The following is a 55,346-nucleotide window of genomic DNA, read 5'->3' on the forward strand; positions in this document are numbered from 1 at the left end:
GAACAAGGTGTGGGCCCCGTCGAGGGCCCGGCGCATGGCCTCGCCGTCGCCGTAGGGGGCGGCGGGCGCGCGGTCCGCGCCGGGGATGTCGGGCAGGCGGGCCGGGTCGCGGCCGAGGAGCCGTACGGGCGCGCCGGTACGGGCGAGGCGCCGGGCGACCCGGCCGCCGACCGCTCCGCTCGCTCCGGTCACCGCGATGAGGGGTCCGTTCACCGGTGTTCGTCTTCCTCTCGTCGTTCGTCGTACCAGGTCTCCAGCGGCCGCACCTCGACGACCGCGTCCACGGGGAGCGGCCCGTACAGGTGCGGGAACTCCTCGCCGCCGGGCTTCATCGCCTCGAACCGTACGGGGGCGGTGAGGCGGGCGGGGTCGACGACCAGGACCACCAGGTCCCGGCCGCCGACGTCCGCCGCCTCCTCGTTCCCGTACAGCATGCGGGCCACACCGGGGAGTTGGTGGGGCAGCGAGAGGTGGATGAAACCCTCGTCGTGGAGGGTGCGGCCGCGGGTGGACATCTCGTACGTCCCTATCCCGCGGGCCGCCTCCCACAACGGGGCTTCGGCGAGGTGCAGCAGCAGTTCGGCCATCGGACCACGCTAACGCTCCTCGCCGGACGCGCCCGGAGCGCGGTCAGTGGCGGCGCCGGGCCCGGCGGGTGGCGACGAGGACCGATCCGCCGGCGGCCACCAGCGCTGCCGCGATGGACCCGAGGATCCATTCGCCGCCCTTGGCACCGGTTCCGGGCAGCTCACCCGGGTGGCTGGGCGAGGGCGTGGGGTGCGGCGTGGGATGCGTCGGCGTCGGGGTGGGCTCGGACGGCGTCGGCGTCGGCTCGGGCGGAGTCGGCGTGGGCGTCGGACTCGGCGGTGTGGGGGTCGGCTCGGGGGGACACGACGGCTCCTCGCCGCCGTATGCGTCGTCATCCCCGCCGCCGTACGCGTCGTCCTCCCCGCCGCCGGAGGAGTACCCGTCTTCCTCGCCGCCCGCGTGGCCGCCCGGGGAGTACCCGCCGCCTTCCTCGCCGCCCGGGGCGTGGGTGTCGCCGCCGGTGTGACCGTCCGGCGTCTGCGGGAGCCAATCCACCGCGGGGAGGCGGTCGTTGTCACCGCTCGTGGTGGTGCTCGCCGGCTGCTCCGCCGACCCGCTCCCTTCGGACCGGGCCGGGGCGGCCGGCGCGGGATCGGCGGTGTCCGACGGCGGAACCCGCGAACCGCCGCCGGGGGCACCGGCGTTGTCGGCCCGGGGGGCCGGCTGCGCGGCCGCCTCCGAAGCAGGCTGCGAGGCCGCCGCAGCCCCTGTCCTCTCGCCCATGTCCCTCTCGGCCACGTTCGACCGGCTGACAGCGGCGGTCTTGCCGTCCGTCTCGGCCGGCAGCGGATCCGCGCCGACGATCGGGGCCAGAACGCCCACCATCGCCGCGGCCGTCGCCACTGTCACTGCTGCCCGCATCGTGTTACCGCGCCTGCGCGCCCTCTGTTCCATGCCGCGCAATATGCACGGTCATCACTTTGTCGTTTTATATGACACGCCGCTCTTGTCTGGTTTTGTAGACCTATAGGAGTCTTCTTCGGTGCGACACGCGCGGAAAGCCCTGCTCGGCGTGGCCTCCGAAGCTCACAGCGCCAGCAGCTTCGCCTCCAGTTCCGGGGCGAGGCCGACAGCCGGCCGGTCGGGACGCCGGGGGGCCGCACCGCCCAGGGCGCGGAGCCAGCTCCAGGTGTCCGCGACGGTCTCCCCGACCGGGCGGCAGCGCAGCCCGGCGGCGTGCGCCTTGGTGTGGCCGCCCCGGTGCAGGGTGTCGTAGAGCTCGCCCGGCGGCAGCCAGATCGGCAGGTCGCTCCAGGGTTCGGCCCCGGCGGCACGCAGGATGTCCGCGTCGGTCCAGCGCAGTTCGGCGTCGGATCCGGTGGCCGCGACGCAGGCGGCCAGCAGCTCGCCCATGGTCGCGTGGCCGGGGCGGCTGACGGTGTTGTACGCGCCGTGCAACCCGCGCGCCGCCGCGTCCAGCAGCCATCCGGCCAGATCCCGGGCGTCGATGTACTGGAGCTCCGTCCCGGGGGCGCCGGGGGCGATCACCGGGCCGCCCCGGGCGATCCGGTTCAGCCACCAGGGCAGCCGGCCGATGTTCTCCCCGGGGCCGATGATCAGGCCGGCCCGCGCCAGCAGGGCCCGGTCCCCGAACGCGCCCAGGGCGGCCAGCTCGCCTCCCCGCTTGGCCCGGTCGTACGGTACGTCCCCGTCGTCGGGCGAGGCGCCGGCCACCAGCGGGCCGTCCTCGTCGAGACCGGCGGCGGCAGGGTAGGCGTACACCGAGCGGCTGGAGACGTACGAGAAGTGCCCGGCCCGGCCGGAGAGCAGCCGGGCGGCGTCCCGGACGGCGGCGGGCGCGCCGCTCCAGGTGTCGACGACCAGGTCCCACTCCCGCCCGTCCTCCGCGAGCGCGGCGAGCCCCGGCGCACCCGTGGTCCGGTCTCCGGTCAGCGCGGTCACGCCGGGCGGGGGCGCGTGCCGGCCGCGGTGGAACACCGTGACCTCCCAGCCCCGCTGCAGCGCCGCGTCGGTGACGGCCCGCCCGACGAACTCCGTACCACCCAGCATCAAGAGCCTCATGCCAGGACCCTGCCCGACGGAGCGCGGTGGTGGAACCCGGCAACGCCGACAGCAGAACCGGGAACCCCCGGCACGGGCGCCGCCCGGCAGTCGGGCGAGCAGGCGGACCGGTCAGGGCGTACGGGCGAGCGGGGAACGGTGGCGCAGCAGCCACTCGTGGTAGCCGCTCGCCCGTCGCGCCGCGTCCCGGTAGGCGTCCTCCAACTGCGCGTACACCACGCCGATGTCGGTGCCGGGCCGGAAGACCAGGAGGAGGCGCACCGCGAGCGGGTCGCCCAGGAGCGGGCGGATCACCATGTCGTCGCGCGGGCCCGAGGTCGGCTGGCAGGGGGCGACGGCCTCGCCGAGCACGACGAGGGAGGCGGCGGTGAGGTAGTCGCCGTGCAGGACCGGCGGGTTGAGGCCGGCCGCGCCGAGCACCCGGCGCACCCCGTCCCACTCACCGTCCACCGTCGGATCGACCATCCACGGGTCGCCCGCCAGGTCCCCGAGCTCGACCACCCGGCGGCGGGCGGCCGGATGGTCGCGGGAGAGCGAGATGAACTGCGGCTCCCGGTCCACGAGAACGCGCCGCTCCAGCCCGTCGGGCACGGCGAGCGGGGAACCCTCCACCTCGTGCACGAAGGCGACGTCCAGCCGGCCCGCCTCCACCGAACGCAGCAGGGCGTGGGCGGACACGTCGACGCGCAGCGAGATGTCGGTGCTGGGCAGGGCGACGCGCAGCCGGCGCAGCCAGCCGCCGATGACCCGGCTCGCGGTGGAGCCGATCCGCAGCCGGGGGCCGCCGGACCGCGTGGCCTCCGCCTCCGCGAGCGCGTCGCTGACCAGGTCGTTCATGCCCTGGACGAGGGGGCGGGCCCGGTTGAGGACGGCGCGCCCCAGGGAGGTGGGCCGGCAGCCGGTCCGCTCGCGCCGGAACAGTTCGGCGCCCAGGACGTTCTCGATCCGCCGCAGCTGGGTGGTGAGCGAGGGCTGGCTCACGCCGAGCCGGCGGGCCGCCTGGTGCAGGCTGCCCGCGTCGGCGATGGCGCACAGCGCCCTGAGGTGTCTCACCTCCAGCTCCATGCAGCGGAGACTAGGCCCGGCGCCCACCACGCACCAGATGCCGCAACCCCACCAAAGCGCGTCAATTCAGGGAGTGTTGGGCCCGGCAGGAAGTGGCGATGCGATGTATATGACGTGGACATGACGTGAAGATCGGCGGCTGACGTGGGCGGGGCGGAGGGGAGCTGGGGGATAGGGCGGCGCTATCGCCGTTCGACATCATCCCGGCGGCTGTGCGCTGCCCCACACTCTTCCCCGTACCGCCCCGCGCCTCGTCCGCTCAGCGGACACCCCCACGGCGCGGGTTCGATCGGACAGGTAGGAGAAATCCCCATGAGACACCTCAGGACCGCCGTCGCCACCGCCGCCGCCGGCCTCGGCCTCCTCGCCGCACTGGGTACCGCTCCCGTCGTCGCCGCCGCCCCGGCCCCCGCCGCGGCCTCCGACTCCACCACCATCGCCGCGTACAACGGCTCGGGCGAGAACGCCGCCGCGAACCGCGCCTTCCTCGACGCGGTCATGAAGTCGGTCGCGGAGAAGCGCGCCGCCAACCCGGGCGCCCTGGCGGTCACCGTCACCTACAACGCGTCGAGCGCCCCGAGCTTCCGCAGCCAGATAGCCCGCAGCACCCAGATCTGGAACAGCTCGGTCACCAACGTCCGCCTGCAGGAGGGCTCCCGCGCGGACTTCACCTACCGCGAGGGCAACGACTCGCGCGGCTCGTACGCGAGCACCGACGGGCACGGCCGCGGCTACATCTTCCTGGACTACCGGCAGAACCAGCAGTACGACTCGGTCCGCGTCACCACCCACGAGACCGGACACGTACTGGGCCTCCCGGACACCTACTCCGGCCCGTGCAGCCAGCTGATGTCCGGCGGCGGCCCCGGCCCGTCCTGCAGGAACGCCAACCCGGACGCCAACGAGCGGGCCCGGGTGAACCAGCTGTGGCGCAACGGCCTGGCCGCGCTCGCCCGTTCCGGCTCCTGACCCACCGGGAACCGCCGGGGCCACGGCGGTCGCCACCGACGACGGCGACTCCGGTGAGCGGCCCGGCGCCCCGGCAGCACCACCCGCACCACCCGTAGTACGTACGGCAAAGGCTCCGGCCGGCCCTGTTCCCCGGGGCCGGCCGGCACCCCCCACCGCACGGCGGAGGACCGTTCCGGACGCGGAACGGTCCTTCGCACTTCCCCGGCGCCTCCCCCTGTCAGGCGCCGAGTTCACCGCGGACGAGGGCGATCAGCTCGTCCTCGGTCATGCCCAGGTCGCGGGCGTCCGCGACGGCCTCGCGGACCCGTTCCAGCAGGCGGGCCCGTTGCGGCGACGCGTTCGCGGTGACCGCCGCGCCCCGTCCGCGCCGGAGTTCGATGAGTCCTTCCTCGCGCAACCGCTGGTAGCCGCGCAGCACGGTGTGGACGTTCACGCCGAGGGATTCGGCGAGCACCCGGGCGGCCGGCAGCCGTTCCCCCGGGGCCACCGCGCCCTCGGCCACCGCGCGCCGCACGGCGGCGGCGATCTGATCCCCGAGCGGCACGGTGGAGTTCGGATCGACCCGGAAGAGCATGGTCAGCGCCCCGCCCGCTGCCGGTCGAGCAGGGTGTTGAGCAGGGCCGCACCGGTGGCCGAGTCGTCGACCGTCACGGCGAACTCGCGCCCGCTCGTCAGACTGACGACGATGGCCTCTCCCGAGCGGGTGATGACGCCGCTGCGGTCGGGACGGACCCGATAGCCCCAACCACCGTATTCGGCGAGGGCGTTGACGCGACGGCTGTCCGCCCCCGCCATGCGCTCCAGCGGCACCCGCAGCCGGGGCTTCGGCAGCAGGCCGGAGACGGTCAGTCCGCGCCGGTCCACGGTGACGTGGGGCCGGCAGAAGGTGCCGATTACCAGGGCGAGGACGGCCAGCGGGGCGCCGGCGAACCAGCTCAGGTCCCGGCCGACCGCGACGGCGGCCGCCAGCAGGGCCAGCACGGCGAGCGGCGCCCACCACGCGCCGATCCCGCGGGCCCAGCCCGCCACCTCGCCGTCCGCGAGCGCGATGCGTTCCCGGATCGCCCCGCCCCCGTCACCGTCGTCCGGGCCTTCGGGCGCGGGGGCCAACCGGGAGAGCAGGGCGCCGATCGGCCAGGCGACCGCCCCGGCCCCGACCGCCACCGCGACGTGCCAGAGCGGGAAGCCGTCCGTCGGCCCTCCCTCGGGCGCGTCCACGTTGACGAGGAGGACGGTGATCAGCAGATACCCGAGGAAGGCGGCGAGGGCGAACCCGCCGCCGATCAGCCAACTCCGCCCGCGGCCGTACAGCTTGCCGTTGACCGCGAAGACGGCCCAGAGCGACCCGAGGACGAGCAGCGTGCCGAGGCCGTAGAGGAGATAGGCGGTGATGCCCATGTACCGGTCGGCGGAGCCGCCGGCGTCGAAATGGACGGCCAGCCGGTCGGGCAACCGGTCCTGGACGGTGAGCTGGACGACGAGGCCGACGATGAGTGCGAGCACAAAGGGCAGGGCCGCGAGGGTGGCGCGGCCAAGGTTCTTACGTGTCATGGAAAACCTCCGTTGTTCGCATGCTAGTAGAACAATGCGAGCAGCGCAACGGATCACACGAAGACGCCCGTCCGCCCGCGTCGGAATCCGATGCGGGCGGACGGGCGGGAGAGTGGGTGGCAGGTGGGGTCGGGCGCCGACACGCTCAGGACCGGCCCCACTCAAGGCAGGGCAGCATCAGGACCGGCCCCACTCAAGGCAGGGCAGCATCAGGACCGGCCCCACTCAAGGCAGGGCAGAATCAGGACCGGCCCCGCTCAAGGCCGCGCCGGATCAGGCGTGTTCCAGGGGGACGGCCTCACGACGGTCGGCACCTGTCCCCTCGGTCGCGCCCGGCTCGAACTCGCGGCAGCTCCATATCTCCTGGACCGTCCCGGACCGCCGGTCCCACAGGTCCGGCACGCCGCCCTCACCCGCCGCCGCACCCCGGTAGGCGTCCTTGGCCCCCCGGAAGCAGGCGAGGGTGCCGGAGAGGGCGCGACCGGGGGCCGGGAAGGAGCCGGAGAAGGCGCAGTCGCTACAGGTCTGGAGCCGGATGTCGTCCGGAAGAGCCCGCCGGACGGTGGCCAGGGCCGCACTGAAGTCGCCTTCCGCGCGCGCCGATTCGTACACCGCACCGCCGACATGGAGGGCGAGGTGAAGGGCGGGAACATCCGGGCGCAGCGAGAGCAGGCAGCCGAGCGTGGCGTGGCGGAGCGTGCCCGCGACGAGAACTGGCAGGGGCAGGTCCCACTCCAGTACGCAGTCGGTGAGCGGGGCGCCCGCGCGGCCGGCCCCGGCACTCCGCGGCGCGGAATCGACCACCGGGTACAGAGCGTCGAAGCTGTCGCCCTCGAAGTCGGTCCCCCGCACGCGGACCCGCAGCCGCTGTCCGTCCGTGGTGAGGACGACGGCTTCGGAACCCCTGGCGTCCCGGTACCAGCCGGACCACGACTCATCTGTCATGAGCAGGGACTGTAGCCCCTACCGCGAGCGGCGCCCGTGGAGGGGTGCGCCCCTCTCCCCGAACGCCCGCAGGCAGCTCCCGACCCCCTTCCCCACACCTCGCCTCAGCGCTCAACTCGCCTTTGGCTCACGCCACATGGGATACATCGGCGGACCGTCCGGAAGGGCGACCGCGCGGCCGAGGAAATGGAATCCGAGCCGCTCGTACAGTCTGCGGCTCCGGGCACTGCTCGCCTCCAGGTAGGCCGGCAGCCCCTCCCGGTCACAGCGCTCCAGCTCCGCCCGGATCATCTCCGCCCCGATGCCCTCCCCCTGGCGGTCGGGGGTGACGCCGATCATCAACAGATAGGAGTGGGCCCGGTCGTGCGGGTGGGCGGCCCCGGTGAGCCGGCCCACCAGTTCACAGCGCTCGTTGTCCGGATCGGCGGTCCGCCGCATCAGGGCGGGCGTGGGGTCCTCCTCCTCGGGGGCCCCGGCCGGAACCGGCAGCCACAGGGCCACGGCCGCCCCGTCCTCGGCGATGTCGATACGGCCTTCGGCGAGGGCGACGTCGACGAAGACGCCGAGGAACCTGCCGTGCACCGCGCGCCGATGGGCCTCGTCCGGGAAGACCCAACTGCTGACCGGATCGTGGTGGAACGCCTCCTCCATGACCGCGACGACCCGCTCCCGGTCGTGCCGCTCCGCCCGCTCGATCCGTACGCCCATGACCGAACCCGCCGCCTCTCCGTCTTTTCCGTCAACCAACCTCCGGAATACTAGAGTTGAGATACCGCTGCCGCCCGCACGAGGGCATTCCGGTCGCCCTCGGGGCCGACTCGGCGATGCGTTCCCGGCCGACCCCGGGGCCGCCCCTCCGCCTCGGGAAGCCCCGGGCCGGAGAAGCAGCTCGGCCGGCCCGCACCGGAGAGGACCACACCGAAGCGACCTGTACCGACGCGGGCCACACCGAAGCGGCCCGTACCGGAGCACCCGCACCGGCTCGGGCCGTCCGCGGCGGCTCAGCTCGTCCGGCGGGTGACGAACTCGGCCAGGGCCAGCAGATCCCCCGCCGCGCTCGGGTCGGGGACCGCCCGGGAGAGGTGGTGCACGGCGCGGGCCATCCGGTCGGCGGCGGTGGCCTGGGCCCAGTCCCGGCCGCCGGCCCGGTCCACCGCGTCGGCCGCCCGGCTCACCTCGGCCGCGGTGTTCATGGGGCCCCGGTAGAGCGTGGCCAGCTCGGCCGAGGCCGGTGTGCCCGAGGTGAGGGCGGCGACCACGGGCAGGGACTTCTTGTGGGCGGACAGGTCGGCGCCGACGGGCTTGCCGGTGCGTTCCGGGTCGCCCCAGATGCCGATCAGATCGTCGATGAGCTGGAACGAGAGCCCGGCCTCCCGCCCGAAGCCGTCCATCGCGCGGACCGCCCGATCCTCCGCACCGGCGTAGAGCGCTCCGAGCGCGCAGGCGCAGCCGAGCAGGGCGCCGGTCTTGGCGGCCGCCATGGTCAGGCACTCGTCGAGCGTGACCTCGTCGGGCCCGCGCTCCTCGAAGGCGCAGTCCGCCTGCTGGCCCGCGCACAGTTCGATGACGCAGGCGGAGAGGCGGGCGACGGCGCGCGCGGCGGCCGGATGCGGATCCTCGGCCAGCAGCCGCTGAGCGAGGGCGAGCAGGGCGTCGCCGGTGATGATGGCGTCCGGGATGCCGAAGACCGCCCAGGCGGTGGGCCGGTGCCGCCGGGTGGTGTCCTCGTCGATGACGTCGTCGTGGAGCAGCGTGAAGTTGTGGGCGAGCTCGACGGCGACGGCGGCCCGGACGGCCTGCTCCGGGTCGCCTCCCAGCGCCCGGGCGGCGGCCAGGACGAGGGCGGGCCTGATGGCCTTCCCGGCCTGTCCGGCGGCCGGGGTCCCGTCGGCGTTCTGCCAGCCGAAGTGGTACATCGCGATCCGGCGTATCCCGCCCGGCAGCGACGCGACGGCCGCTCGCAGATGCGGGTCGACGACGGCGCGGGTGCGCTCCAGGAGCGCCGCGGCCTCGTGCCCTTCCGTCGCTGCGTCCGTACTGGTCATGGTCACGGTCACTCCCTGGGGCGAGGCGATGGGTGCGGGCCCGGGGGCCGGGGCGGCCGTAACCGCCCCGGCCCCCGGGGTGACTCGGATCAGTGCCAGCGACTGACCTCGACGTTCTCCAGCACTCCGAGGGCGTCCGGTACCAGGATGGCGGCGGAGTAGTACGCCGTCACCAGGTAGGAGATGATCGCCTGTTCGTCGATGCCCATGAAACGGACCGAGAGGCTCGGCTCGATCTCGTCGGGGATGCCGGTCTGCTGGAGGCCGATGACGCCCTGCTCGGCCTCGCCGGTCCTCATGCAGATGATGGAGGTGGTGCGGGCGTCGGAGATGGGGATCTTGTTGGACGGGAAGATCGGCACGCCGCGCCAGGCGGGCACGTGGTGGCCGCCGATGTCGACGCTCTCGGGGACCAGCCCGCGCCGGTTGCACTCGCGGCCGAAGGCGGCGATGGCCTTGGGGTGGGCGAGGAACAGCTTCGAGCCGCGGCGGCGGGAGAGCAGTTCGTCCAGGTCGTCGGGGGTGGGCGCGCCGTCGTGGGGCTGGAGGCGCTGCCCGTAGTCGCAGTTGTTGAGCAGGCCGAACTCCTTGTTGTTGATGAGTTCGTGCTCCTGGCGCTCGCGCAGCGCCTCGACCGTGAGCCGCAACTGCTGCTCGGTCTGGTTCATCGGCTGGTTGTAGAGGTCGGCGACCCTGCTGTGGACCTTCAGCACGGTCTGGGCGACGCTCAGTTCGTACTCGCGGGGCGCGGCCTCGTAGTCGACGAAGGTGTGCGGGACGACCGCCTCGCCCACGTGTCCGGCGGAGAGGTCGATCGCGGCCTCGCCGTAGCGGTTGGTGCGCTGCTGCGGGATGGAGAGCAGTCCGGAGAGGTGGCCCTGCAGGGATTCGGCGCGCTCCGCGAGGTTGTACACGTCGGCGCGGCTCAGGGTGAGGAGCGTGCACGGGGTGACCGCGCGGGCGGTGTACTCCCAGACGGCGTCGCCGTCGACGAGGCTCTGGTCGCCGAAGTACGCCCCGTCGGCGAGGACCCCGAGATCGGTCTCGTTCCCGTAGGGGCCGGCGCCGACCTTGGCGACCTTGCCGTGTGCCAGCAGGTACACCCGGTCCGCCGCGTCGCCGGACGCGGCGATCACCTCCCCCGCGGCCACGTCCCGCTGCTCGCAGCGGCGGGCGAGTTCGGCGAGGACCTCCTCGTCGCCGAAGTCCCGCAGGGCGGGCAGCTCCCCCAGTTCGGCCGGGATCACGGCCACCCGGTCCCCGGTCTGGACGAAGGTCACCCGGCCGTCGCCGACCGCATAGCTGAGCCGACGGTTCACCCGGTACGTGCCGCCCTGCACCTGCACCCACGGCAGCATCTTCAGCAGCCACCGGGAGGAGATCTCCTGCATCTGCGGCGCGGACTTGGTGGTCGTCGCGAGGTTCCGCGCAGCCGCCGTCCCCAGACTCTGCTGCGGCGGCGCCTGCGTGTCGCGAACCTCTTCACCAACGGACATCTGACGTCCTCTCGATCTTGGGCTGACCTGCGTGCAAGAGCCTTTCAGCGCGGAGCCCGGGCCGCCATTACACAAAAGAGTGTGACTAATCCGCCTTCGCGCGGGGCACGTTGGCCATCGTCGCCGGACGGCGCCTTTAATTTGCATCTCGTATGCAACTTATCTACGCTGGAGCCATGCGGCTGACGAGATTCACCGACGTGGCACTGCGCGTCCTCATGCGGCTCGCGGTCGCCGAGGGCGGGGAAGCCCCGACCACCCGCGAGGTGGCGGCTTCCATGCGGGTCCCGTACACACACGCCGCGAAGGTCGTCGCCCGGCTCCAGCACCTCGGCCTCCTCGACGCCCGGCGCGGCCGGGGCGGCGGACTCACCCTGACTTCCGCCGGCCACTCCGCGTCGATCGGCTCGCTCGTGCGGGAGCTGGAGGGTCCGGAGGAGGAGGTCGTCGAGTGCGAGGGCGACACCCCCTGCCCCCTCCGCTCCGGCTGCCGGCTGCGCGGCGCCCTGCGCCGGGCCCAGGACGCCTTCTACGCGACCCTGGAGCCGATCACCGTGGCCGATCTCGTCACCTCGCCCACCGGACCGCTGCTCCTGGGCATCGGCAGCGGCCCGCCGCCCGACCGCTCCACCCCGCCCGACCGGCCCTCCTGAACGCGCCCGCCGCACCGGCGGGCTCTTTCCGGGCCAAAAATACGCATCCCCCATACCAATTACCTGTCCGGCAGAACTCTCACCCCAGAGGAGCCCCCTTCATGCTCTCCGACCGGTCCACCGCCACCATCCGCGCCACCCTCCCCGCCGTCGGCGCGGCCATCGGGGACATCGCGGACCTCTTCTACGAGAAGCTGTTCGCCGCCCACCCCGAGCTCCTGCGGGACCTGTTCAACCGGGGCAACCAGGCGTCCGGCGACCAGCGCAGGGCCCTGGCCGGCTCGATCGCCGCGTTCGCCACGGCACTGGTCGAGCACCCGGACACCCGGCCGGACGTGATGCTGGAGCGCATCGCCCACAAGCACGCGTCCCTCGGGGTCACCCCGGACCAGTACGAGGTGGTGCACACCCACCTCTTCGCCGCCATCGCCGACGTCCTGGGCGACGCCGTGACCCCCGAGGTCGCCGAGGCGTGGGACGAGGTCTACTGGCTGATGGCCAACGCCCTCATCGCCGTCGAGACCCGGCTGTACGCCCGGCGGGGAGTGACGGCGGGCGACGTGTGGCACACCTGGGAGGTGGCCGCCCGGATCGAGGAGACCGAGGACGTGGCCACCTTCGTGCTGCGCCCCGCCGACGACACGCCGGCGCCCGCCTTCCGGGCCGGCCAGTACGTCTCCGTACAGGTGGAACTCCCGGACGGGGCCCGCCAGATACGCCAGTACAGCATCGTGGGCGCTCCCTCCTCCCGGCTCCGGTCGATCGCCGTGAAGCGCGTACGCGGGCAGGGCTCGCCCGACGGCGAGGTCTCCCGCCACCTGCACGAGCACACCCGCGTGGGCGACCTGCTGCGCGTCTCCGTCCCCTACGGGGACCTGGTGCTCGACGACCTGGAAGCGCCCCTGCTGCTCGCGTCGGCGGGCATCGGCTGCACCCCCGTGGTGGCGATGCTCGACCACCTCGCGCAGGAGGACCACAAGGGGCCCGTCACCGTCGTGCACGGCGACCGTTCGCCTGCCGACCACGCCCTGCGCGCCGACCACGTCCGGCTGGCGGAGCGGCTCCCCGACGCGGAGGCGCACTTCTGGTACGAGGCCCCGGAGGACGGCCACCCGGAAAACCGCACCGGCCTCGTCGACCTGGACGGCATCACCGTCCGACCGGGCACGCACGCCTACCTCTGCGGCCCGCTCCCCTTCATGCGGGCGGTCCGGGCCCGGCTCCTGGAGGCGGGGGTCCGGCCGGCCGATATCCACTACGAGGTGTTCGGCCCGGACCTCTGGCTCGCCTCCTCCTGACCCGCCCGGCACAGGGACCACGCCCGGCACGGGGACCCCGCCCGGCACGGGGACCCCGCCCGCCGGCGCCTCCCTGCCGGCCGGCCGCTCCCCGGGACGACTCGGAACCGGCCGGGAGTCTCCCGAACGCACGCGGACGGAGAGCGACAATGGCCGGATGACCAGCCCGCCCCGCCTCGACGCCCGTCTGCGCCCCCGGCTCCCCTCCCCCCTGCGGGAGGTCCACGACGAGCGCTTCGCCCGTCACGGGGTCCGGCTGCTCCTCAAGCGGGACGACCTGATCCACCCCGACCTCCCGGGCAACAAGTGGCGCAAGCTCGCGCTCAATCTGGAGGCCGCCGCCGGACGGACCGTGCTCACGTTCGGCGGCGCGTACTCCAACCACCTCAGGGCCACCGCGGCGGCCGGGCGGCTGCTGGGCTTCCCCACCGTCGGTGTCGTACGCGGCGAGGAACTGGCCCACCGGCCGCTCAACCCGTCCCTGGCCCGGTGCGCGGCCGACGGCATGCGGCTGCATTTCGTGGACCGTACGACGTACCGGGCGAAGACCTCCCCCGAGGTCTTGGAGGGGCTGCTGGGCCGGTTCGGGGACGTGGTGGTGGTCCCGGAGGGCGGGTCCAACGCCCTGGCCGCACAGGGCTGTACGGCGCTGGGGCGCGAGTTGGCCGATGAGGCGGACGTGGCGGCGGTGGCCTGCGGGACGGGCGGCACCCTGGCCGGTCTCGCCGCCGGCCTGGCCGCCGGGCAGCGGGCGCTCGGCGTGCCGGTGGTCGGCGGCGGCTTCCTGGCCGAGGAGGTGGCGCGGCTCCAGCACGAGGCGTTCGGCTCCCGCGCCGGGGACTGGACGCTGGAGGAGCGCTTCACCCTCGGCGGCTACGCCCGTACGACCCCGGAGCTGGACGCCTTCGCCGCGGACTTCGAGGAGCGGCACGGGCTGCCCGTGGAGCGCGTCTACGTCGCCAAGCTGCTGTTCGCGCTGACCGCGCTGGCGGGCGAGGGGGCGTTCGCGCCGGGCACGCGGGTGGCCGCCGTCGTCACCGGCGCCCCGGACGACGCCCTTCAGGAGTCGTCCGTCTCGCGGTAGGCGGCCGCCTCCTCCAGATCCAGCCGGCGCAGCAGCGTCCGCAGCATCTCGTCGTCGATCCGCCGCTCGTCGCGGAGCCTGACGAAGACCTCCCGCTCGGCCTCGATCATCTCCCGCGCCAGCCGCCGGTAGGTGTCGTCCGCCGATTCGCCGGTCACCGGGTCGGCGGCGCCGAGCCGCTCCCACACGGAGTTGCGGCGGCGCTCCAGCACGCTCCGCAACCGGTCCGCGAGGGGCGGCGGGAGGCTGTTGCGCGGGTCGTCGAGCAGCTCCCGGAGCCGGGCCTCGGCCGCCTCTGACGCGTCGTTCTGGGCCTGGGCCTCGACGAGGGTGACGGTCTGCGGGTCGGGCCCCGGCAGCTTGAGCGCGCGGACCAGGACGGGCAGGGTCAGCCCCTGGATCACCAGGGTGCCGATGACGGTGGTGAAGGTGAGGAACAGCACCAGGCTGCGCGCCGGGAACGGCTCGCCGTCGTGCGTCAGCAGCGGGATGGAGAAGGCGACGGCGAGCGAGACGACGCCGCGCATCCCGGCCCAGCCCACGATGAGCGGCGCGGTCCAGTCGGTGCCCGGTTCCCGCTCCCGTACGCGCCGCGAGAGCCGGCGGGGCAGATAGGTGGCCGGGTAGACCCAGACGAAGCGGACCACGACGACGGCCAGGAAGACGAGGGCCGCGTACCCGAGCGCCTCCCCCACCCCGAACGGGCCGAGCTCCTTGAGGACGAACGGCAGTTGCAGCCCGATCAGGGCGAAGACGGCGGACTCCAGGATGAAGGCGACCATCTTCCACACGGCCGCCTCCTGGAGCCGGGTGGCGAAGTCGACCTGCCAGGAGCGGTGGCCCAGGTAGAGGGCGACGACGACCACGGCGAGGACACCGGAGGCGTGCACCCGTTCGGCCGCCGCGTACGCCACGAAGGGGATCAGCAGGGAGAGCGTGTTCTGGAGGAGCGCTTCCCTGAGGTGGGTGCGCAGCCAGTGCAGCGGCACCATCAGCAGCAGACCGACGCCGACCCCGCCGACCGCGGCGAACAGGAACTCCCCGATGCCCTCGCCCCAGCTCATCCCCTCCCCCACGGCGGCGGCCAGCACCACCTTGAAGGCGGTGATCGCGGTGGCGTCGTTCACCAGGGACTCGCCCTGGAGGATCGTGGTCACCCGGGCGGGCAGCCCGACCCGCCGGGCGATGGCGGCGGCCGTCACGGCGTCGGGCGGGGCGACGACGGCGCCGAGGACGAGCGCGGCGGTCAGCGGGAGCTGGGGGATCGCCCAGTACGCGAGCCAGCCGACGGCCACGGTGGCGAAGAGGGTGTAGCCCACGGAGAGCAGGGCGACGGGCCGGGCGTTGGCCCGCAGGTCCAGGTAGGAGCTGTCGACGGCGGCCGTGTAGAGGAGCGGCGGGAGCAGCAGCGGGAGCACGACGTGGGCGTCGAGGTGGTACGTCGGAACGCCCGGCAGATAACCGGCCACCAGTCCCGCGGCGACCAGCACGAGCGGGGCCGGCACGGGCGTGCGGCGGGCGGCTCCGGCCACCGCCGCACTGACCGCGACCAGGGCGATCAGCGGCAGCGCGTCCATCACACCGTCCTCGGTTCCGTCGTAACCTGCCCATCATGAGCGAGTGTGCGCATGTAGCGGATCTGCCACGCCCCGAGCCCGTGCCGCTCGGCGACACGTGTCCGGAGTGCCTGGCGGCGGGCACCCACCCCGTGCAGTTGCGGCTCTGTCTGACCTGCGGGCACGTCGGCTGCTGCGATTCGTCGCCGCTGCGGCACGCCACCGGGCACTTCCGGGCGACCGGCCACCCCGTGATGCGGAGCTTCGAACCGGGCGAGAGCTGGCGCTGGTGCTTCGAGGACGGTTCGATCGTCTGACGTCTGGGTACGTCAATGCGGCGCTGGTTCTTCGTAATTGGACGCCGCAGACCCCTAGCCACTTTCTGTACGCATGGGCTTACCATGAGTGACGGGCGGGGAGTGGGGTCCGTACGACACGGCATCATGGATCCGATAACGTCGCCGGGCCGAGAACCGTCGATGGACCGCATGGCTCCGGGCACCCTTCCCGGAACCTCGAAAGAGTTTGTGCCACCTTGGAGGTGAGGGTGTCCCAGATCGCAGGCGAGCCCGGGAGTCAGGACTTCGTGGAAGTCCGGTTGCCCGCTGCGGGTGCCTACCTGTCGGTGCTGCGAACGGCCACGGCCGGTCTCGCAGCGCGTTTGGACTTCACTCTCGACGAGATCGAGGATCTTCGTATCGCGGTCGACGAGGCATGCGCGATCCTGCTCCAGCAGGCCGTGCCGGGCTCCGTCCTCAGCTGCGTCTTCCGCCTGGTCGACGACTCGCTCGAAGTGACGGTGTCGGCGCCCACCACGGACGGCAGGGCGCCCGAACGCGACACCTTCGCCTGGACGGTGCTCTCCGCACTGGCGGGCAAGGTCGACTCCACGGTCGCGGACGACCGTACGGTCAGCATCAGCCTCTACAAACAGCGCGGCGCGGGCCCCGGGCCGGCGTGAGCGACGGAAACGGGGACGGTCCTGTGCGGGACGAGACTTTCCGGTCCGGGGCGGTGCGCCCGACGGGCATCCCGGAGCAGCAGGCCCGGCCGCATCCGGAGGACGGAGCGGAGGGGCCCGAGCGCCCCGACGCCGCGGTGGAGGAGCAGGCGCAGGCAGAGTGGGCGGGCCAGATGAGCGAGCACGGGCACCACGATCCGCACGACCGCACCGGGGCCCGGGCCCTGTTCTACGAACTGCGGGCGCTGCCCGACGGTTCGGCGGAGAAGGCCGAGCTGCGGAACCGGCTGGTGCGCATGCACCTGCCCCTGGTGGAGCATCTGGCCCGCCGTTTCCGCAACCGGGGCGAGCCGCTGGACGATCTGACCCAGGTCGCCACGATCGGGCTGATCAAGTCCGTGGACCGGTTCGACCCGGACCGGGGCGTGGAGTTCTCCACGTACGCCACCCCCACGGTGGTCGGCGAGATCAAGCGCCACTTCCGGGACAAGGGGTGGGCGGTGCGGGTGCCGCGCCGTCTGCAGGAGCTGCGGCTGTCGCTGACCACGGCCACCGCGGAGCTCTCGCAGCAGCACGGGCGTTCGCCGACGGTGCACGAGCTGGCCGAGCGGCTGGGCATCTCCGAGGAGGAGGTGCTGGAGGGCCTGGAGTCCGCCAACGCGTACAGCACGCTCTCGCTGGACGTGCCGGACACGGACGACGAGTCGCCGGCGGTCGCGGACACGCTGGGCTCGGAGGACGAGGCGCTGGAGGGGGTCGAGTACCGGGAGTCCCTCAAGCCGCTCCTGGAGGACCTGCCGCCGCGCGAGAAGCGGATCCTGCTGCTGCGGTTCTTCGGGAACATGACGCAGTCGCAGATCGCGCAGGAGGTGGGCATCTCGCAGATGCACGTCTCCCGGCTGCTGGCCCGCACGCTGGCGCAGTTGCGGGAGCGGCTGCTCGTCGAGGAGTAGGGGCCGTACGGGTCAGGCGTCGGGGGTCGTGCTCGGCCCCCGGCGGATGCCCAGGTCCCGGGTGGTCGCCGGGTTCAGCGCGAGCACGAGGCCGGTGACGGCGACCACCGCCACGACGATCCCGAGCGGGATCAGACCGCCCTGCGAGCGCAGCAGGGTCCAGGCGACGGGCAGCGCCATGATCTGGGTGATCAGCGCGGGCCCCCGGCTCCAACTGCGCAGCAGCAGCAGTCCGCGGGCGGCGATCAGCGGGATCGCGCCGAGGGCGACCAGGGTGATGCCGACCGTCTCCGCCTGCTGTGTGCTCTCCAGCTTTCCGAGCAGCCCCGCGATCAGCAGGTAGAGGCCGCCGATGGCGAGCGCCGCGCCTTCGAGGGCGTTGACGCCCGCGAGGGCCGTGATCCGGGTCGGCCGCTTCGCTGCGGAGGGCGCCGGGGTGGACGGGGTCGCTTCAGTGCTCACGCCCTTCAGGTTGGCATCTTCGGGGTCCGGAAGTGAAGCCGGGGTGCGTGGAGGGCGCGGGCGACCGGCGGGCACAGGGCAGCCCATCACACTGCGTGACCGGCCGGGGGTGCTGCGTACCGTGACTTCGGCGCGAACCGCCCGGTAGGTAGGCTGGCGGTCATGCGCGCACTCCTCGTGGTCAACCCAGCTGCTACCACCACCAGTGCCCGCACCCGCGACGTGCTCATCCACGCGCTGGCCAGCGAGATGAAGCTGGAGGCGGTGACCACGGAGTACCGGGGGCACGCACGGGACCTGGGCCGCCGGGCGGCGGACAGCGACGACATCGACCTGGTGGTCGCCCTCGGCGGCGACGGCACGGTGAACGAGGTCGTGAACGGGTTGCTGCACCGGGGGCCGGACCCGGAGGGGCTGCCGAAGCTCGCCGTGGTGCCGGGCGGGTCCACCAATGTCTTCGCGCGCGCCCTGGGGCTGCCGAACGACGCGGTGGAGGCGACCGGCGCGATTCTGGACGCCCTGGAGAACCGGACCGAACGCACGGTCGGCCTGGGTCTGGCGGCCGGCACCCCGGGGACCGAGGACGAGGCCGCGCCCGAACGCTGGTTCACTTTCTGCGCCGGTCTCGGATTCGACGCCGGAGTCGTCGGCCGGGTCGAACAGAAACGCGAGACCGGAAAGCGTTCGACGCACGCGCTGTATGTGCGCCAGGTGGTGCGGCAGTTCCTGAACGACGCCCACCGCAGACACGGGACGATCACGCTGGAGGAGCCCGGCCGGGACCCGGTGACCGACCTCGCGCTCTCCATAGTCTGCAACACCGCCCCCTGGACCTACCTGGGCAATCGTCCGGTCTACGCCTCCCCCAAGGCGTCCTTCGACACCGCGCTGGACGTGCTCGGGCTGAAGCGTCTGTCCACCCCGGCGGTGGCCCTCTACGGCACCCAGCTGCTCACTTCGAGTCCCGAGAAGGGACCTCGCGGTAAGCACGCCGTTTCACGGCATGACCTCACGGACTTCACCTTGCATTCAAAGGTCCCACTGCCCTTCCAGATGGACGGCGACCACCTGGGACTGCGTACGAGCGTGACGTTCACAGGCGTACGCCGTGCACTGCGTGTGATTGTGTGAGTGGAAGGGCGGAAAGTCCTTTAACTCGAACGTTTGGCCTGGGTCCCACCCCTAAGAAGTGCGCCTGTGACCTAGTCGACACCGAGGAATCAAAAAAAACTTTCCAGAAGGGGTTGTATCCGCCGCCGAGGTTTGCGAATCTCTACATGGCGATCGGGACGGCCCGCAACACCGGCCTCCACTGAGAGCCAGAACCCCTCCTCACCATCACGTGACCGCACCCAGTCCTTCTGGGGGTCGGCCCGTCATCTGCGGGGGGATTCGTGAAAGCGTTCACATTCACAAGCAACAAACGTGTAATACCAAGGAGAGGTAGCAGCCATGGACTGGCGTCACAACGCCGTTTGTCGTGAGGAAGACCCCGAGCTGTTCTTCCCCATCGGCAACACCGGTCCCGCGCTGCTGCAGATCGAGGAAGCCAAGGCTGTCTGCCGCCGCTGCCCCGTCATGGAGCAGTGCCTGCAGTGGGCGCTCGAGTCCGGCCAGGACTCCGGCGTCTGGGGTGGCCTCAGCGAGGACGAGCGCCGCGCGATGAAGCGCCGCGCCGCTCGCAACCGGGCGCGCAACGCAAGCGCCTGAGCGAGAACCGCACCAAGCCTCAGCCCGGCGGCGCGTACAGAGCGTACGCACAGCCCCGCCTTCGAGTCGCAGCGCGCAGTACCCCGGAGCGCATCGCAACGTGAGCACCACGGAGCGGGCCCGGACCGTCACCACGGTCCGGGCCCGCTTCGCTGTGGGCGCCCCCGCTTCCGGGGAACGGCGCTCCGCCGCGTCCGCCCCGGCTTCCGGGGGCGGCACTCCGCCGTGCGCGCCCCCGCTCCGGGGAACGGCTCGCTATTTGTCGGCGCGGACCGGGAGGTCCAGCACCACCTGGGTGCCGCGCCCGGGGGCCGGAACCATGCCGAACGTGCCGCCCAACTCCCCCTCCACCAGCGTCCGTACGATCTGGAGACCGAGGTTGCCCGCCTGCTGCGGGTCGAACCCCTCGGGCAGACCGCGCCCGTCGTCGGTGACGGTGATCAGCAGTCGGCCCTCGGTGGGCGATCCGCCGCGTACGGCGGAGACCTCGACCGTGCCGTGGTCGGCCAGGGCGAAGGCGTGTTCCAGGGCGTTCTGCAGGACCTCGGTCAGCACCATCGAGAGCGGGGTGGCGACTTCGGCGTCGAGGATGCCGAAGCGTCCGATGCGTCGGCAGGTCACCTTGCCCGGGGAGATCTCCGAGACCATCGCGATGACCCGGTCGGCGATCTCGTCGAACTCGACCCGCTCGTCCAGGTTCTGGGACAGCGTCTCATGGACGATGGCGATCGAACCGACGCGGCGGACGGCCTCGTTGAGCGCCTCGCGGCCCTGCTCGGAGTCCATCCGCCGGGCCTGGAGCCGCAACAGGGCGGCCACCGTCTGGAGGTTGTTCTTCACCCGGTGGTGGATCTCCCGGATGGTGGCGTCCTTGGTGATCAACTCGCGCTCGCGGCGGCGGAGTTCGGTGACGTCCCGGAGCAGGACCAGGGAGCCGATGCGGACGCCCTTGGGCTTGAGCGGGATCGCCCGGAGCTGGATCACCCCGCCCGCGCACTCCACTTCGAACTCGCGGGGCGCGTACCCGCTGGCCACCTTGACCAGGGCTTCGTCCACCGGCCCCCGGGACGGAGCCAGTTCGGCGGTGGTGGTGCCGAGGTGGTGGCCGACCAGGTCGGAGGCGAGGCCGAGGCGGTGGTAGGCGGAGAGGCCGTTGGGGCTGGCGTACTGGACGATGCCCTCGGCGTCGAGCCGGATCAGGCCATCGCCCACGCGCGGCGAGGCGTCCATGTCGACCTGCTGGCCGGGGAAGGGAAAGGCCCCGGCGGCGATCATCTGGGCCAGGTCGGAGGCGGACTGGAGGTAGGTGAGCTCCAGCCGGGAGGGGGTGCGCACGGTGAGCAGGTTGGTGTTGCGGGCGATGACGCCGAGCACCCGGCCGTCGCGGCGTACCGGGATGGACTCGACCCGTACGGGAACCTCCTCGCGCCACTCCGGATCGCCCTCGCGCACGATCCTGCCCTCGTCCAGGGCCGCGTCCAGCAGCGGGCGGCGGCCACGCGGCACCAGGTGGCCGACCATGTCGTCCTGGTAGGAGGTGGGCCCGGTGTTGGGGCGCATCTGGGCGACGGAGACGTACCGCGTGCCGTCCCGGGTGGGCACCCAGAGCACGAGGTCGGCGAAGGAGAGGTCGGAGAGCAGCTGCCACTCCGAGACCAGCAGATGGAGCCACTCGAGGTCGGTGTCGCTCAGAGCGGTGTGCTGGTGGACGAGGTCGTTCATGGAGGGCACGTGTGGAGCGTACCCGGGGTAGCCGAAACCGTTCGAACCGATCGACCCGGCGGGCCGTGCCGTGGGGTGGGGCGCGGCGATGGCATGGACAGGCCCGGAGCCGGGCCGGAGAATGTCGTGCACATGGATGGACACGGGTATTGGTCTAGTCCACAATGTTCAACAAGACCTCCGCTCTCCCCGCACAGGAGAGCGGACCGAGGCACCCGGCGCTCTCTGCCCTGACCGCGCCGGCGCCTCATGTGGCCGACGGCACCGCACACCGTCGGTCGGGAAGGGCCTGCCTTTTGGAACGGGCCGGATCAGCGAGCGGGGTCCGGCGCGTGCAGCTGCAAGGCGGAGGAGGGAGTCGACGCGGAGCGTCGGCGACCGACGACAACGCCGCAGATGTGCGTGCCGGGGCACGTGAGCCCGGCCTGTTCCGAAAGGCAGGCCCGCAGCTCCGGGCTGCGGTGCCGGATGGGCTGAGGGTCCCGTCCCGGCGCCGCGGCCCGCGGGTGTTTCCGGGGCCGTCGCGCGCTCAGCGGGTCTCGGTGACCTTGGCCAGGGCGCGGGGGGCGTCGGGGTCCTGGCCCCGGGCGATCGTCACCTCGTACGCCAGCAGCTGCAGCGGCAGGATCTCCAGGATCGGCTGCACCTCCTCCGGGACCCCCGCCGTGGGCAGCGAGAATCCGGCCGACGCCGCCTCCACCTGGGCCTTGGGGCCGACCACGAAGAGGTCCGCGCCGCGTCCGCGCAGGCGGTCCAGCACCGGCTGGAGGGCCTCGCCGCCCCGGCCGTCGGTGACCACGGCGATGACCGGGGAGATGTTGTCGACCATCGCCAGCGGGCCGTGCAGCAGGTCGGCGCCGGAGTAGGAGAGCGCGGGGATGTAGCTGGTCTCCATCAGCTTGAGCGCCGCTTCCTTGGCCGTGGGGTAGCCGTAGCCGCGCGAGGTGATCACCATGCGTTCGGCGAAGCGGTAGCGGGAGGCCAGCGCCTTGACCTCGGCCCGGCGGCCCAGGACCGCGCCCGCGAGGTCGGGCAGGCCGGCCGCGGCCTCGGTGCCGTCACGGCCGCCCAGGCCCTCCACGAAGAGGTAGAGGGAGAGCAGGGAGGCGGTGTAGGTCTTGGTGGCCGGGAGCGCCTTCTCCGGGCCCGCCAGGATGTCGATGTGGAACTCGGAGACGGCGGCGAGCGCGGAGTCCGGGTTGTTGGTGACGGCGAGCGTGACGGCCCCGGCCTCCCGGGCGGCCCGGGTGGAGGCCACCAGGTCCGGTGAGCCGCCCGACTGGCTGACGGTGACCACCAGGACGTCCCGCAGGTCGGGCTTGGCCCCGTACGCCGTCGTGGTGGACATGGAGGCCAGTCCGCAGGGCAGTCCGAGGCGGATCTCCAGCAGGTACTTCGCGTACAGCGCCGCGTTGTCCGACGTGCCCCGGGCGGTGAGCAGGACGAACCGGGGCTTGCGGGCGGCGATCTCGGCGGCCGTCTCCCGGATGCGGGGTGCGCCCTGTTCGAGGATGCGCCGCAGCATGGCGGGCTGCTCGGCCATCTCGCCGGACATGATGCGGCCGGGCTCGTCGCCCTGGCCGGCCGGAGGGGTGGCGGACATGTGGGGGCCTCCTGCGCTGTCGGCGTACGGGGCGGCGCGGGCGCGGGTGCGCGTTCGACGCCGTACCGGACCAGTCGACCAGGCAATGCCGCGGGCCGCCAGCGGGCCGGGGCGGGCGGGGTGGCGGGCGTCGCGGCGGACGGTACGGCGAGTGCCGCGCCGGGCCGGACGCGCGGCGGTGCGAGAGACGGTACGGCGGGTCCGCGGCGGGGCGGGAGGCGGTGCCGCCGATGCGCGGACCGTTCACCGTACGGCTGCCCGATTCTGCTAGATTGGAATTTGATTGGTCTATACCACCTCCTCCCCTAGTCAGATCGGCAGGCACAGCGTGGAAGTTGTCATCGTCCCGGACGCCACGGCAGGCGGCGAACTGATCGCGGAGGCCATCGCCGCGCTGCTCGACCGCAAGCCCGACGCCCTGCTCGGCGTTGCCACCGGCTCGACCCCGCTGCCCATCTACCGCGCGCTCGCCGCCAAGGTCGCCTCCGGCGCGGTGGACGCCTCGCGCGCCCGGATCTGCCAGCTCGACGAGTACGTCGGACTGCCCGCGGGCCACCCGGAGTCGTACCGCTCCGTGGTGCTGCGCGAGGTCGTCGAGCCGCTCGGGCTCTCCGAGGCGTCCTTCATGGGCCCCGACGGCTCGGCCGAGGACGTCCAGGCGGCCTGCGAGGCGTACGACAAGGCGCTGGCGGAGGCGGGCGGCGTCGACCTCCAGTTGCTGGGGATCGGCACCGACGGGCACATCGGCTTCAACGAGCCGTGCTCCTCGCTCGCCTCGCGCACCCGGATCAAGACGCTGACCGAGCAGACCCGCGTCGACAACGCGCGCTTCTTCGACGACGACATCGAGCAGGTGCCCCACCACGTGATCACGCAGGGCATCGGGACGATCCTGGACGCCCGCCACCCGATCCTGCTGGCCACCGGCGAGGGCAAGGCCGAGGCCGTCGCCCAGACCGTGGAGGGACCGGTCGCCTCGATCGTGCCGGCCTCGGCGCTCCAGCTCCACCCGCACGCGACCGTGGTGGTGGACGAGGCGGCGGCGTCGAAGCTGAAGCTCGCGGACTACTTCCGCGCCACGTACGCGGCCAAGCCCGCCTGGCAGGGGCTGTAGGGCTACCGCCCTCCCCCGCCACGGCGAAGGGCCGGGACACCTCTGGAGGTGTCCCGGCCCTTCGCCGTGCGGTGACGCCGTTCGGTGTGCGGAACGGGTCCGTCCGGCGGGGGACGGAGCCTCCCGCCGGACGGACCCGTTCCGGCCCGGTGTCAGCTCGTGGTGCCGGTCAGCGCTTCCGCCGCCGCCAGGCCGCAGACGCGCGCCGCGCCGAAGGTGGCGATGTGCAGCGCGCCCCGGGGAGCCGCCTGGGGCAGGCCCATCTCGACCACGACCGTGTCCGGGCGGGCCGCCAGCAGGGCGTCGAGCGCCGCGCCCATCCAGGCGTGGCGGTGCTCGTCGCGGACGACGGCGACGATGCGCCGCTCCCCCGCCGCCGCGAGGATCTCCTCGGCCGGGGCGGCGGCCGCCTCGGTCCAGGTGTCCGCGCCGGTGCCGGGCGCCAGCCTCTCCAGCTCGGCGGCGACGCCCCACGGGGTCTCCGCGCCGACCGCGATGTTGGCCTCGGCGCCGAACGTGGCGACGTACGCCGGACCGGTCAGCAGGCCGCCGGTGCCGGTCACCCGCAGGGCGCGGCGCGCGGCGATCAGACCGATGTCGGAGCTGACTCCGGTGCCGGGCGCGGTCCCCTCCTGCACTTCCGCGCCCGGCTCCGGGACATCCCCCCGGGCCCTCTGCGTCCAGGACGCGAGGGCTCGTACTCGGGCGGCCGCGTCGGCGAGCCGCTCCTCGGTCAGCTCCCCGTCGCGTACGGCCGCGACGAGGGCGTCGCGCAGCCGCAGCACCGTCTCCTCGTCGGCCAGGCCGCCGCCCACGCAGATGGCGTCGGCGCCCGCGGCGATGGCGAGGACGGAGCCGCGCTCGATGCCGTAGGCCCTGGAGATGGCCTCCATCTCGATGCCGTCCGTGACGATCAGGCCGTCGTAGCCCAGCTCCCGGCGCAGCAGACCGGTGAGGATCTGCGGGCTGACCGTGGCCGGGCGGTCCGGGTCGAGTGCGGGAAGAAGGATATGCGCGCTCATCACCGATTTGGAACCCGCCGCGATGGCCGCGCGGAAAGGCACCAGCTCACGGGCGTGCAGGGTCTCCAGGTCCACGTCGATCCGCGGGATCGCGTGGTGCGAGTCGACCGCGGTGTCGCCGTGGCCCGGGAAGTGCTTGGTGCACGCGGCGACGCCGGCGGCCTGGAGCCCCTCGACATACGCGGCGGTGTGCCGGGCGGCCAGCCGGGGGTCGGCGCCGAAGGAGCGGACGCCGATGACCGGGTTGGCCGGGTTGGAGTTGACGTCGGCGGACGGCGCCCAGTTGAGGTTGACGCCGCACTCGGCGAGCCGGCGGCCGAGCTCCTGGGCGACGGCCCGGGTGAGGTGGACGTCGTCGACCGAACCGAGGGCGAGGTTGCCGGGGAAGGAGGATCCGTGCGTGACCTCCAACCGGGTCACGTCGCCGCCCTCCTCGTCGATGGCGACGAGGACGTCGTCCCGCTCGGCGCGCAGCCGTGCCGTGAGCGCGGAGAGCTGCTCGGGCGAGGTGATGTTGCGGCCGAACAGGCCCACGGAGGAGAGCCCTTCACCGACCCGGCGCAGCAGCCAGTCCGGTGCGGTGGTGCCGGTGAACCCGGGCTGCAGCACCGCGAGCGCGTCCCGGGTGAGCGTGTCCGTGGTGGAGACGAGGGTGGTCATGGGGCCGCACTATCCCTTCACTGCGCCGGAAGTGAGGCCGGCGGCCATCTTCTTCTGGATGATCATGAAGAACACGACGACGGGGAGGGCGATCATGGTCGATGCCGCCATGAGGGCGCCGTAGTCCGTTCCGCGCTCGGTCGTGAACGTCATCAGCCAGACGTTCAGCGTGTACTTGGAGTTGTCGTTGATCAGGATGTACGCGAAGAGGTACTCGTTCCAGGCGTTGACCAGGGCGAAGATCGACGCGGCGGCGAGCCCGGGGGCCAGCAGCGGGAAGATCACCCGGCGGAACGCCTGGAAGCGGGTGCAGCCGTCCACCATCGCGGACTCCTCCAGCTCCACCGGGATGTTCACGACGAAGCCGCGGATCATGATGGTGGCGAAGGGCAGCGTTGAGACGAGGTAGACGACGATCAGGCCCCAGTACTCGTCGATCCCGCCCATCGCGTTGAGCTGGGCGTAGATGGGAATGAGCATGGCCGTCGGGGGCAGCATCTGGACCAGGATCATGATGAGGACCAGGGCCTTGCGGCCGAAGAACCGGAACCTGCCGATGGCCAGGGCCGCCAGGGTCGCGATGATCATGCCGCCGACCACCGCGGTCACGGCGACGATCAGGCTGGACTGGATGGCGGTGCCGAAGTTCGGCTGCTCGGTGGCCCGGACGAAGTTGTCGAAGGTGATCGACGTGGGCCACAGGGTCTGGTCGTAGCTGCGGATCTCGCGGTTGGGCCGCAGGGCGCTGATGACCAGCCAGTAGACCGGGAAGACCATGACCAGGGCGATGCCGAGGCCGAGGATGTCGAGGTGGAGCCGGCTCTTCTTGCGGTCGGGCCGCAGCGCCTGTGTCGTCTGGGTCGAGCTGCTCATTCGACCTCTCCCGTCTTCATGAGCTGGCGCAGGTAGTACACGGCCACGCCGGACAGCAGCAGCACCGTGATCAGGGCGATCGCGGTGCCCTGGCTGAAGGAGGTGGACTCGAACGCCTTGGAGTAGGAGTAGAGGCCGAGGGTCTCGTACTCCGGCTCGGGCTTGTTGCCGCGCAGCAGCCAGATCTGACCGAAGACGTTGAAGTCCCAGATCACCGAGAGGGTGGCGACCATGGTGAAGACCGGCTTGATGACCGGCCAGGTGACGAACTTGTAGATGCCGTAGGCGCTGGCGCCGTCGAGGGCGGCGGCCTCCTCCAGTTCCTTGGGGACCTGGGTGAGGGCGGCGTACAGGGTGACGACGACGAACGGGATGGCGCCCCAGACGACCAGCAGCGTGATGATGCCGAAGCCCTGGACCGGGTTGAGGTACCAGTTGTGTCCGAGCCAGTCCTCGCCGACGACCTTGGCGATCAGGGTGTTGATCAGGCCGTAGTCGGAGTCGGCCATGAACCGGAAGATCGAGGCGGCCACCATCAGCGGCATCGACCAGGCGGCGATGAGGCAGGCGGTGAGCACCAGCCGGACCCAGGTGGAGAGCCTGCGCATGAGCAGGGCGACCAGCAGGCCGATGCCCATGGTGAGCGTCACGCAGATGGCCATGAAGACGACCGTGCGGAAGGTGACCCACCAGAACTCGGAGTCCCCGAGGATGTTGGTGAACTGCTCGAAGCCGACCCAGGGAGCCGGATCGCCGGTCCACAGCTCGCGGCGGCCCATGTCCTGGAAGGACATGACGACCGTCTTGCCGAGCGGGTAGAGGTAGACGGCGGCGATCGCCACGATCGCCGGGAGGATCAGGAAGTAGGGGAGGAGTTCGCCCTTCTTCCGCTTCCTCTTCTGCACCCGGGGCGCGTCGTCGTCGGGGGACGACTTGCCGATCGCCTGCGGGTCGGGTGGTACGGGGACCGGCGGCCCGGCGGCCTTGGTATCAGCGGCAGACACGTGGCTGACCTTCCATCGCGGGTCCGGGGCGGGCCCCGGAATTCACGGCGTTCACTTGCGGGAAAGGAAGCGGGGGCCCGGCGATGCCGCCGGGCCCCCGCCTGGCGATCGGAAGGTCAGGATTCCTTGTTGATCAGCGCGTTGATCTTGTCGTCGGCCTTCTTCGAGGCGTCGGCGACGGAGGCGCCCTTGACGATCTCCAGGAGCATGTTCTGGAGGACCTCCTCCTTCTCCACGGAGGCCCAGCCCGGCGCGATCGGCGTGAACCAGGCGTCCGGCACCGCGTTGGCGATGGCGGCGGTCTCCGGCTTCTGCTTCAGCGGCTCAAGCTGCTTCTCGTTGTTGGGGAGGATGTTCTTCGACGCGAGGACCTCCATGGACTTCGCGTTGGTGAAGAGGCCGATCCACTCCTCGCCGAGGTCCTGGACCTTGGACTTGGAGATGGTCGCCAGGTCCGAGCCGCCGATGAAGGACGGGAGGGCCTTGCCCTCGGGGCCGGGCATACCGGCCGTGGCGATCTTGCCCTCGAGCTTCGGGTTGCCGTTCTCGCCGGTGGTGACGCTGCCGGCCTCCCACGCCTGGCCGTAGATGACCGCGGCCTTCTCGTTGGCCATGACGTTGGCGTGGTCCTGCTCGTCCTTCGTCACGTCGGCCTTGTTGTACTTCTTGACCAGGTCGACGAAGTGCTGGATGCCCTTCTGGGCCTCGGGGGTGGAGAGCGCGGACTTCCACTCCTTGCTGCCCTCGTCGTACGTGGCTATCTGGCCACCGTAGGCGGCGACGTAGGACATCGCGGCGTACCAGTAACGGCCCGGGAAGTAGAGGGAGGAGGCGCGCTTGTCCTTCTTGGCGAGCTCGGCGCCGACCTTGTCCATCGCGGCGAGGAACTCGTCCTCGGTCTGCGGGAGGGCGTCGCTGCCGGTGCCGGCCTTCAGCATGTCCTTGTTGTAAACCGCGAGACGGGCGCTCGCGTAGTAAGGAACGCAGTAGGTCTTGCCCTCGAAGGAGCAGGTGTCCTTCAGACCCTTGATCCAGGTGTCCGAGTTCTCGTACTTCTTGGGGTCGATTTCTCCGAGCGCACCGTTGAGGATGTACTGCATGGTCTCGGTGTTGCCGAGTTCCACGACGTCCGGGAATTTGTCGCCGCCGAGGGAGGTGTCCAGCTTCTTGACCTTGTCGGCCCACTGCTGATACTGAACCTTGACGGTGACGCCCGGGTACTTCTTGTTGAACTCGGCGTTGACGTCCTTGACCAGCTCCGGCCAGGTGGACTGGGCCTCGCCCATGAGCCACACGGTCAGGGTCTCCTTGCGGTCCTTCGGGTCGGCGGACGAATTCTTGTCGTCCGAACCACACGCCGCGACCGAGACCAACATGCCCGCGACACCGATTGCCGCGATGAGCTTGCGCTTCACGTCAAACCCTCCTCAGGGATGCTGCAACCCCACCCACCGCGAAGACATTCGACGAGTTCTGCTGGGGCTGGACCTGGTCTTTAATGGTTTAGACCAGTACCCGGAGCTTGGCCTAGACCTTTAGGGGTGTCAAGGGTGTATAAGAAGTGCACTCGCGTCCGTTATAGGACCGACACCTAAGGGAGGGCGACGACCCGTGACCGGACCGTGCCACCATGTGAGCCGCGACAGACGGAGGAGCCGGTGACGGCAGTAACGCAAGCGTCGGGAAGGCGGGCCATGAGTGCCGACGGGGGCAGTACGGGGAGCGAGACCGGCGCCGGCACGCGCACAGCGCGCGTGCCGAAGTACTACCGGCTCAAGCGGCACCTCCTCGACATGACCGACACCATGCCGCCGGGCACCCCCGTGCCGCCCGAACGCACTCTGGCCGCCGAGTTCGACACCTCGCGCACGACCGTGCGCCAGGCCCTGCAGGAACTGGTCGTCGAGGGCCGCCTCGAACGCATCCAGGGCAAGGGCACCTTCGTCGCCAAGCCGAAGGTCTCCCAGGCGCTCCAACTCACCTCGTACACCGAGGACATGCGCGCCCAGGGCCTGGAGCCGACGTCCCAGCTCCTGGACATCGGCTACGTCACGGCCGACGACACCCTCGCCGGACTGCTGGACATCTCGACGGGCGGCCGGGTGCTGCGCATCGAGCGGCTGCGGCTCGCCAGCGGGGAGCCGATGGCGATCGAGACCACGCACCTTTCGGCCAAACGCTTTCCGGCGCTGCGCCGTTCGCTGGTGAAGTACACCTCGCTCTACACCGCGCTCGCCGAGGTGTACGACGTCCGTCTCGCCGAGGCGGAGGAGACCATCGAGACCTCGCTCGCCACCCCGCGCGAGGCGGGTCTGCTCGGCACCGACGTGGGGCTGCCGATGCTCATGCTGTCCCGTCATTCGGTGGACGGCCGGGGCGAACCGGTGGAGTGGGTGCGCTCGGTCTACCGGGGCGACCGCTACAAGTTCGTGGCCCGCCTCAAGCGGCCGGCGGACTGAGGAACGGCAGCGCGCACACAGGCCGGTGGCCCGGGGGCCCCTCCCCCGGGCCACCGGCCTGTTTCGGCCATCGCCCGCGCATCCGGTCCGGGTGAACCGAACGCCCCTCCCGTCCGTGTCCTTACCGCGGAACTTCGGTGGAGACATCGGTGAGGCGCGACCGGTATGCGGACAGGGGTTCCGGAGAGCGGCCGCACCCCTTAGATTTCGCGCACGTTACGACAGAGATCACGCGAGGGGACGGATCGATATGCCGGAATCGCCCACACCAGCACCGCCGGTTCCACCGGCGTCGGAGCGGCGGTCGTTGACCCCGAAGTCCATCGCCGTATGGAGCCTGGTCGCCCTCGCTGGAGCCATCGGCTGGGCCGCCCTCGCACTCTCCCGGGGCGAGGAGGTCTCCGCCGCCTGGATGCTCGCGGCGGCCCTCGGCTCGTACGCCATCGCCTACCGCTTCTACTCCCGGTTCATCGCGAACCGGGTCCTGAAGGCGGACCGGAACCGCGCGACCCCCGCCGAACTGCTGGACAACGGTGTCGACTTCCACCCCACCGACCGCCGCGTCCTGTTCGGCCACCACTTCGCCGCGATCGCCGGGGCGGGCCCGCTGGTCGGCCCGGTGCTCGCCGCGCAGATGGGCTACCTGCCCGGCACGATCTGGCTCGTCGTCGGCGTCATCTTCGCCGGCGCCGTCCAGGACATGGTGACGCTCTTCTTCTCCACCCGCCGCAACGGCCGTTCGCTCGGCCAGATGGCGCGCGACGAGATCGGTCCGGTCGGCGGGATCGCCGCCCTGGTCGCGGTCTTCATCATCATGATCATCCTGCTCGCGGTCCTCGCGCTGGTCATCGTGAACGCGCTCGCGCACTCGCCGTGGGGCGTCTTCTCCATCGGCATGACGATCCCGATCGCCCTCTTCATGGGCGTCTACCTGCGCATCCTGCGGCCCGGCAAGGTCAGCGAGGTCTCGCTCATCGGCGTCGCGCTGCTGCTGCTCGCGATCGTCTCGGGCGGCTGGGTCGCCGAGTCGTCGTGGGCGGACTTCTTCACGCTGGAGCCGGGCACGCTGGTCATCTGGATGATCGTGTACGGGTTCCTCGCCTCGGTGCTCCCCGTGTGGCTGCTGCTGGCCCCGCGCGACTACCTCTCCACCTTCATGAAGGTCGGCACGATCGGGCTGCTGGCGGTGGGCGTGGTCATCGCCCTGCCGACGCTGAAGATGCCCGCGGTCACGGACTTCGCCTCCAGCGGCTCGGGCCCCGTCTTCGCCGGCTCGATGTTCCCGTTCGTCTTCATCACCATCGCCTGCGGCGCGCTCTCCGGCTTCCACTCCCTGGTCTCCTCCGGCACCACGCCGAAGATGGTCCAGAAGGAGACGCAGATCCGGATGATCGGCTACGGCGCCATGCTCGTCGAGTCGTTCGTCGCGATCATGGCGATGATCGCCGCCTGCATCATCGACCCGGGCCTCTACTTCGCCATCAACGCGCCCGTCGGCGCGATCGGCGACAGCGTCCAGTCCGCCTCCCAGGCCGTGGCGAACTTCGGGTTCACGATCTCGCCGGACGCCCTGGCCCAGGCGGCCAAGGACGTCGAGGAGACGAGCCTGCTCTCCCGCACCGGTGGCGCGCCGACGTTCGCGCTCGGCATGTCGGAGATCTTCTCCGCGGTGGTCGGCGGGACCGCGATGAAGGCGTTCTGGTACCACTTCGCGATCATGTTCGAGGCGCTCTTCATCCTCACCACGGTGGACGCCGGCACCCGCGTCGGACGTTTCATGCTCCAGGACATGCTGGGCAACGCCTACAAGCCGTTCCGCGAGGTCAGCTGGAAGCCGGGCGTCTGGTTCGCCAGCGCGGTCGTGGTCGGCGGCTGGGGCTACTTCCTCTGGGTCGGCGTGCACGACCCGCTGGGCGGCATCAACCAGCTCTTCCCGCTCTTCGGCATCGCCAACCAGTTGCTGGCCGCCGTGGCGCTCGCCGTCTGCACCACTCTGCTCGTCAAGTCCGGCCGTCTGAAGTGGGCGTGGGTCACGGCGGTCCCGCTCGCCTGGGACGTGGCGGTCACCCTCACCGCGAGCTGGCAGAAGATCTTCTCCGAGGACGTGAAGGTCGGCTTCTTCGCCCAGCGGGACAAGTACCAGGCGGGCATCGACGCGGGCGAGGTCCTGGCCCCCGCGAAGACCATGGACGACATGCGGACCGTGGTGACCAACTCCACCGTCGACGGGGTGCTGAGCGCGCTGTTCGCGCTCCTCATCATCGTGGTGCTCGTGGACGCCGGACGGGTCTGCTACAAGGCCATCCGCGACCCGGAGAGCGTCAAGCTCCACGAGACGCCCTTCGTCGAGTCCAAGCTCGTCGCCCCGGCCTCGCTCTTCGCGACCAAGGAGGAGAAGGCCGAGCTGGCCGCCGCCGGGGTCGGCCCCGAGGGCGGCATCCGCAAGGAGGCGGCGGAGACCGGGAGCCGGACATGACGGGCGCGGACGTGCGGCGCGTGGCGGGGCGGATCCGCTGGTACGTCCGTGAGTTGACCGGCGAGTCGGTCTACGACCGGTACGTGGCACACGCCCGCGCACACGATCCGGAGGCCCCCGTCCTGTCGCGGCGCGCCTTCGAGCGCGCGCGCATGGACGCCCGCGAGGCGGATCCCCGGGAGGGCTTCCGCTGCTGCTGAGGCGTCTCGGGGGATCAGGGCCCTGCCGGGTGTCGCGGACCCGGCCGAGATCCGCCGGACGCGCCCTGAGACCCGTCGGCCGGCCACCGGGCCGCCACCCCTCCCTCCGGGGAGCGGGCGGCGGCCCGGTCCGCTGTGTCCGGCCCGCACGTCTCCCCGGTACGCCGTCGGCTCACCGTACGAAAGGATGTGCCCATGACATCGCACCCCCGGCCGCCCCGGTTCCGGCCCGTCCGCACGGCCACCGCCCTGGCCCTCACCCTGCTCCTGACGGCCTCAGCGGGCTGCGGCACCGAGCCGGCGCCCGACGCGCGGGCGGCCGGCCCGAGCGGCTCGGCCGCACCGGCCCCCGACCGGGCGGAGCTGGAGGCGCGGGCGGCGGCCCTGCAGACCGTGGCGGAGCACGTCTGGGTGACCGAGGCCCCCGGCTTCGCCCTGGCCCGCCAGTCGGTCGGGGTGCTCGGCGACGACGGGTTCGGCAGCGCGTACACCGCGCCGGACGGCGGGCGCATACAGCTGTCGGTGGAGCGCCGCCCGCACGCCGCGGCCGACTGCACGGACGCCGCCGGGCCCGCCACGACCTGCGAGCGGGACGGCGAACAGTGGTACCGCGCCTCGGAGTCGGGCCACGCGTACGCCCGGGAACAGGACGGCCTGGTCGTGACGTTGAGCGGAACACGCCAGGAGGTGAACCGGGAGACGCTGCGCGCGGCGGCCCTGGCCGCCCACCGTGCCGACGACCGCGAACTCGACGAGGTCCTGCCTCCCCTCGGCGGGTCCTCCGGGCAGCAGCCGGTCGAGCGCGGCGACCTGCCGCCGGTGGGCGACGGCGCCCCGAACAACGACGTGGGAGCGAGTGGCTGATGGATGTGACGATCAGGGCGGCGGCCCCCGCCGAGCACGCCGCCCTCGGCGCGATCACCGCCGAGGCGTATCTCGGCGACGGCCTGCTGGACGGCCCGGGCGACCCGTACCTGGCGCGTCTGCGGGCGGTGGAGCGGCGGGCGGCCGAGGCCGAGGTGCTCGTCGCGGTCGATCCCGAGGGGGCGCTGCTGGGCGGTGTGACGTACGCCGCGCCGGGTACGCCGTGGCGTGACATCGCCGGTCCGGACGAGGCCGAATTCCGAATGCTGGCGGTGGCCCGTGCGGGGCGCGGCCGGGGTGTCGGCGAGGCGCTGGTGCGGGCCTGCGTCGAGCGGGCGCGGGCCGCCGAGGGGGTCCGGGCGCTGGTGCTGTCGACGCAGCCGGCCATGCTCCCGGCCCATAGGATCTACCGTCGTCTGGGCTTTCTGCGGACCCCTGAACGGGACTGGGAGCCGGTGCCGGGGCTGCGGCTCATGACGTTCCGGCTGCCCCTGGAGGGGCCCGCCTAGGGCGCGGAGGAAATCGCCGCGACACAAGATGTGGGGGCCGCTTCATCCAGCGGCCCCCACATGTATGCTCGACCTCGCTGTCGCCGCAGGGGAATCCGGTGCGAATCCGGAACTGTCCCGCAACGGTGTGATCAGTGTGCTTCTGCGCACCTGCAAGTCCGAAGACCTGTCGACAGTGCGTCCGGCTCGACCGAACCGGATGCCAGACGTCCGGGCCTCGCGGATGGGCCGGTGGACGCCGTCAGCTGTGCTGCCCCGCTCCGGGTTTCGCGCTGCCCGGCTTCTCCGCCCGCCGCCGGCCCCTGCCGAGCGAGGGATAGCCCTGTGACCATCGCGCCCGCCGATCCGGTTTCAGCCACCGAATCCGCCGAGACCGCAGTGTCGACCACGGCCGGGAACACCCAGAACGACGGACCCGGGACCGCTCTGCTGCGGACCCTGACCGACCTCACCGTCGATCTTCCCGACACCGACCCCGGACGGGTCGCCGCCGCCGCGCTGCGGGGGCGCAACGCCCGCTCCGACGAGGCCGAGCTGCGCACGCTGGCCACCGAGGCCGCCGCGGGCCTGATCTCCGAGGACCCGGCGTACTCCCGGCTCGCCGCCCGGCTGCTGACCCTGTCGATCGCGGAGGAGGCCGCGGGCCAGGGCGCGACGTCCTTCTCCGCCTCGGTCGCCGTGGGGCACCGCGAGGGGCTGATCGCGGACCGTACCGCCGCCTTCGTCGAGCTGCACGCGAAGGCGCTGGACGAGCTGGTCGAGCGGACGCTGGCCGAGGGCGCCGACGACCGCTTCGGCTACTTCGGCCTCCGTACGCTGCACAGCCGCTACCTGCTGCGCCACCCGCACACCCGCCAGGTCGTCGAGACCCCCCAGCACTTCATGCTGCGGGTCGCGGCGGGGCTGGCCGAGGACGAGTCGGTGCGGGCGCTGGACGAGGTCGCCGCGCTCTACGGGCTGATGAGCAAGCTGGACTACCTCCCCTCCTCCCCCACGCTCTTCAACTCCGGCACCCGGCACCCGCAGATGTCCTCGTGCTACCTGCTGGACTCCCCCAAGGACGAGCTGGACTCGATCTACGACCGCTACCACCAGGTGGCGCGCCTGTCGAAGCACGCGGGCGGCATCGGCCTCTCCTACTCCCGCATCCGCGCCCGGGGTTCGCTGATCCGGGGCACCAACGGGCACTCCAACGGCATCGTGCCGTTCCTCAAGACGCTGGACGCCTCCGTGGCGGCGGTGAACCAGGGCGGCCGGCGCAAGGGCGCGGCGGCGGTGTACCTGGAGACCTGGCACGCCGACATCGAGGAGTTCCTGGAGCTCCGCGACAACACCGGTGAGGACCAGCGGCGCACGCACAACCTGAACCTGGCGCACTGGATCCCGGACGAGTTCATGCGCCGGGTCGACGCGGACACCGAGTGGTCGCTCTTCTCCCCGGCGGACGTGCCCGAGCTGGTCGACCTGTGGGGCGACGAGTTCGACGCCGCGTACCGGGCGGCCGAGGCCAAGGGGCTGGCCCGCAAATCGATGCCGGCGCGTGAGCTGTACGGCCGGATGATGCGGACCCTCGCGCAGACCGGCCAGGGCTGGATGACGTTCAAGGACGCCTCCAACCGGACCGCGAACCAGACCGCCGAGCCGGGCCGGGTCGTGCACTCGTCGAACCTGTGCACGGAGATCCTGGAGGTCACCGACGACGGCGAGACGGCCGTCTGCAACCTGGGCTCGGTCAACCTGGGCGCGTTCGTGGCGAACGGCTCGATCGACTGGGAGCGCCTGGACTCCACGGTCCGCACGGCCGTGACCTTCCTGGACCGGGTCGTCGACATCAACTTCTACCCGACCGAGCAGGCCGGGAACTCCAACTCCCGCTGGCGGCCGGTCGGTCTGGGCGCCATGGGCCTCCAGGACGTCTTCTTCCAGCTGCGGCTGCCCTTCGACTCGCCGCAGGCGCGCGCGCTCTCCACGAAGATCTCCGAGCGCATCATGCTGGCCGCGTACGAGGCGTCCTGCGACCTCGCCGATCGGTCGGGCCCGCTGCCCGCCTGGTCCGAGACGCGTGCCGCGCGCGGTGTGCTGCACCCCGACCACTACGCCACCGAGCTGAACTGGCCGGAGCGCTGGGACGCCCTGCGCGCCCGGATCGCGAAGACCGGCATGCGCAACTCGCTGCTGCTCGCCATCGCGCCGACCGCCACGATCGCCTCGATCGCCGGCGTCTACGAGTGCATCGAGCCGCAGGTCTCCAACCTGTTCAAGCGCGAGACGCTCAGCGGTGAGTTCCTCCAGGTCAACGCCTACCTGGTGGACGAGTTGAAGAAGCTCGGCGTGTGGGACGCCCGCACCCGTGAGGCGCTGCGCGAGGCCAGCGGCTCCGTGCAGGGCTTCGCCTGGATCCCCGAGGACGTACGGGCCCTGTACCGCACGGCGTGGGAGATCCCGCAGCGCGGCCTGATCGACATGGCGGCGGCCCGTACGCCGTTCCTCGACCAGAGCCAGTCGCTCAACCTGTTCCTGGAGACGCCGACGATCGGCAAGCTCTCCTCGATGTACGCGTACGCCTGGAAGCAGGGGCTGAAGACGACGTACTACCTGCGTTCGCGCCCGGCGACCCGGATCGCCCGTGCCGCGTCCGGCCAGGCGTCGGCCGCCGCCCCCATTCCCGTACAGCAGGCGCAGGCGCCCGACGCGGACGCCATCGCCTGCTCCCTGGAAAACCCCGAGTCCTGCGAGGCATGCCAGTAATGAGCACCACCAACGAAGAGAAGAACCTGCTCGACCCGGGATTCGAGCTGACCCTGCGTCCCATGCGCTACCCGGACTTCTACGAGCGCTACCGGGACGCGATCAAGAACACCTGGACCGTCGAGGAGGTCGACCTCCACTCGGACGTCGCCGACCTCGCCAAGCTGTCCCCGGGTGAGCAGCACATGATCGGCCGGCTGGTGGCGTTCTTCGCGACCGGCGACTCGATCGTCTCGAACAACCTCGTGCTGACGCTGTACAAGCACATCAACTCCCCCGAGGCGCGGCTGTACCTGTCGCGGCAGCTCTTCGAGGAGGCCGTGCACGTCCAGTTCTATCTGACGCTGCTGGACACCTATCTGCCCGACCCGGACGACCGGGCGGCGGCGTTCGACGCGGTCGAGGAGATCCCGTCGATCCGCGAGAAGGCGCAGTTCTGCTTCAAGTGGATGGACTCGGTCGAGAAGATCGAGCGGCTGGAGACGAAGGCGGACCGCCGCCGCTTCCTGCTGAACCTGATCTGCTTCGCGGCCTGCATCGAGGGGCTGTTCTTCTACGGGGCGTTCGCCTACGTGTACTGGTTCCGCTCGCGCGGCCTGCTGCACGGCCTCGCCACGGGCACCAACTGGGTGTTCCGTGACGAGACGATGCACATGAACTTCGCGTTCGAGGTCGTGGACACCGTCCGCAAGGAGGAGCCGGACCTCTTCGACGACGAGCTCCAGCAGCAGGTCACCGACATGCTGAAGGAGGCCGTCGACGCGGAGCTCCAGTTCGGCCGCGACCTGTGCGGCGAGGGCCTGCCGGGCATGAACACCGAGTCGATGCGCGAGTACCTGCAGTGCGTCGCCGACCAGCGTCTCGCCCGCCTCGGCTTCCCGACGGTGTACGGCTCGGAGAACCCGTTCTCCTTCATGGAGCTGCAGGGCGTCCAGGAGCTGACGAACTTCTTCGAGCGCCGCCCGTCCGCCTACCAGGTGGCGGTGGAGGGCTCGGTCGGGTTCGACGACGACTTCTAGACCCTGACGCGGCGAGGCCCCGGGCACCGATCGGTGCCCGGGGCCTCGCCGTTCTCCCGCCGGGTCCGCCCGGGGCGGGGGGACAGAACTCAGTCGTCCTCGAACCAGGAGCGGCCCCGGGCCGCCCAGCGGGCCGCCCACCCCGCGAATCCGGGCGTGCCCGGCATCAGCGGCGTGGTCCCGGGCCGGTCGCCGAACGGGATCGCGCCGTTCTCGTCGATCAGCCAGACATGGCCGCGTTCGGAACCGGTGACGATCAGGTGCCAGTACATGCCGCAGCCGTCGGTGCCCAGCAGCAGCGAGCCGTGGTCGTACACGGGTCCCATCCGCTCCTCGAACTCCTCGTCCGACAGCTCCTCCTCGTCGTCCTGCTCCCACAGCCACGCCCGCGTGAGCGGGAAGGGCTCGGCGAGCAGGCGTTCGGGGCGGCCGGCGCCCCAGTCCCGGGGCGGCCGCGCGAAGGGCAGCAGGCCGTAGTAGGGAGGCCCGGCGCGCAGTCCGTCGCCGATCTCCACCACACAGGTGCGGTACGGCTCCGGGAGGACGATGCCGTGCTCCGCCTCGAAGGACTTCACCGCCTCCTCCCCGGCCGGCTCCACCGCGTCGGGGTGGGCCGCGAAGATCTCGCGGAGGGCGGCCGAATCGGCCGGATCGCAGGTGTCCGTGTTCATGCCGCACATCATGCAGGGCCCGGAAGGGGCGGGCGCGGGCCGGTCGCGCATCCGATCGCCGGGCGGGCGCCACACAGCCACACAGCCGCGGGGCCCGGAGCCGGCGACCGGTTCCGGGCCCCGCGAGGGAACGGCTCAGGCGTTGGGGACGGTCTCGTAGCGCGGCGTGCCCTCTTCCATCTGCCGCAGCGCGTCCTTGCGCTCCCGCTTGGAGAGCCGGTCGATGTACAGGTAGCCGTACAGGTGGTCCGTCTCGTGCTGGAGGCAGCGGGCGAAGTAGCCGGTGCCCTTGACCCGGATCGGGTTGCCCTCGGCGTCCTGGCCGCGCACCACCGCGTAGTCGGGGCGGGCGAGCGAGGCGTACGCGGTCGGGACCGAGAGGCAGCCCTCGTTGGAGTCGTCCAGCACCCGCGTCTCGGGGGCCAGCTCCTCCAGGACCGGGTTGCAGACGACGCCCGTGTGGCGCACCCCGTCGTCGTCCGGGCAGTCGTAGACGAAGACCTTGAGGTCGACGCCGATCTGGTTGGCCGCGAGACCGACGCCCTCGGCCGTCTTCTGGCTGGCGAACATGTCGTCGATCAGCCGGGCCAGCTCGTCGTCGAACGCGGTGACGTCCTTGCACTCCTTGTGCAGCACCGGGTTGCCCACGACCGTGATCGGGCGCGAGGTGCCGCGCGCGCGGTAGGCCGCCTCGCGCTCCTCGCAGTCCTCGGTGTCGACGACGAACCCCTCGTCGTCCACGCCGGTCCGCCCATCCGTCTCCTGCTGCGACATGTCCGCCGTACGCCTTCCTGCAAGACCTTCAACCCGGTGACCCCGCCGCATCCCGTCGAAGACCGGGAAGCGCGGGAGGAGCCGCACCGCGATCGGTGCGCGTACAGCCTACGGGCAGCGGTCAGCAGACTTCTTCGAGATCCCGCCACTCGCGGCTGTCCGGGCTGTCGGCGACCCAGCCGTCCAGCAGCCCGCGCACCAGTCCGGCGGGGGCCGCGAGGCCGCACTCCCGCTCCGGCACCCAGAGGTCGCCGGCCCCGGCGGTGCGGTGGCCCAGCGGCCCGGGGTGGCCGGGCTCACTGTGGTCGTGCGGGTCCAGGTGCTCCCCGTCGCCCTCGTCGCTCTCCATCCGGCTCTCCGAGCACGCCCGGCACAGCAGCCGTACGGACGAGGACCAGTCCTCGGCGGCGAACCCGGCGTCGGACGCCAGCTTCTCCAGCGCGTCCCGGTCCTCCTCGGTGGCCGCCTCCAGCAGGACCACCCAGGTCGGCACCGGGGACGGCGCCCACAGCTCGATCTCGTCGAACACCGGGTAGGCGGGCCCGGCGGCGGTGACCCGCTCGCCGTTGGGCACCCCGTCGTGCAGGACGACCTCGCCCCAGCGCCGCCCGGAGGACGGCAGCGGGATCGACAGCACCTCGATCCGGGCCGGATCGAGCCGTCGGCCCCAGACCACCTCGGCCTCGCCCTCGGGCGAGAGGCGTACGGCCGCGCTGCCCAGCTCCATGCCGGACGGCTCGGTGGTGGCGCCGCTGTGCTGGCCGCCGCCGGGGACCTTCAGCCCGTACGCCTGCCAGGCCCGCCGCGCCAGCGGCCAGTCCTGGAGCGCGGTGGCCGCGATCCCCACGTTCCACCAGTCCGGGGCGCCCGACTCGCGGTCGAGGAGGGCGACGGCCCGCAGACCGGCCGCCCTCGCCTGCTCCCAGTCGTGCCGGAACTTGTGCAGGAGCGCCAGATTGAACCAGGACTCCGAGAGCCAGGGCTCCAGATCCGCCGCGCGCGTCAGCAGCGCCCCCGCGTCCTCGTACCGGCCGTCGCCGATCAGCGTGAACGCGCGGTCCGTGGCCTGCCGCCAAGAGGCGGACGGCCGATGCCGTACCTTCCCGAAGATCCTCACGATTCCCGCCTGTCCCGACTGGACGCCCTCGTCATCCGCTCTGCTTTCGCATCCAACCATGCCCGGCCGGACGCCCGCTCATTACCCATGGGTTACCCAGTCCCGGCCGGGGTCAGACCGCCCGGCGCGAGGACGCGCCCCAGCGCCTCGACCGCCTGCGGCCGGTGGTCGTGCCCGGGGCCGGACCCGGGCCGCTCCCGGGCCCCGGGCGGTCCGCCCACACCTGCCCCGCACCGCCCGCCGTACGCGTCGGCCGTGCTGAGGATCCTGGCGGAGGAAGGGGCACGGGTACGGAACGGCCGGCGCCCCACCCGGCACCGCGGGGGCACGCCGTACCGCCGGTGACCAGGACGGGAGGGGCCGGGCCGACCGCGTACGACGGCGGAAGGAAGCCGGGCTCATCGCGTGTGGACGGCGGGAGCGGGCTCCGGCCCGGGCGGACACGGCGGTACGTGCCGGCTTCCGGCGACGGCGGATGCAGTGCGCGGGCGAAAGATGGGGCGGGGTACGCACCGCCCCGACGTACCCGACTCCGGGGTGGCCGCGCTCACCCCGGAGGAACAAAAGGCTTGACCGGAAACCGAGTTGGGCGGCGCACCGAGCCCTACGGGCCCGATGGACACCTTCGGGTGATTATTCGGCGGCGGTCGTCGGCCGGTCCGCGTCCTGTGCGGTCACGTCCTGCTCGGGCACGGCCTCGCCGGCCCGGATCAGCTCGATCCGGCCCATCACCTTGGAGCGCAGGTCGGTCGGGACGTCGTCCTGTCCGCAGCAGCGCTTGACCAGCTTCTTCACGGCCTGTTCGAGGCCGTACTTCTCCAGGCACGGGGAGCACTCCTCGAAATGCACCTCGAACTTGGTGCAGTCGCCCTCGGGCATCTCCCGGTCGAGAAACTCGTAGAGATGGTCGAGGACCTCCGAGCAATCCGTCTCGTGCGGCTCTCCGCAGCTCATGAGGCCGAGCCCTTCCGATCGTCCGAGTCACCGGCACCGGCCGCGACGAGCCCGCGCTCACGGGCATAGTCCTCCAGCATGCCGCGCAGCTGGCGACGGCCGCGGTGCAGCCGGGACATCACGGTGCCGATGGGTGTCCCCATGATGTCCGCGATCTCCTTGTACGCAAAGCCCTCGACATCGGCGAGATACACGGCGATGCGGAACTCCTCGGGAATCGCCTGGAGCGCCGACTTCACGTCGGAGTCCGGGAGATGGTCGAGGGCCTGGGACTCCGCCGAGCGCAGACCGGTCGACATGTGCGACTCGGCCCGTGCCAGCTGCCAGTCCTCGATCTCCTCGGCGGCGCTGCGCTGGGGCTCCCGCTGCTTCTTGCGGTACGAGTTGATGAACGTGTTGGTGAGGATGCGGTACATCCACGCCTTGAGGTTGGTGCCCTCACGGAACTGGTGGAAGGAGCCGTACGCCTTGGCGTAGGTCTCCTGGACCAGGTCCTCGGCATCGGCCGGGTTGCGCGTCATGCGCAGCGCCGCCGAGTACATCTGGTCGAGAAAGCCCAGGGCGTCCCGCTCGAAGCGCGCGTTGCGCTCCGCGGTCGTCTCCGGTGCACGGCCGTCGTCGGTCCCTGTGTCGGTCCCAGTGACCGGACCCACCTCCTCCAACGATGTGGCGGAACCGAGACCGGACCCGCTCGCATCGGAGAATAGTCGACCTTGCTTGCGGACGGCCTGTCGATTGCCTCCGCCCAGGGTGCGCTCGGAGGTGGTCCTCGCCGCGGGCAACACGGTCCACTCCAGGTCAGCGGCGTTCGAGCGGCTGGGGCAGATGGTCGAACCCATGCGACGGACTCCCTCTCCACGTACGACGTTGTTGTACCGACGTCCCGAACAACAGCGCCTGTGCGCGGGGCATTCCCGGTGCCGGACGGCGGTGGTTTCCGGGCGGGGGCCGCGGGGTCATCCGAGTGACGCGAGCCACTTCACGACCGCGTCGGTGAGGGCGGCCGTCGTCTGCTCCTCCGTCAGCCCGGACCGCTTCGGCACCGCGAACCCGTGGTCGCCGTGGGGGATCTCGGCCAACTCGTACGCGCCGGGCGGGAACTCGCCGGGCCGGCCGAACGGGTCGGCGCCGCCCTGCACCACCAGGGTGGGCACGCCGGTGCCGAGCAGTTCGGCGGCGCGGGACTTCTCCGGCCTGCCCGGCGGGTGGAGGGGAAAGCTGAGCGCGAGGACGGCCGCCGCCCCCAGGTCGGCGGCGGTCCGGCAGGCGACCCGGGCCCCGGCGCTGCGGCCCCCGGCGACGACGGGCGGCCCGGCGGCGGCGAGGGCGGGCCAGAGCCCGCGCCACCCGGTGTCCAGGGTCTTCGGAGCGGGCGCCACCTTCTTTCCGGCCACCCGCCAGGGCTGCTCCACCAGGGCGACGGTGACGCCGTGTCCGGGCAGCGCCCGGGCGAGTGCCTGGAGGTCGCGGGCCTCGATGCCGCCGCCGGCCCCGTGGCTCACGGCGAGCACGAGGCGGGGCGGGGGCGCGGTCGTGGCGGGGACCCAGGTGATCCGGGCCTCACCGGCGTCGGTGGTGACGTTCTGCGTACGCGGTTGACGGCTCACCGCGCCATCCTCCCCCGGGCACGGGCCGGATCGGCGCGGGCGCTCGCGTGCCGCGCGGGGCAGCGCCCCTCCCCCGGGGCGCGGGAAGCCCGGAACCGCGTGGCGCCCCGGACCGGGAGGCCCCCGGAGCCCGACCGCGAGAGTCTCGAAGCCGGACCGCGAGAGCCCTCGGAGCCCGGACCGCGAGACTCCCGGAACCCGGACCGCGAGAGCCTCAGAACAGCGTGGACTCCTCCGGTGCGGCCAGCTCCTCCAGCAGTTCGGGCCCGTTGTTGCGGACGTTGCTGACGGCGGTGGCCACCGGGTAGGCGCGCATCAGTCCGCCGGGCGGCGGCTCCAGCAGCGCGCGCAGTTCGTCGACGCCGGTGTGCGTGGGGTCCAGCCAGGTGTCCCAGCGGTCGGGGGTGAGCATCAGCGGCATCCGGGGGTGGATGTCGGCGAGCGCGCCGGGCCCCTCGGCGGGGGCGACGGCGAGCGGGGTGGTCTCGGCCTCGGTGGTGATCACCGAGCACGTCACCCACCAGGCGTTCTCGTGGTCGCCGGGGAGGGTGGGGTCGCGCCAGAACTCGTACAGTCCGGCCATCGCGAAGACCGAGCCGTCGGCGGGGGTGACGAAGTAGGGCTGCTTGCGGGGGCGCTTCTTGCCCTTCTTCTCCTCCAGCCGCCGTTCCTCCGCGCCGGTGACCCACTCGTAGTAGCCGTCGGCGGGCAGGATGCAGCGGCGCTGGGCGAAGGCCCGGCGGAAGGAGGGTTTCTCGTGCACGGTCTCCGCGCGGGCGTTGATCATCCGGGCGGCGCCCTCGGGCGTCTTCGACCAGGACGGTACGAGACCCCATTTCAGGGCACGCAACTGGCGAACCGGATGCTGGTCGTCCGCGTCCTTAACAGGACGCTCCAGAACCGCGTAGACCTCTTTGGTCGGCGCCACGTTCCAGTCCGGCTCCAGGGTCTCGGTGGGTTCCCACTTCTCGACGCCGAAAAGTCCGGTCAGGTCCTCGGGCTTCCGACTCGCTGCAAACCGTCCGCACATAACTGCCAGACTGCCACGACCGCCCACCCCGACCGCAAGGAGTCGCCCGGCCGATGAACAGCACCGAACTGGGCGATCTGTGGGATCGCGTCACCGGCACCCAGTCAGCCCCTGAGCAGTGGCTGGTGGTGGTGACGGCGACGCTCGCGCTGATCGCCGTCGTGCCCAATCCGATATGGCGGCTCTCCCGCAACACGATCACCATCGCGCACGAGGGCGGCCACGGGCTGGTGGCCCTGCTCACCGGGCGGCAGCTCTCCGGCATCCGGCTGCACTCGGACACCAGCGGGCTGACCGTGAGCCGCGGCAAGCCGACGGGGATCGGCATGATCCTCACGGCGGCGGCCGGCTACACGGCCCCGTCGCTGCTGGGCCTGGGCGGCGCCTGGCTGCTCACGAACGGCCGGATCACGCTCCTGCTGTGGGTGGCGACCGCGCTGCTCGCGGTGATGCTGGTGATGATCCGCAATGTGTACGGGGCGCTCACCGTCATCCTGACCGGCGCCACCTTCCTGCTGGTGTCCTGGCTGGCCTCCTCGGACGTGCAGTCGGCGTTCGCGTACGTCGTGGTGTGGTTCCTGCTGCTGGGCGGGGTGCGGCCGCCGTTCGAGCTGCAGTCCAAGCGGCGGTACGGCGGCGCCCCGGACTCCGACGCGGACCAGTTGGCCCGGCTGACGCACGCCCCGGCGGTGCTGTGGCTGTTCCTCTTCCACGCGGTGTCCCTGTGCTCGCTGATCGGCGGCGGGCGGTGGCTGCTGGGCTGGTGAGGCCGGTCGGCCGCGGCGGCCCGCACCACTGACTGACTACGGGAGGGTTCGCACCCTTTTCGTCAGGATCCGGACCGGTGTGGAGCCACTAAAGTAAGGGCCATGACCGAGAGTTCCGTGCACCCCGCCCTCTGGCCCGCTCCCCACGCGAGCGGAGCCGTCGACGCGACCGTCACCGTGCCCGGATCGAAATCGGTCACCAACCGCGCCCTCGTGCTGGCCTCGCTCGCCTCCGAGCCCGGGTGGCTGCGCCGCCCGCTGCGCTCCCGCGACACCCTGCTGATGGCCGACGCGCTGCGCGCCATGGGCGTCGGCATCGAGGAGACGATCTCCTCCTCGTCCGCGAGCAGCCCGTCCGCCGCGGCCGCCCCGGAGGCCAAGGGCGAGGCGTGGCGGGTCATCCCGGCGGGGCTGCACGGCCCGGCGGCGGTCGACGTCGGCAACGCGGGCACGGTCATGCGCTTCCTGCCGCCCGTCGCCACGCTCGCCGACGGCCCGATCCGCTTCGACGGCGACCCCCGGTCGTACGAGCGTCCGCTGACCGGCGTGATCGAGGCCCTGCGGACGCTCGGCGCGCGGATCGACGACGACGGGCGCGGGGCGCTGCCCCTGACCGTGCACGGCGGTGGGGCGCTGGTGGGCGGGACGGTGTCGATCGACGCCTCGTCCTCCTCGCAGTTCGTCTCGGCGCTGCTGCTGTCGGCGCCGCGCTTCAACCAGGGCGTGGAGGTACGGCACACCGGGACCACGCTCCCCTCGATGCCGCACATCCGGATGACGGTCGAGATGCTGCGCGCGGTCGGCGCCCAGGTGGACGAGCCGGAGACGGGCGGCGAGCGGAACGTCTGGCGGGTCTCCCCCTCCGCCCTGCTCGGCCGGGACCTGACGATCGAGCCGGACCTCTCCAACGCCCAGCCGTTCCTGGCGGCGGCCCTGGTGACCGGCGGCCGGGTCACCGTCCCGGACTGGCCGGAACGCACCACCCAGCCGGGCGACGCGCTGCGGGAGATCTTCACCGCGATGGGCGGTGACTGCGAGCTGACCGGGAAGGGACTGACCTTCACCGGTACGGGCCGGATCCACGGCATCGACGTGGACCTCGGCGAGGTCGGCGAGCTGACCCCGGGCATCGCGGCGGTCGCGGCCCTGGCCGACTCCCCCTCGACGCTGCGCGGGGTGGCCCATCTGCGGCTGCACGAGACGGACCGGCTGGCCGCGCTGACCAAGGAGATCAACGAGCTGGGCGGCGACGTCACCGAGACGGCCGACGGGCTGCACATCCGCCCGCGCCCGCTGCGCGGCGGCGTCTTCCACACGTACGACGACCACCGCATGGCCACCGCCGGTGCGGTCATCGGGCTGGCGGTGAAGGGCGTGGAGATCGAGAACGTGGGGACGACCGCCAAGACCCTGCCGGACTTCCCGGACATGTGGACCGGAATGCTCGGGGCCTAGACGCGATGCGCCGCTACGGGAAGAACCCCGACGAGGACGACATCCGCGTCCGCCCCAACCGCAAGGGCAACCGCCCGCGCACCCACATCCGGCCCAAGCACGAGGACGCCGAGGACGGCATGGTCCTCACCGTCGACCGGGGCCGGCTCACCTGTCTCGTCGACGGCCGGACCGTGGTGGCGATGAAGGCCCGCGAGCTGGGGCGCAAGGCCGCCGTGGTGGGCGACACCGTCTCCATCGTCGGCGACCTGTCCGGTGAGAAGGACACCCTGGCCCGGATCGTGCGGATCGCCCCGCGCCGCACGGTGCTGCGCCGCACGGCGGACGACGACGATCCGTACGAGCGCGTGGTCGTCGCCAACGCGGACCAGTTGGCGATCGTCACCGCGCTGGCCGATCCGGAGCCCCGGCCGCGCATGATCGACCGCTGCCTGGTCGCCGCGTACGACGGCGGGCTCACCCCGCTCCTGGTGCTGACCAAATCCGACCTGGCCCCGCCGGACGCGCTGCTGGAGGCGTACACCCCGCTCGGCGTCCCGTACATCGTGACCAGCCGCGACGAGCTGGAGAACGGGGACGCGGCGGAGCGGGTGCGGGCACTGCTGGAGGGCAAGGTCACCGCCTTCGTCGGGCACTCCGGCGTCGGCAAGACGACGCTGGTCAACGCCCTGGTGCCAGAGGACCGGCGGCGGACCACCGGCAACGTCAACGCGGTGACCGGCCGGGGGCGGCACACCACCACGTCCGCGCTCGCCCTGCCGCTGCCGGGCGACCGGGGCTGGGTGGTGGACACCCCGGGCGTGCGCTCGTTCGGGCTGCACCACGTCGACCCCTCGCGCGTCATCCACGCCTTCCCCGATCTGGAGCCGGGCACGGAGGAGTGCCCCCGCGGCTGCACCCACGACGAGAACCAGCCGGAGTGCGCCCTGGACGCCTGGGTGGCCGAGGGGCACGCCGACCCGGCCCGGCTGGACTCCCTGCGCCGGCTGCTCGCGACCCGGGAGCGGCGCGAGGGCGACTGACGACATCCGGCCACAATCGGCCGCGTCACCCGGGCATGTTTGCGAGCTTCAACGACCGGTAAAGGCATAATCGCACCGAACGGGACGAAGCCGTCACCTACGTGGGAGGCACCTGACGATGCCGTGGTTGCTGGTCGTGGTCGCGGGCCTGCTGGAGACCGGCTTCGCCGTGTGTCTGAAGCTCTCCCACGGGTTCACCCGGCTCTGGCCGACGATCGCGTTCGCGGCGTTCGCGCTGGGGAGCTTCGGCCTGCTGACCCTGGCACTGAAGAAGCTGGACGTGGGTCCGGCGTACGCGGTGTGGACCGGGATCGGGGCGGCCGGGACCGCGATCTACGGGATGATCTTCCTGGGCGACGTGGTGTCCACGCTGAAGCTGGTCTCGATCTCGCTGGTGATCGTCGGCGTGATCGGCCTCCAGCTCTCCGGCTCCGCGCACTGAGCCCGGGGGCGGCCGCATCTCCGGTCGCCGACGCCCCAGCGGCCCTACCTCACGGCCCGGGTCGCCTCCCGGACCAGGCGCAGAGCCCTGCTGTCCGCCGCGTCGTCGCCCGGCACCGGGGCGATCACGCAGGACAGCGCGATCCGGAACGCGATCTCGCAGCGGGCGGCGGCCCCGGGCGAGACGCCCGCCGCCCGCTCCCGTACCAGCGCGAGCAGTTCCTCGGGGGTCGGCGGAGGCTTCCCGCCCGTACGCCCCCGGGAGCCGGGCCGGCGGTCCGGGCGGGGCAGCCCGTCCTCCCAGTACCCGGTCAGCAGCGCCTTGACCAGTGCGTCCTGCCGGGCGGCCCGTACGGTCCAGAGCGCGACGGCGGCCGGACGATCGGGTTCCGGAGCGGTCAGCGCACGGTCCGCCCCGGCGAGGTAGTCGGCGGCGGACCGCCGCAGCAGCGCCCCGGCCAGACCTTCCTTGGTGCCGAACGCGTTGTAGAGGGTCTGCCGGGAGACCCCGGCCAGCGCGGCCACGTCGGCCATCCGCACGGACCGCCAGGCCCGTTCCTCCAACGCCCGGTGGGCGGCCTCCAGCAGTGCCTGCCGCGCTCTCGGCATCGCCGCCACCCCCTGGCCCCGGGTCTCCTGCGGTTCAGCGTTGACGCGCTCCCGGAGGCTGTCAAGGGTGCGCGTCGAAGGGCTGCGGCCGGGGGACGGTGGCCCGCGCACGGCGGCGCTGGATACTGTGACGGCATGCCCGACTACCACGATGATCTGCGCCTCGCCCACGTACTGGCGGACGCCGCCGACGCGGCGACCATGGACCGGTTCAAGGCTCTCGACCTCAAGGTGGAGACCAAGCCGGACATGACCCCGGTGAGCGAGGCCGACAAGGCCGCCGAGGAGCTGATCCGGGGCCATCTGCACCGGGCCCGCCCGCGCGACGCGATCCTGGGCGAGGAGTACGGGCTGGAGGGGAGCGGCCCGCGCCGCTGGGTCATCGACCCGATCGACGGGACCAAGAACTACGTGCGCGGCGTGCCGGTGTGGGCGACGCTGATCTCCCTGATGGAAGCCGACGGGGGCGGGGAAGGCTTTCGGCCGGTCATGGGCGTGGTCTCCGCGCCGGCGCTGAACCGGCGCTGGTGGGCGGCGAAGGGCGCGGGCGCGTTCACCGGCCGTAGCCTCACCTCCGCGACCCGGATGCACGTGTCGAAGGTGGGCCGGCTTCCGGACGCCTCGTTCGCGTACTCCTCGCTCTCCGGCTGGGAGGAGCAGGGCCGCCTCGACGGCTTCCTCGACCTCACCCGGGCCTGCTGGCGGACGCGGGGATACGGAGACTTCTGGTCGTACATGATGGTGGCGGAGGGGTCCGTGGACCTGTGCGCCGAGCCGGAGCTGTCGCTGTGGGACATGGCGGCGCCCGCGATCATCGTCCAGGAGGCGGGCGGCCGGTTCACCTCGCTGGACGGGGTGGACGGCGTGGACGGCGGAAACGCCGCGGCCTCCAACGGGCTGCTCCACGACGAGTTGCTCAGCCGTCTCGTCCGGACCTCCTGACCTCGGCGCCCGTCGTCCTCGGGGAGTTCTCGGGCTTCGCGAACCTCGTACGTCCGGGCCTGGCCGGAATCCCACCGCTCACGCGGCGCACGGGGGCGCGCCGGATGCCGTCCGCACGCCCTCCGGCGCGCTCCGCCCACCCCTTGTCGACCCGCTCCATGGGTGCGACTCTGAGAGTCCCCCCACTTGTGAACTTGTGAATCGACTCACAGAGTCGACTCACCGAGGAGGTGGCTCGTTTCATGCTCGTCCGTGACGCCATGAGCACGGTGGTCCTCACCATCGGCCCCACCCATACGCTCCGCCAGGCGGCCCGGCTGATGTCGGCCCGCCGGATCGGGGCCGCTGTCGTCCATGATCCGGACACCTTCGGACTCGGCATCATCACCGAGCGCGACATCCTCGACGCGGTCGGGTCGGGGCTGGACCCCGACCGGGAGACCGCGTCCGCCCACACCACCACGGACGTCGTGTTCGCCGCGCCGGCCTGGACCCTGGAGGAGGCGGCGGAGGCGATGACGCACGGCGGGTTCCGGCACCTGATCGTGCTGGACGGCGACGGCGCCGTGGGCATCGTGTCGGTGCGCGACATCATCCGCTGCTGGTCGCCCGCCCGCCGCAGGCGCCCCGCCGTCGCCACCGGCTGATGCCCCGGCCGGCCCCCGGCTGAGCCCCAGGCCGAACGCCGCACCGACGGCAGGTGGGCCCGGCCGCCCGGTGCCCGACGCCCGGTGGGGCTCGGCTGCCCGGTCCCCCGACGACCGGCGGGCCGGACCCCGTGAGGGAATCCGGCCCGCCGCCGACGGCAAACGCCCGGTCAGCCGCGAAGGGCCTGGACCGCGGCCTCCAGCCGCTTGCCGAAGTCGTCGTCCGCCTGGCGGAAGTTGTTGATCGCGCGCTCGGCGATGTCCTCGCGCGAGACCTTGGCGATGAACCCGGCGAGGTTGTCGACGAGACGCCCCTTCTCGTCCTCCGACAGCAGCCGGTAGAGGTCGCCCGCCTGCACGAAGTCGTTGTCCTCGGCGTGGACGGGGGCCTCGGTGTTGCCGGAGACACCGGTGACCGGGACCGGCTGCCACAGCGGCCGGCCCGTCTGGGCGGGGCCGCCGAAGCTGTTCGGCTCGTAGTTCTTCGCGCCCTCGTGACGACCGTCGTAGAGGAAGCCGTCCCGGCTGTTGGTCCGCGCCTCGGTGGCGTGCGGCCGGTTCACCGGCAGGTGGTCGGCGTTGATGCCGACGCGGTAGCGGTGGGCGTCGCCGTACGCGAAGAGGCGGCCCTGGAGCATCTTGTCCGGGGACGGGCCGATGCCCGGCACGAAGTGGGCGGGGCTGAAGATCGACTGCTCGACCTCGGCGAAGACGTTCCGCGGGTTGCGGTTGAGCTCCAGCTTGCCGATCTCGATCGGCGGGTAGTCCGCGTGCGGCCACACCTTGGTGAGGTCGAACGGGTTGAAGCGGTAGGTCGCCGCGTCCGCCGCGGGCATGATCTGGATCTGCACCGTCCAGGAGGGGAAGTCGCCGCGCTCGATCGCCTCGCGCAGATCGCGCTGGTGGCTGTCGGGGTCCTCGCCGGCGAGCTTGTTGGCCTCGTCCTGGGTGAGGTTCTTGATGCCCTGGTCGGTCTTGAAGTGGTACTTGACCCAGAAGACCTCGCCGGCCTCGTTGTTCCACTGGTAGGTGTGCGAGCCGTACCCGTTCATGTGGCGCAGCGTGGCCGGGATGCCCCGGTCACCGAAGAGCCAGGTCACCTGGTGCGTCGACTCGGGCGAGAGGCCCCAGAAGTCCCAGACGTTGTCCGCCTCCTGCGAGCCGGTGTACGGGTCGCGCTTCTGGGTGTGGATGAAGTCGGGGAACTTGATGGCGTCCTTGATGAAGAACACCGGGGTGTTGTTGCCGACGAGGTCGTAGTTGCCCTCCTCGGTGTAGAACTTCAGCGCGAAACCGCGCGGATCGCGCACGGCGTCGGCGGAGCCGAGGTTGCCGGCGACGGTGGAGAAGCGCAGGAAGGTCTCGGTCTGCTTGCCGACCCCGGAGAGGAACTTCGCCCGGGTCCACTGCGAGACGTCACGGGTCAGCGTGAACGTGCCGTACGCGCCGGCGCCGCGGGCGTGCACGACGCGCTCCGGGATGCGTTCACGGTTGAAGTGGGCGAGCTTCTCCAGCAGCGCCTGGTCCTGGACGAGAACCGGACCGCCGGGGCCCGCGGTCTCACTGTTCTGGTTGTCCGCGACCGGCGCGCCGGCCTCCGTGGTGAGCGGTCCCTGCGTCACGTGCGCCTCCTGCGTGTGTCCTGCACTTCGGTGATCGGCCGGCCCTGCCACCGGGCCGATGTTCCGCACAGCCTGTCCCTTGGTCTATGCCGATACCGATCCTACAATGGACAAAGTCCAAGTCAAGTGAGCATCCAGAGTCATAGGACATCCAAGATCCACATATATCCAAGGTGACGGCGCGTCCAAAGTCACACCCGATCGGGATTCCGTCCCTCCACTGTTAGGCTGGGCCCCATGAGCGACCTGTTGGAACGACTTCGCGGACGCGGCTGGCGCATGACGGCGCAGCGGCGGGTCGTGGCCGAAGTCCTCGACGGGGACCACGTGCACCTGACGGCGGACGAGGTCCACGCGAGGGCCGTGTCCCGGCTACCCGAGATCTCGCGCGCCACCGTCTACAACACGCTCGGCGAGATGGTGTCCCTCGGCGAGGTGCTGGAGGTGTCCACCGACCGCCGGGCCAAGCGCTACGACCCCAACGCCCACCAGCCCCACCACCACCTGGTGTGCGGACAGTGCGGCGCGATCCGGGACGTGCACCCGGCGGGCAACCCGCTGGCAGACCTTCCGGTGGACGAGCGCTACGGCTTCATGGTCTCCGACGTCGAGGTGACGTATCGCGGGCTCTGCCCGAACTGCGCCCCCACCGCCTGAGGCACACACGCACCGCGCCGATGCCGACCCGCTCCGTACGGGTCGGCATCGGCGTTTCCGCGTTCACGGGGGCAGGGCGGGGCCGCACGGCCACCGGACGACGGCGCGCACCGGGACCCGGACACCTTCGACGCTCGCCGGCCCCCTGGCATGACCAGGCCCGGACATGACGGAGGCCCGGATCTCGATGAGATCCGGGCCCTCGTCTTCAGTAGCGGGGACAGGATTTGAACCTGCGACCTCTGGGTTATGAGCCCAGCGAGCTACCGAGCTGCTCCACCCCGCGTCGGTGAATGCAACGTTACGTCAGCGGATCGGGCGATGCAAATCCCTTCACGCCGCCCCGGGGCGTGGGCGCTACCGGCGGAGGGCGGGGCAGTTCCCAGGGGGGAGGATCAGGCGGTGCGCTCCCCGTCCGAAGCCGCGCCCGGGGCCGGCCGGAGCGCGCCGCCCGGCCCCGCTGTCACGCGGAGAGCTTCTGCTCCGGTGTCACGCCGCGAGTTGCAGCCCCGGTGTCACGCCGTGAGTTCCGGGCACGGTGTCACGCGTGGGTGAGCTTCTGCCCCGGTGTCACGCCGTGAGTTCCTGATGGAGTGCCTCGCGCAGCCGTGCCGCCCGTTCGGCCACCTCGGCCGGCCCCAGCTCCACGGCCCGCGCGCACCAGCGCTGCCCCTCGGTCAGCTCGCCCCGGCGGGCCGCGAGCAGCGCCAGGCGCAGGGCCGCCCGGCCGTGCCCGGCCCCGGCGGCCCGGGTCCACCACAGGGCGGCCTCGCGCTCGCTTCCCTCACGGGCCAGCAGCAGCCCGAGGTTGAAGGCCCCGTTCCGGCTGCCCGCCTCGGCGGCCTCGCGGTACCAGTGGGCGGCGTTCTCCACGTCCCCCCGGGCGGCGGCGAGCATGCCGACCCGGACCTGGGCGCGGCGGTGGCCCTGCTGGGCGGCGCGCTCGTACCACTCCTCGCACTCGGTCTTCTCCGGCATCGGCTCACCGAGCGCCGGGGGCCCCGGCGGCGGCTGCCGCGCGTCCAGCACGCCGGCCAGCCGGAACGCGGCCTCGGCGCTGCCGCCGCCCGCCGCGCAGCGCAGGTGCCGCTCGGCCTCCTGGTCCTCGCCGTCGCGCAGGAGGGCGATGCCGACCTGGAGCGCGGCGTCGGTGTGCCCGGCCGCCGCGGCCCGCTCGTACCAGCCCAGCGCCGTGCGGTCCTCGTCGCGGCCGGCGTGCAGGATGCCGAGGTTGAAGGCCGCGTCGACGCTGCCCGCCTCGGCCGCCTTGGAGAACCAGGGCTCGGCCCCGGTGTGGTCGCCGGCCTGGAGAAGGAGCACCGCGAGCGCGTTGGCGGCCTCGCGGTGTCCGGCGTACGCGGCACGGCGGTACCACTGCTCGGCCTGCGGGATACGGTCCTGGGCGGCACAGAGCAGCCCGAGGTTGTACGCCCCGTTGACGTCTCCCGCGTCCATGGCGGCCCGGTACCACCGCTCGGCGGTCTGCTGCTCACCACGTGCCGCGTGCAGCGCGCCGAGCGCGTTGGCGGCGTTGCCGTCGCCGTCCTGGGCGGCGCGCAGCCACCACACGGCGGCGCTCTCCTCGTCGCCGGCGTCGCGCAGCAGGAAGCCGAGCGCGCAGGCGGCGCGCGCCTCGCCGTCCTTGGCTGACGTGAGGTACCAGCGTCCGGCCTCCTTGAGCTCACCGCGCTGCTCCAGGATCGCGCCGAGGTGCAGGGCGGCACGCCGGTGGCCGCGTGCGGCGGCCTGGCGGTACCACTGCTCGGCCTCACCGACCCGGCCCGCGGCGGGACCCGCCACCGGGCTGTCGCCGTCCAGCGCGCTCCTGCCCTCGCCGCCGCCGGCAGGGGGCGCGGGCGCGACGGTGGGAAGCCTCAGGCCGGTCCCGGTCCGCACCGGGCTCCGGCCGAGACCGAACGCCTCGTGCGGGTCCTCGACGGCCTTGCGCTCCAGGGCGCGGGCCAGCCGGTAGGCAGCCTCGCGGTGCCCCTGTTCGGCGGCGGCGCGCAGCCAGCGCTCGGCGCCGACGTCGCTGCGGTGCTCCAGGAGGTCGGCGAGCGCGTACGCGCCGAGCGCGTGGCCCTGCTCGGCGGACTGGCGCAGCCAGTACTCGGCGCCGGGCTCGTCCCCGCGCTCGCGGAGGTGCCGGCCGAGCGCGTGCGCGGCGGCGGCGGAGCCGGCCACGGCGGCGATGCGCCACCAGCCGGCGGCCTCGTCCGGGTAGCCGCGCTGGTGCAGCAGCACGCCCAGGTTGTTCGCGGCGGCCCGGTCGCCGTCGGCGGTGGCGGCGCGCAGATAGCGTTCGGCGCCGTCCAGGTCGCCCCGGCGCAGCAGCAGGGCGCCCAGGACGCTCATGGAGGCGGTGTCGCCGGCGTCGGCGGCGCGGCGGTGCCGCGCCTCGCTCTCGGCATGGTCCGCGGCATCGAGCGCGTCGGTGGTGCCGTCCTCGGGTCCGGTGCTCTCGGGTGCCGGGTCGCCGTCGGGCGTGGCCGTGTCGCTGTCGGACGGGGGCGCGTCGAGGTCACCGGTCCGCTGGACCGGCGCACCCGTCCCGGCGGCGGCAGCGGCAAAAGACGCGTCTACCGCGCTATCCGGCTCTTGGCCGCGTTGTCGCGCAAACCGCCCTGTCTCCAACAGAGTTGCCCTGTCCCCCATAAATACCATCGTCGCACCACCTGTAACCCGCGTACACCCGGTATATCGCGGACAGTGAGGTCACTACAGCGTTTTGTCGACATGCCCACAGAGAGACAAGTGAAACACGTCCGGACCCAACTGCTGCCCAGCGAACCGCGCTTCACGCCCTCTGCGTGAAATCGGCACGGCACACTCACTCCGGACATGGCGAAGGCCCGGATCCCCTGGGAGATCCGGGCCTTCGTCTTTCAGTAGCGGGGACAGGATTTGAACCTGCGACCTCTGGGTTATGAGCCCAGCGAGCTACCGAGCTGCTCCACCCCGCGTCGTTGTGTTCAAACCGTACCACGACGCGGGGTGGGTTTTTCTCAGCTGCCCTGGTCGGAGCCCTGCTCGGCCCCTTCCGGCTTCCTCGCCCCGTCCGCCGGCTTCTCGGCACTCGCGGGCGAGGCCGAGCTGTCCGGCTTGGCGGGCTTGGCATCGTCCGCCGGCTTGTCGCCGTCGGCCTTGTCCCCGTCGCCGCCCGACTTGGGCTGCGCGGCGGCGGCCCGCTCCAGGGCCTCCTGCAGGGCGTCCTGGGCCTTGCCGTAGGCCGGCCAGTCCTGCTCCTTCAGCGCCTTCTCGCCGTCCGTGTACGCCTTCTGGGCGTCCGCGATGGCCTTCTTGAGCGCCGCGTCACCGGTGGCCGGGGGCTCGTCGGTCTCGCCCGGCGGCTCACTCGGGTCGGGTGGCGTCGTGTCCGCGTCGCCGTCGACTCCGA

The 55,346-nt window shown here is 72.1% G+C and carries 54 protein-coding genes, 2 tRNA genes and 1 riboswitch (2 of these 57 only partly in view); of the genes, 24 read left to right on the forward strand and 32 right to left on the reverse strand.

Annotation, left to right across the window (positions count from 1 at the left end; genetic code table 11):
• From IF19_RS0105955 to IF19_RS0105975, 5 genes are all read right to left on the reverse strand, one after another.
• On the reverse strand, window positions 1-213 hold the start of the coding sequence (locus IF19_RS0105955) for an SDR family oxidoreductase (RefSeq protein WP_030120712.1). Its footprint begins 669 nt before the window's first position; only the first 213 of its 882 coding nucleotides appear in the window; its start codon is at window positions 211-213; the stop codon falls past the left edge of the window.
• Complete coding sequence (locus IF19_RS0105960; protein ID WP_030113586.1) at window positions 210-587, reverse strand: DUF952 domain-containing protein; 378 nt, start codon at window positions 585-587, stop codon at window positions 210-212. Before IF19_RS0105960 ends, IF19_RS0105955 begins: the two co-directional genes overlap by 4 nt.
• A gap of 43 nt (window positions 588-630) precedes the next feature.
• Entirely contained in the window at window positions 631-1,482 is an 852-nt protein-coding gene (locus IF19_RS1000000138115; RefSeq protein ID WP_234313161.1) for a hypothetical protein, read from the reverse strand.
• A gap of 132 nt (window positions 1,483-1,614) precedes the next feature.
• Window positions 1,615-2,598: an NAD-dependent epimerase/dehydratase family protein gene (locus IF19_RS0105970; protein ID WP_030113589.1), complete on the reverse strand. Its 984-nt coding sequence runs from the start codon at window positions 2,596-2,598 to the stop codon at window positions 1,615-1,617.
• 123 nt (window positions 2,599-2,721) lie between these two features.
• On the reverse strand, window positions 2,722-3,675 hold the full coding sequence (locus IF19_RS0105975; protein ID WP_030198655.1) for a LysR family transcriptional regulator: 954 nt from the start codon (window positions 3,673-3,675) through the stop codon (window positions 2,722-2,724).
• 312 nt (window positions 3,676-3,987) lie between these two features.
• Here IF19_RS0105975 and snpA point away from each other — a divergent pair, with 312 nt between their 5' ends.
• Entirely contained in the window at window positions 3,988-4,644 is a 657-nt protein-coding gene (gene snpA, locus IF19_RS0105980) for a snapalysin (protein WP_030113591.1), read from the forward strand.
• A 220-nt stretch (window positions 4,645-4,864) separates the two neighbouring features.
• On the opposite strand, the gene IF19_RS0105985 is transcribed toward snpA, so the two are convergent.
• The 6 genes from IF19_RS0105985 to IF19_RS0106010 all read right to left on the reverse strand — a co-directional run bounded on the left by IF19_RS0105985 (window position 4,865) and on the right by IF19_RS0106010 (window position 10,684).
• A complete protein-coding gene (locus tag IF19_RS0105985) occupies window positions 4,865-5,221 on the reverse strand; it encodes a GntR family transcriptional regulator (RefSeq protein WP_030113592.1) in 357 nt (118 codons plus the stop codon).
• Between the two features lie 2 nt (window positions 5,222-5,223).
• Window positions 5,224-6,198, reverse strand: a complete 975-nt coding sequence (locus tag IF19_RS0105990; RefSeq protein ID WP_030120709.1) for a DUF1648 domain-containing protein — start codon at window positions 6,196-6,198, stop codon at window positions 5,224-5,226.
• Window positions 6,199-6,471: 273 nt separating this feature from the next.
• The gene (locus IF19_RS0105995) at window positions 6,472-7,143 is read right to left on the reverse strand and encodes a DUF6304 family protein (protein WP_030113595.1); all 672 of its coding nucleotides are present in this window, start codon (window positions 7,141-7,143) and stop codon (window positions 6,472-6,474) included.
• 111 nt (window positions 7,144-7,254) lie between these two features.
• Complete coding sequence (locus IF19_RS0106000; protein WP_030113596.1) at window positions 7,255-7,851, reverse strand: GNAT family N-acetyltransferase; 597 nt, start codon at window positions 7,849-7,851, stop codon at window positions 7,255-7,257.
• 293 nt (window positions 7,852-8,144) lie between these two features.
• Complete coding sequence (locus IF19_RS0106005) at window positions 8,145-9,188, reverse strand: family 2 encapsulin nanocompartment cargo protein polyprenyl transferase (protein ID WP_030113597.1); 1,044 nt, start codon at window positions 9,186-9,188, stop codon at window positions 8,145-8,147.
• An 89-nt stretch (window positions 9,189-9,277) separates the two neighbouring features.
• On the reverse strand, window positions 9,278-10,684 hold the full coding sequence (locus tag IF19_RS0106010) for a family 2B encapsulin nanocompartment shell protein (RefSeq protein WP_030113598.1): 1,407 nt from the start codon (window positions 10,682-10,684) through the stop codon (window positions 9,278-9,280).
• 176 nt (window positions 10,685-10,860) lie between these two features.
• On the opposite strand from IF19_RS0106010, the gene IF19_RS0106015 reads away from it, so the two are divergent.
• From IF19_RS0106015 to IF19_RS0106025, 3 genes are all read left to right on the forward strand, one after another.
• The gene (locus IF19_RS0106015) at window positions 10,861-11,337 is read left to right on the forward strand and encodes an RrF2 family transcriptional regulator (protein WP_030276018.1); all 477 of its coding nucleotides are present in this window, start codon (window positions 10,861-10,863) and stop codon (window positions 11,335-11,337) included.
• Between the two features lie 101 nt (window positions 11,338-11,438).
• Window positions 11,439-12,635 (forward strand): globin domain-containing protein, encoded by a 1,197-nt coding sequence (locus tag IF19_RS0106020; RefSeq protein WP_030276016.1) that lies wholly within the window; start codon window positions 11,439-11,441, stop codon window positions 12,633-12,635.
• Between the two features lie 157 nt (window positions 12,636-12,792).
• The gene (locus IF19_RS0106025; RefSeq protein ID WP_030113601.1) at window positions 12,793-13,719 is read left to right on the forward strand and encodes a 1-aminocyclopropane-1-carboxylate deaminase/D-cysteine desulfhydrase; all 927 of its coding nucleotides are present in this window, start codon (window positions 12,793-12,795) and stop codon (window positions 13,717-13,719) included.
• On the opposite strand, the gene IF19_RS0106030 is transcribed toward IF19_RS0106025, so the two are convergent.
• The gene (locus tag IF19_RS0106030) at window positions 13,695-15,296 is read right to left on the reverse strand and encodes a Na+/H+ antiporter (RefSeq protein WP_030276014.1); all 1,602 of its coding nucleotides are present in this window, start codon (window positions 15,294-15,296) and stop codon (window positions 13,695-13,697) included. The genes IF19_RS0106025 and IF19_RS0106030 overlap by 25 nt on opposite strands.
• 35 nt (window positions 15,297-15,331) lie before the next feature.
• Here IF19_RS0106030 and IF19_RS0106035 point away from each other — a divergent pair, with 35 nt between their 5' ends.
• The 3 genes from IF19_RS0106035 to IF19_RS0106045 all read left to right on the forward strand — a co-directional run bounded on the left by IF19_RS0106035 (window position 15,332) and on the right by IF19_RS0106045 (window position 17,189).
• Entirely contained in the window at window positions 15,332-15,592 is a 261-nt protein-coding gene (locus tag IF19_RS0106035) for a UBP-type zinc finger domain-containing protein (RefSeq protein WP_030113603.1), read from the forward strand.
• A 230-nt stretch (window positions 15,593-15,822) separates the two neighbouring features.
• Entirely contained in the window at window positions 15,823-16,236 is a 414-nt protein-coding gene (locus tag IF19_RS0106040; protein WP_030113604.1) for an ATP-binding protein, read from the forward strand.
• 23 nt (window positions 16,237-16,259) lie between these two features.
• On the forward strand, window positions 16,260-17,189 hold the full coding sequence (locus IF19_RS0106045) for an RNA polymerase sigma factor SigF (protein WP_030113605.1): 930 nt from the start codon (window positions 16,260-16,262) through the stop codon (window positions 17,187-17,189).
• Between the two features lie 12 nt (window positions 17,190-17,201).
• Here the strand turns inward: IF19_RS0106045 and IF19_RS0106050 are convergent, their stop codons facing one another.
• On the reverse strand, window positions 17,202-17,651 hold the full coding sequence (locus IF19_RS0106050) for a hypothetical protein (protein WP_030113606.1): 450 nt from the start codon (window positions 17,649-17,651) through the stop codon (window positions 17,202-17,204).
• A 162-nt stretch (window positions 17,652-17,813) separates the two neighbouring features.
• Between IF19_RS0106050 and IF19_RS0106055 the strand changes: the two genes are divergently transcribed.
• Both IF19_RS0106055 and IF19_RS0106060 read left to right on the forward strand, forming a co-directional pair.
• Window positions 17,814-18,782 carry a diacylglycerol/lipid kinase family protein gene (locus IF19_RS0106055; protein ID WP_030113607.1) on the forward strand — a complete coding sequence of 323 codons (969 nt, stop codon included), beginning with the start codon at window positions 17,814-17,816 and terminating at the stop codon, window positions 18,780-18,782.
• A 321-nt stretch (window positions 18,783-19,103) separates the two neighbouring features.
• Window positions 19,104-19,361, forward strand: a complete 258-nt coding sequence (locus tag IF19_RS0106060; RefSeq protein ID WP_003953983.1) for a WhiB family transcriptional regulator — start codon at window positions 19,104-19,106, stop codon at window positions 19,359-19,361.
• A 255-nt stretch (window positions 19,362-19,616) separates the two neighbouring features.
• On the opposite strand, the gene IF19_RS0106065 is transcribed toward IF19_RS0106060, so the two are convergent.
• Together IF19_RS0106065 and IF19_RS0106070 are read right to left on the reverse strand one after the other, a co-directional pair.
• Complete coding sequence (locus IF19_RS0106065) at window positions 19,617-21,083, reverse strand: sensor histidine kinase (protein ID WP_030113608.1); 1,467 nt, start codon at window positions 21,081-21,083, stop codon at window positions 19,617-19,619.
• 529 nt (window positions 21,084-21,612) lie between these two features.
• The gene (locus tag IF19_RS0106070; protein WP_030113609.1) at window positions 21,613-22,686 is read right to left on the reverse strand and encodes an SIS domain-containing protein; all 1,074 of its coding nucleotides are present in this window, start codon (window positions 22,684-22,686) and stop codon (window positions 21,613-21,615) included.
• A gap of 328 nt (window positions 22,687-23,014) precedes the next feature.
• On the opposite strand from IF19_RS0106070, the gene nagB reads away from it, so the two are divergent.
• Window positions 23,015-23,800, forward strand: coding sequence for a glucosamine-6-phosphate deaminase (gene nagB / locus IF19_RS0106075; RefSeq protein ID WP_030113610.1), 786 nt, complete (start codon window positions 23,015-23,017; stop codon window positions 23,798-23,800).
• 152 nt (window positions 23,801-23,952) lie between these two features.
• Here nagB and IF19_RS0106080 read toward each other — a convergent pair whose 3' ends face one another.
• The 4 genes from IF19_RS0106080 to IF19_RS0106095 form a co-directional block, all read right to left on the reverse strand.
• Entirely contained in the window at window positions 23,953-25,482 is a 1,530-nt protein-coding gene (locus tag IF19_RS0106080) for a glycoside hydrolase family 3 protein (RefSeq protein WP_030113611.1), read from the reverse strand.
• A 9-nt stretch (window positions 25,483-25,491) separates the two neighbouring features.
• A complete protein-coding gene (locus IF19_RS0106085) occupies window positions 25,492-26,355 on the reverse strand; it encodes a carbohydrate ABC transporter permease (protein ID WP_030113612.1) in 864 nt (287 codons plus the stop codon).
• Window positions 26,352-27,359 carry a carbohydrate ABC transporter permease gene (locus IF19_RS0106090; RefSeq protein WP_030113613.1) on the reverse strand — a complete coding sequence of 336 codons (1,008 nt, stop codon included), beginning with the start codon at window positions 27,357-27,359 and terminating at the stop codon, window positions 26,352-26,354. The genes IF19_RS0106085 and IF19_RS0106090 overlap by 4 nt, the downstream gene beginning before the upstream one ends.
• Before the next feature lie 116 nt (window positions 27,360-27,475).
• The gene (locus tag IF19_RS0106095) at window positions 27,476-28,774 is read right to left on the reverse strand and encodes a sugar ABC transporter substrate-binding protein (protein WP_030113614.1); all 1,299 of its coding nucleotides are present in this window, start codon (window positions 28,772-28,774) and stop codon (window positions 27,476-27,478) included.
• 279 nt (window positions 28,775-29,053) lie between these two features.
• Between IF19_RS0106095 and IF19_RS0106100 the strand changes: the two genes are divergently transcribed.
• From IF19_RS0106100 to IF19_RS0106130, 7 genes are all read left to right on the forward strand, one after another.
• Complete coding sequence (locus IF19_RS0106100; protein ID WP_030113615.1) at window positions 29,054-29,818, forward strand: GntR family transcriptional regulator; 765 nt, start codon at window positions 29,054-29,056, stop codon at window positions 29,816-29,818.
• 250 nt (window positions 29,819-30,068) lie between these two features.
• Window positions 30,069-32,294 (forward strand): carbon starvation CstA family protein, encoded by a 2,226-nt coding sequence (locus IF19_RS0106105; RefSeq protein WP_030113616.1) that lies wholly within the window; start codon window positions 30,069-30,071, stop codon window positions 32,292-32,294.
• Complete coding sequence (locus tag IF19_RS0106110; RefSeq protein ID WP_030113617.1) at window positions 32,291-32,494, forward strand: YbdD/YjiX family protein; 204 nt, start codon at window positions 32,291-32,293, stop codon at window positions 32,492-32,494. The genes IF19_RS0106105 and IF19_RS0106110 overlap by 4 nt, the downstream gene beginning before the upstream one ends.
• Window positions 32,495-32,689: 195 nt before the next feature.
• Window positions 32,690-33,358 carry a hypothetical protein gene (locus IF19_RS0106115; RefSeq protein WP_030113618.1) on the forward strand — a complete coding sequence of 223 codons (669 nt, stop codon included), beginning with the start codon at window positions 32,690-32,692 and terminating at the stop codon, window positions 33,356-33,358.
• Window positions 33,358-33,867 (forward strand): GNAT family N-acetyltransferase, encoded by a 510-nt coding sequence (locus IF19_RS0106120; RefSeq protein WP_030113619.1) that lies wholly within the window; start codon window positions 33,358-33,360, stop codon window positions 33,865-33,867. The genes IF19_RS0106115 and IF19_RS0106120 overlap by 1 nt, the downstream gene beginning before the upstream one ends.
• Before the next feature lie 64 nt (window positions 33,868-33,931).
• Window positions 33,932-34,055, forward strand: a riboswitch (cobalamin riboswitch).
• A gap of 136 nt (window positions 34,056-34,191) precedes the next feature.
• Window positions 34,192-36,615: a ribonucleoside-diphosphate reductase subunit alpha gene (locus IF19_RS0106125; RefSeq protein WP_030113620.1), complete on the forward strand. Its 2,424-nt coding sequence runs from the start codon at window positions 34,192-34,194 to the stop codon at window positions 36,613-36,615.
• Window positions 36,615-37,634, forward strand: coding sequence for a ribonucleotide-diphosphate reductase subunit beta (locus tag IF19_RS0106130; protein ID WP_030113621.1), 1,020 nt, complete (start codon window positions 36,615-36,617; stop codon window positions 37,632-37,634). The genes IF19_RS0106125 and IF19_RS0106130 overlap by 1 nt, the downstream gene beginning before the upstream one ends.
• Window positions 37,635-37,723: 89 nt before the next feature.
• Here IF19_RS0106130 and IF19_RS0106135 read toward each other — a convergent pair whose 3' ends face one another.
• From IF19_RS0106135 to IF19_RS0106165, 7 genes are all read right to left on the reverse strand, one after another.
• A complete protein-coding gene (locus tag IF19_RS0106135) occupies window positions 37,724-38,317 on the reverse strand; it encodes an SMI1/KNR4 family protein (protein WP_030113622.1) in 594 nt (197 codons plus the stop codon).
• Between the two features lie 123 nt (window positions 38,318-38,440).
• The gene (def, locus tag IF19_RS0106140; RefSeq protein WP_030113623.1) at window positions 38,441-39,079 is read right to left on the reverse strand and encodes a peptide deformylase; all 639 of its coding nucleotides are present in this window, start codon (window positions 39,077-39,079) and stop codon (window positions 38,441-38,443) included.
• A gap of 121 nt (window positions 39,080-39,200) precedes the next feature.
• Window positions 39,201-40,196 carry a tetratricopeptide repeat protein gene (locus IF19_RS0106145; protein WP_030113624.1) on the reverse strand — a complete coding sequence of 332 codons (996 nt, stop codon included), beginning with the start codon at window positions 40,194-40,196 and terminating at the stop codon, window positions 39,201-39,203.
• A gap of 633 nt (window positions 40,197-40,829) precedes the next feature.
• Window positions 40,830-41,150 (reverse strand): mycothiol system anti-sigma-R factor, encoded by a 321-nt coding sequence (gene rsrA / locus IF19_RS0106150; protein ID WP_030113625.1) that lies wholly within the window; start codon window positions 41,148-41,150, stop codon window positions 40,830-40,832.
• A complete protein-coding gene (locus IF19_RS0106155; RefSeq protein ID WP_030113626.1) occupies window positions 41,147-41,803 on the reverse strand; it encodes a sigma-70 family RNA polymerase sigma factor in 657 nt (218 codons plus the stop codon). The genes rsrA and IF19_RS0106155 overlap by 4 nt, the downstream gene beginning before the upstream one ends.
• Window positions 41,804-42,106: 303 nt before the next feature.
• Window positions 42,107-42,757: an alpha/beta hydrolase family protein gene (locus IF19_RS0106160; protein WP_030113627.1), complete on the reverse strand. Its 651-nt coding sequence runs from the start codon at window positions 42,755-42,757 to the stop codon at window positions 42,107-42,109.
• A 214-nt stretch (window positions 42,758-42,971) separates the two neighbouring features.
• Window positions 42,972-43,787, reverse strand: coding sequence for an SOS response-associated peptidase (locus IF19_RS0106165; RefSeq protein WP_030113628.1), 816 nt, complete (start codon window positions 43,785-43,787; stop codon window positions 42,972-42,974).
• A gap of 53 nt (window positions 43,788-43,840) precedes the next feature.
• Between IF19_RS0106165 and IF19_RS0106170 the strand changes: the two genes are divergently transcribed.
• The 4 genes from IF19_RS0106170 to IF19_RS0106185 all read left to right on the forward strand — a co-directional run bounded on the left by IF19_RS0106170 (window position 43,841) and on the right by IF19_RS0106185 (window position 47,473).
• A complete protein-coding gene (locus tag IF19_RS0106170) occupies window positions 43,841-44,554 on the forward strand; it encodes a M50 family metallopeptidase (protein WP_030113629.1) in 714 nt (237 codons plus the stop codon).
• A gap of 102 nt (window positions 44,555-44,656) precedes the next feature.
• Window positions 44,657-46,009 (forward strand): 3-phosphoshikimate 1-carboxyvinyltransferase, encoded by a 1,353-nt coding sequence (gene aroA / locus IF19_RS0106175; RefSeq protein ID WP_030113630.1) that lies wholly within the window; start codon window positions 44,657-44,659, stop codon window positions 46,007-46,009.
• A gap of 5 nt (window positions 46,010-46,014) precedes the next feature.
• Window positions 46,015-47,031, forward strand: coding sequence for a ribosome small subunit-dependent GTPase A (gene rsgA / locus IF19_RS0106180; protein ID WP_030113631.1), 1,017 nt, complete (start codon window positions 46,015-46,017; stop codon window positions 47,029-47,031).
• Between the two features lie 118 nt (window positions 47,032-47,149).
• Window positions 47,150-47,473: a DMT family transporter gene (locus IF19_RS0106185; protein WP_030113632.1), complete on the forward strand. Its 324-nt coding sequence runs from the start codon at window positions 47,150-47,152 to the stop codon at window positions 47,471-47,473.
• Between the two features lie 44 nt (window positions 47,474-47,517).
• Here the strand turns inward: IF19_RS0106185 and IF19_RS0106190 are convergent, their stop codons facing one another.
• Entirely contained in the window at window positions 47,518-48,081 is a 564-nt protein-coding gene (locus IF19_RS0106190; protein ID WP_030113633.1) for a TetR/AcrR family transcriptional regulator, read from the reverse strand.
• Between the two features lie 135 nt (window positions 48,082-48,216).
• Between IF19_RS0106190 and hisN the strand changes: the two genes are divergently transcribed.
• Window positions 48,217-49,023, forward strand: a complete 807-nt coding sequence (gene hisN / locus IF19_RS0106195) for a histidinol-phosphatase (protein ID WP_030113634.1) — start codon at window positions 48,217-48,219, stop codon at window positions 49,021-49,023.
• A 242-nt stretch (window positions 49,024-49,265) separates the two neighbouring features.
• Complete coding sequence (locus IF19_RS0106200) at window positions 49,266-49,670, forward strand: CBS domain-containing protein (RefSeq protein ID WP_030113635.1); 405 nt, start codon at window positions 49,266-49,268, stop codon at window positions 49,668-49,670.
• A 170-nt stretch (window positions 49,671-49,840) separates the two neighbouring features.
• On the opposite strand, the gene IF19_RS0106205 is transcribed toward IF19_RS0106200, so the two are convergent.
• Window positions 49,841-51,292 carry a catalase gene (locus IF19_RS0106205; RefSeq protein ID WP_030276011.1) on the reverse strand — a complete coding sequence of 484 codons (1,452 nt, stop codon included), beginning with the start codon at window positions 51,290-51,292 and terminating at the stop codon, window positions 49,841-49,843.
• Window positions 51,293-51,529: 237 nt separating this feature from the next.
• Between IF19_RS0106205 and IF19_RS0106210 the strand changes: the two genes are divergently transcribed.
• The gene (locus IF19_RS0106210; RefSeq protein WP_030113638.1) at window positions 51,530-51,949 is read left to right on the forward strand and encodes a Fur family transcriptional regulator; all 420 of its coding nucleotides are present in this window, start codon (window positions 51,530-51,532) and stop codon (window positions 51,947-51,949) included.
• 212 nt (window positions 51,950-52,161) lie between these two features.
• Here the strand turns inward: IF19_RS0106210 and IF19_RS0106215 are convergent.
• The 4 genes from IF19_RS0106215 to IF19_RS0106230 form a co-directional block, all read right to left on the reverse strand.
• Window positions 52,162-52,235, reverse strand: a tRNA-Met gene (locus tag IF19_RS0106215).
• Between the two features lie 284 nt (window positions 52,236-52,519).
• Window positions 52,520-54,613 (reverse strand): tetratricopeptide repeat protein, encoded by a 2,094-nt coding sequence (locus tag IF19_RS0106220; protein ID WP_030198585.1) that lies wholly within the window; start codon window positions 54,611-54,613, stop codon window positions 52,520-52,522.
• A 225-nt stretch (window positions 54,614-54,838) separates the two neighbouring features.
• Window positions 54,839-54,912 (reverse strand) — tRNA-Met (locus IF19_RS0106225).
• A 42-nt stretch (window positions 54,913-54,954) separates the two neighbouring features.
• Window positions 54,955-55,346, reverse strand: partial view of a UPF0182 family membrane protein gene (locus IF19_RS0106230; protein ID WP_030113641.1) — the 3' portion only. The gene runs 2,626 nt beyond the window's last position; the window shows 392 of its 3,018 coding nt (coding positions 2,627-3,018); the start codon falls outside the window, past its right edge — the gene reads right to left on this strand; it ends in the stop codon at window positions 54,955-54,957.

This window comes from Streptomyces californicus (assembly GCF_000717645.1).
GTDB lineage: Bacteria > Actinomycetota > Actinomycetes > Streptomycetales > Streptomycetaceae > Streptomyces > Streptomyces californicus.

Coding starts and splice junctions, on each gene's coding strand:
- IF19_RS0105960 (WP_030113586.1), bottom strand. CDS start 587: ATGGCCGAACTGCTGCTGCACCTCGCCGAAGCCCCGTTGTGGGAGGCG.
- IF19_RS1000000138115 (WP_234313161.1), bottom strand. CDS start 1,482: ATGGAACAGAGGGCGCGCAGGCGCGGTAACACGATGCGGGCAGCAGTG.
- IF19_RS0105970 (WP_030113589.1), bottom strand. CDS start 2,598: ATGCTGGGTGGTACGGAGTTCGTCGGGCGGGCCGTCACCGACGCGGCG.
- IF19_RS0105975 (WP_030198655.1), bottom strand. CDS start 3,675: ATGGAGCTGGAGGTGAGACACCTCAGGGCGCTGTGCGCCATCGCCGAC.
- snpA (WP_030113591.1), top strand. CDS start 3,988: ATGAGACACCTCAGGACCGCCGTCGCCACCGCCGCCGCCGGCCTCGGC.
- IF19_RS0105985 (WP_030113592.1), bottom strand. CDS start 5,221: ATGCTCTTCCGGGTCGATCCGAACTCCACCGTGCCGCTCGGGGATCAG.
- IF19_RS0105990 (WP_030120709.1), bottom strand. CDS start 6,198: ATGACACGTAAGAACCTTGGCCGCGCCACCCTCGCGGCCCTGCCCTTT.
- IF19_RS0105995 (WP_030113595.1), bottom strand. CDS start 7,143: ATGACAGATGAGTCGTGGTCCGGCTGGTACCGGGACGCCAGGGGTTCC.
- IF19_RS0106000 (WP_030113596.1), bottom strand. CDS start 7,851: ATGGGCGTACGGATCGAGCGGGCGGAGCGGCACGACCGGGAGCGGGTC.
- IF19_RS0106005 (WP_030113597.1), bottom strand. CDS start 9,188: ATGACCAGTACGGACGCAGCGACGGAAGGGCACGAGGCCGCGGCGCTC.
- IF19_RS0106010 (WP_030113598.1), bottom strand. CDS start 10,684: ATGTCCGTTGGTGAAGAGGTTCGCGACACGCAGGCGCCGCCGCAGCAG.
- IF19_RS0106015 (WP_030276018.1), top strand. CDS start 10,861: ATGCGGCTGACGAGATTCACCGACGTGGCACTGCGCGTCCTCATGCGG.
- IF19_RS0106020 (WP_030276016.1), top strand. CDS start 11,439: ATGCTCTCCGACCGGTCCACCGCCACCATCCGCGCCACCCTCCCCGCC.
- IF19_RS0106025 (WP_030113601.1), top strand. CDS start 12,793: ATGACCAGCCCGCCCCGCCTCGACGCCCGTCTGCGCCCCCGGCTCCCC.
- IF19_RS0106030 (WP_030276014.1), bottom strand. CDS start 15,296: ATGGACGCGCTGCCGCTGATCGCCCTGGTCGCGGTCAGTGCGGCGGTG.
- IF19_RS0106035 (WP_030113603.1), top strand. CDS start 15,332: ATGAGCGAGTGTGCGCATGTAGCGGATCTGCCACGCCCCGAGCCCGTG.
- IF19_RS0106055 (WP_030113607.1), top strand. CDS start 17,814: ATGCGCGCACTCCTCGTGGTCAACCCAGCTGCTACCACCACCAGTGCC.
- IF19_RS0106060 (WP_003953983.1), top strand. CDS start 19,104: ATGGACTGGCGTCACAACGCCGTTTGTCGTGAGGAAGACCCCGAGCTG.
- IF19_RS0106065 (WP_030113608.1), bottom strand. CDS start 21,083: ATGAACGACCTCGTCCACCAGCACACCGCTCTGAGCGACACCGACCTC.
- IF19_RS0106070 (WP_030113609.1), bottom strand. CDS start 22,686: ATGTCCGCCACCCCTCCGGCCGGCCAGGGCGACGAGCCCGGCCGCATC.
- IF19_RS0106080 (WP_030113611.1), bottom strand. CDS start 25,482: ATGACCACCCTCGTCTCCACCACGGACACGCTCACCCGGGACGCGCTC.
- IF19_RS0106085 (WP_030113612.1), bottom strand. CDS start 26,355: ATGAGCAGCTCGACCCAGACGACACAGGCGCTGCGGCCCGACCGCAAG.
- IF19_RS0106100 (WP_030113615.1), top strand. CDS start 29,054: ATGAGTGCCGACGGGGGCAGTACGGGGAGCGAGACCGGCGCCGGCACG.
- IF19_RS0106105 (WP_030113616.1), top strand. CDS start 30,069: ATGCCGGAATCGCCCACACCAGCACCGCCGGTTCCACCGGCGTCGGAG.
- IF19_RS0106110 (WP_030113617.1), top strand. CDS start 32,291: ATGACGGGCGCGGACGTGCGGCGCGTGGCGGGGCGGATCCGCTGGTAC.
- IF19_RS0106115 (WP_030113618.1), top strand. CDS start 32,690: ATGACATCGCACCCCCGGCCGCCCCGGTTCCGGCCCGTCCGCACGGCC.
- IF19_RS0106120 (WP_030113619.1), top strand. CDS start 33,358: ATGGATGTGACGATCAGGGCGGCGGCCCCCGCCGAGCACGCCGCCCTC.
- IF19_RS0106130 (WP_030113621.1), top strand. CDS start 36,615: ATGAGCACCACCAACGAAGAGAAGAACCTGCTCGACCCGGGATTCGAG.
- IF19_RS0106135 (WP_030113622.1), bottom strand. CDS start 38,317: ATGATGTGCGGCATGAACACGGACACCTGCGATCCGGCCGATTCGGCC.
- def (WP_030113623.1), bottom strand. CDS start 39,079: ATGTCGCAGCAGGAGACGGATGGGCGGACCGGCGTGGACGACGAGGGG.
- rsrA (WP_030113625.1), bottom strand. CDS start 41,150: ATGAGCTGCGGAGAGCCGCACGAGACGGATTGCTCGGAGGTCCTCGAC.
- IF19_RS0106165 (WP_030113628.1), bottom strand. CDS start 43,787: ATGTGCGGACGGTTTGCAGCGAGTCGGAAGCCCGAGGACCTGACCGGA.
- IF19_RS0106170 (WP_030113629.1), top strand. CDS start 43,841: ATGAACAGCACCGAACTGGGCGATCTGTGGGATCGCGTCACCGGCACC.
- aroA (WP_030113630.1), top strand. CDS start 44,657: ATGACCGAGAGTTCCGTGCACCCCGCCCTCTGGCCCGCTCCCCACGCG.
- rsgA (WP_030113631.1), top strand. CDS start 46,015: ATGCGCCGCTACGGGAAGAACCCCGACGAGGACGACATCCGCGTCCGC.
- IF19_RS0106185 (WP_030113632.1), top strand. CDS start 47,150: ATGCCGTGGTTGCTGGTCGTGGTCGCGGGCCTGCTGGAGACCGGCTTC.
- IF19_RS0106190 (WP_030113633.1), bottom strand. CDS start 48,081: ATGCCGAGAGCGCGGCAGGCACTGCTGGAGGCCGCCCACCGGGCGTTG.
- hisN (WP_030113634.1), top strand. CDS start 48,217: ATGCCCGACTACCACGATGATCTGCGCCTCGCCCACGTACTGGCGGAC.
- IF19_RS0106200 (WP_030113635.1), top strand. CDS start 49,266: ATGCTCGTCCGTGACGCCATGAGCACGGTGGTCCTCACCATCGGCCCC.
- IF19_RS0106210 (WP_030113638.1), top strand. CDS start 51,530: ATGAGCGACCTGTTGGAACGACTTCGCGGACGCGGCTGGCGCATGACG.
- IF19_RS0106220 (WP_030198585.1), bottom strand. CDS start 54,613: ATGGTATTTATGGGGGACAGGGCAACTCTGTTGGAGACAGGGCGGTTT.